The sequence below is a fragment of the Microvirga medicaginis genome (genome assembly GCF_052658925.1).
The window spans coordinates 225,728-270,328 of sequence record NZ_JBQWEL010000005.1; the positions used below are offsets into that span (position 1 = coordinate 225,728).

The 44,601-nt window shown below is 62.6% G+C and carries 39 protein-coding genes (1 of these 39 running past the window's edge); 13 read left to right on the top strand and 26 right to left on the bottom strand.

What is annotated here, in order from left to right:
- The 6 genes from ACUXUR_RS09620 to ACUXUR_RS09645 all read right to left on the bottom strand — a co-directional run.
- Positions 1-387 carry the start of an NAD(P)/FAD-dependent oxidoreductase gene (locus ACUXUR_RS09620; RefSeq protein ID WP_445502123.1) on the bottom strand. The gene continues 657 nt to the left of window position 1, outside the view, so only the first 387 of its 1,044 coding nucleotides appear in the window; it begins with the start codon at positions 385-387; the stop codon falls past the left edge of the window.
- Between the two features lie 73 nt (positions 388-460).
- Complete coding sequence (locus ACUXUR_RS09625) at positions 461-775, bottom strand: 2Fe-2S iron-sulfur cluster-binding protein (RefSeq protein WP_445502124.1); 315 nt, start codon at positions 773-775, stop codon at positions 461-463.
- A 133-nt stretch (positions 776-908) separates the two neighbouring features.
- Entirely contained in the window at positions 909-1,622 is a 714-nt protein-coding gene (locus ACUXUR_RS09630; RefSeq protein WP_445502125.1) for an ABC transporter ATP-binding protein, read from the bottom strand.
- The gene (locus ACUXUR_RS09635) at positions 1,619-2,395 is read right to left on the bottom strand and encodes an ABC transporter ATP-binding protein (RefSeq protein WP_445502126.1); all 777 of its coding nucleotides are present in this window, start codon (positions 2,393-2,395) and stop codon (positions 1,619-1,621) included. The genes ACUXUR_RS09630 and ACUXUR_RS09635 overlap by 4 nt, the downstream gene beginning before the upstream one ends.
- Complete coding sequence (locus tag ACUXUR_RS09640) at positions 2,392-4,239, bottom strand: ABC transporter permease (RefSeq protein ID WP_445502127.1); 1,848 nt, start codon at positions 4,237-4,239, stop codon at positions 2,392-2,394. Before ACUXUR_RS09640 ends, ACUXUR_RS09635 begins: the two co-directional genes overlap by 4 nt.
- Positions 4,240-4,288: 49 nt before the next feature.
- The gene (locus ACUXUR_RS09645; protein WP_445502128.1) at positions 4,289-5,494 is read right to left on the bottom strand and encodes an ABC transporter substrate-binding protein; all 1,206 of its coding nucleotides are present in this window, start codon (positions 5,492-5,494) and stop codon (positions 4,289-4,291) included.
- Between the two features lie 154 nt (positions 5,495-5,648).
- Here ACUXUR_RS09645 and ACUXUR_RS09650 point away from each other — a divergent pair, with 154 nt between their 5' ends.
- The 4 genes from ACUXUR_RS09650 to ACUXUR_RS09665 all read left to right on the top strand — a co-directional run bounded on the left by ACUXUR_RS09650 (position 5,649) and on the right by ACUXUR_RS09665 (position 9,097).
- Positions 5,649-6,842: an amidase gene (locus ACUXUR_RS09650; protein ID WP_445502129.1), complete on the top strand. Its 1,194-nt coding sequence runs from the start codon at positions 5,649-5,651 to the stop codon at positions 6,840-6,842.
- A gap of 77 nt (positions 6,843-6,919) precedes the next feature.
- Entirely contained in the window at positions 6,920-7,801 is an 882-nt protein-coding gene (locus tag ACUXUR_RS09655; RefSeq protein WP_445502130.1) for an SMP-30/gluconolactonase/LRE family protein, read from the top strand.
- Positions 7,802-7,805: 4 nt separating this feature from the next.
- Entirely contained in the window at positions 7,806-8,816 is a 1,011-nt protein-coding gene (locus ACUXUR_RS09660; RefSeq protein ID WP_445502131.1) for an aldose epimerase family protein, read from the top strand.
- Positions 8,817-8,899: 83 nt separating this feature from the next.
- Positions 8,900-9,097 (top strand): hypothetical protein, encoded by a 198-nt coding sequence (locus ACUXUR_RS09665; protein WP_445502132.1) that lies wholly within the window; start codon positions 8,900-8,902, stop codon positions 9,095-9,097.
- A gap of 18 nt (positions 9,098-9,115) precedes the next feature.
- On the opposite strand, the gene ACUXUR_RS09670 is transcribed toward ACUXUR_RS09665, so the two are convergent.
- Positions 9,116-11,185 (bottom strand): M3 family metallopeptidase, encoded by a 2,070-nt coding sequence (locus ACUXUR_RS09670; protein WP_445502133.1) that lies wholly within the window; start codon positions 11,183-11,185, stop codon positions 9,116-9,118.
- A 48-nt stretch (positions 11,186-11,233) separates the two neighbouring features.
- Positions 11,234-12,013 carry a dienelactone hydrolase family protein gene (locus ACUXUR_RS09675; protein ID WP_445502134.1) on the bottom strand — a complete coding sequence of 260 codons (780 nt, stop codon included), beginning with the start codon at positions 12,011-12,013 and terminating at the stop codon, positions 11,234-11,236.
- A gap of 182 nt (positions 12,014-12,195) precedes the next feature.
- Between ACUXUR_RS09675 and ACUXUR_RS09680 the strand changes: the two genes are divergently transcribed.
- Positions 12,196-14,220 carry an AI-2E family transporter gene (locus ACUXUR_RS09680; RefSeq protein WP_445502135.1) on the top strand — a complete coding sequence of 675 codons (2,025 nt, stop codon included), beginning with the start codon at positions 12,196-12,198 and terminating at the stop codon, positions 14,218-14,220.
- Positions 14,221-15,029: 809 nt separating this feature from the next.
- Here the strand turns inward: ACUXUR_RS09680 and ACUXUR_RS09685 are convergent.
- The 5 genes from ACUXUR_RS09685 to ACUXUR_RS09705 form a co-directional block, all read right to left on the bottom strand.
- On the bottom strand, positions 15,030-16,013 hold the full coding sequence (locus ACUXUR_RS09685) for a peptide ABC transporter ATP-binding protein (protein WP_445502136.1): 984 nt from the start codon (positions 16,011-16,013) through the stop codon (positions 15,030-15,032).
- Positions 16,010-17,026 carry an ABC transporter ATP-binding protein gene (locus tag ACUXUR_RS09690; RefSeq protein ID WP_445502137.1) on the bottom strand — a complete coding sequence of 339 codons (1,017 nt, stop codon included), beginning with the start codon at positions 17,024-17,026 and terminating at the stop codon, positions 16,010-16,012. The genes ACUXUR_RS09685 and ACUXUR_RS09690 overlap by 4 nt, the downstream gene beginning before the upstream one ends.
- Before the next feature lie 2 nt (positions 17,027-17,028).
- A complete protein-coding gene (locus tag ACUXUR_RS09695) occupies positions 17,029-17,940 on the bottom strand; it encodes an ABC transporter permease subunit (RefSeq protein ID WP_445502138.1) in 912 nt (303 codons plus the stop codon).
- A complete protein-coding gene (locus ACUXUR_RS09700) occupies positions 17,937-18,947 on the bottom strand; it encodes an ABC transporter permease subunit (RefSeq protein ID WP_445502139.1) in 1,011 nt (336 codons plus the stop codon). The genes ACUXUR_RS09695 and ACUXUR_RS09700 overlap by 4 nt, the downstream gene beginning before the upstream one ends.
- A gap of 64 nt (positions 18,948-19,011) precedes the next feature.
- On the bottom strand, positions 19,012-20,613 hold the full coding sequence (locus tag ACUXUR_RS09705; RefSeq protein ID WP_445502140.1) for an ABC transporter substrate-binding protein: 1,602 nt from the start codon (positions 20,611-20,613) through the stop codon (positions 19,012-19,014).
- Positions 20,614-21,552: 939 nt separating this feature from the next.
- Between ACUXUR_RS09705 and ACUXUR_RS09710 the strand changes: the two genes are divergently transcribed.
- Positions 21,553-22,740, top strand: a complete 1,188-nt coding sequence (locus tag ACUXUR_RS09710; RefSeq protein WP_445502141.1) for a multidrug effflux MFS transporter — start codon at positions 21,553-21,555, stop codon at positions 22,738-22,740.
- Here ACUXUR_RS09710 and ACUXUR_RS09715 read toward each other — a convergent pair.
- On the bottom strand, positions 22,731-23,630 hold the full coding sequence (locus ACUXUR_RS09715) for a LysR family transcriptional regulator (RefSeq protein ID WP_445502169.1): 900 nt from the start codon (positions 23,628-23,630) through the stop codon (positions 22,731-22,733). The genes ACUXUR_RS09710 and ACUXUR_RS09715 overlap by 10 nt on opposite strands.
- Positions 23,631-23,763: 133 nt before the next feature.
- Between ACUXUR_RS09715 and ACUXUR_RS09720 the strand changes: the two genes are divergently transcribed.
- The 3 genes from ACUXUR_RS09720 to ACUXUR_RS09730 are packed head-to-tail and all read left to right on the top strand — an operon-like array spanning position 23,764 to position 26,971.
- Positions 23,764-24,972, top strand: a complete 1,209-nt coding sequence (locus ACUXUR_RS09720; protein ID WP_445502142.1) for an acyl-CoA dehydrogenase — start codon at positions 23,764-23,766, stop codon at positions 24,970-24,972.
- Positions 24,973-24,986: 14 nt separating this feature from the next.
- Positions 24,987-25,793 (top strand): 4-hydroxy-tetrahydrodipicolinate reductase, encoded by an 807-nt coding sequence (gene dapB, locus ACUXUR_RS09725; protein ID WP_445502143.1) that lies wholly within the window; start codon positions 24,987-24,989, stop codon positions 25,791-25,793.
- A 5-nt stretch (positions 25,794-25,798) separates the two neighbouring features.
- Positions 25,799-26,971 carry a CaiB/BaiF CoA transferase family protein gene (locus tag ACUXUR_RS09730; protein ID WP_445502144.1) on the top strand — a complete coding sequence of 391 codons (1,173 nt, stop codon included), beginning with the start codon at positions 25,799-25,801 and terminating at the stop codon, positions 26,969-26,971.
- 83 nt (positions 26,972-27,054) lie between these two features.
- On the opposite strand, the gene ACUXUR_RS09735 is transcribed toward ACUXUR_RS09730, so the two are convergent.
- The 3 genes from ACUXUR_RS09735 to ACUXUR_RS09745 form a co-directional block, all read right to left on the bottom strand.
- Entirely contained in the window at positions 27,055-27,483 is a 429-nt protein-coding gene (locus ACUXUR_RS09735; RefSeq protein WP_445502145.1) for a DUF1801 domain-containing protein, read from the bottom strand.
- 79 nt (positions 27,484-27,562) lie between these two features.
- Entirely contained in the window at positions 27,563-28,033 is a 471-nt protein-coding gene (locus ACUXUR_RS09740) for a DUF1801 domain-containing protein (RefSeq protein WP_445502146.1), read from the bottom strand.
- Positions 28,034-28,108: 75 nt separating this feature from the next.
- The gene (locus ACUXUR_RS09745) at positions 28,109-28,678 is read right to left on the bottom strand and encodes a TetR/AcrR family transcriptional regulator (protein WP_445502147.1); all 570 of its coding nucleotides are present in this window, start codon (positions 28,676-28,678) and stop codon (positions 28,109-28,111) included.
- A gap of 144 nt (positions 28,679-28,822) precedes the next feature.
- Between ACUXUR_RS09745 and ACUXUR_RS09750 the strand changes: the two genes are divergently transcribed.
- Both ACUXUR_RS09750 and ACUXUR_RS09755 read left to right on the top strand, forming a co-directional pair.
- Positions 28,823-29,956 (top strand): efflux RND transporter periplasmic adaptor subunit, encoded by a 1,134-nt coding sequence (locus ACUXUR_RS09750; RefSeq protein WP_445502148.1) that lies wholly within the window; start codon positions 28,823-28,825, stop codon positions 29,954-29,956.
- Between the two features lie 11 nt (positions 29,957-29,967).
- Positions 29,968-33,051, top strand: coding sequence for an efflux RND transporter permease subunit (locus tag ACUXUR_RS09755; protein WP_445502149.1), 3,084 nt, complete (start codon positions 29,968-29,970; stop codon positions 33,049-33,051).
- Positions 33,052-33,153: 102 nt separating this feature from the next.
- Here the strand turns inward: ACUXUR_RS09755 and ACUXUR_RS09760 are convergent, their stop codons facing one another.
- From ACUXUR_RS09760 to ACUXUR_RS09790, 7 genes are all read right to left on the bottom strand, one after another.
- Complete coding sequence (locus ACUXUR_RS09760) at positions 33,154-33,606, bottom strand: Fur family transcriptional regulator (protein WP_445502150.1); 453 nt, start codon at positions 33,604-33,606, stop codon at positions 33,154-33,156.
- 201 nt (positions 33,607-33,807) lie between these two features.
- The gene (locus ACUXUR_RS09765) at positions 33,808-34,215 is read right to left on the bottom strand and encodes a Fur family transcriptional regulator (RefSeq protein WP_445502151.1); all 408 of its coding nucleotides are present in this window, start codon (positions 34,213-34,215) and stop codon (positions 33,808-33,810) included.
- 161 nt (positions 34,216-34,376) lie between these two features.
- Entirely contained in the window at positions 34,377-35,552 is a 1,176-nt protein-coding gene (locus ACUXUR_RS09770) for a Gfo/Idh/MocA family protein (protein ID WP_445502152.1), read from the bottom strand.
- A 13-nt stretch (positions 35,553-35,565) separates the two neighbouring features.
- On the bottom strand, positions 35,566-36,624 hold the full coding sequence (locus tag ACUXUR_RS09775; protein ID WP_445502153.1) for a sugar phosphate isomerase/epimerase family protein: 1,059 nt from the start codon (positions 36,622-36,624) through the stop codon (positions 35,566-35,568).
- Between the two features lie 127 nt (positions 36,625-36,751).
- On the bottom strand, positions 36,752-37,702 hold the full coding sequence (locus ACUXUR_RS09780) for a substrate-binding domain-containing protein (RefSeq protein ID WP_445502154.1): 951 nt from the start codon (positions 37,700-37,702) through the stop codon (positions 36,752-36,754).
- 66 nt (positions 37,703-37,768) lie between these two features.
- Positions 37,769-38,767 carry an ABC transporter permease gene (locus ACUXUR_RS09785; protein ID WP_445502155.1) on the bottom strand — a complete coding sequence of 333 codons (999 nt, stop codon included), beginning with the start codon at positions 38,765-38,767 and terminating at the stop codon, positions 37,769-37,771.
- Positions 38,764-40,284 (bottom strand): sugar ABC transporter ATP-binding protein, encoded by a 1,521-nt coding sequence (locus ACUXUR_RS09790; RefSeq protein ID WP_445502156.1) that lies wholly within the window; start codon positions 40,282-40,284, stop codon positions 38,764-38,766. Before ACUXUR_RS09790 ends, ACUXUR_RS09785 begins: the two co-directional genes overlap by 4 nt.
- A gap of 259 nt (positions 40,285-40,543) precedes the next feature.
- On the opposite strand from ACUXUR_RS09790, the gene ACUXUR_RS09795 reads away from it, so the two are divergent.
- Positions 40,544-41,662: a LacI family DNA-binding transcriptional regulator gene (locus ACUXUR_RS09795; RefSeq protein WP_445502157.1), complete on the top strand. Its 1,119-nt coding sequence runs from the start codon at positions 40,544-40,546 to the stop codon at positions 41,660-41,662.
- Here the strand turns inward: ACUXUR_RS09795 and ACUXUR_RS09800 are convergent.
- Positions 41,602-41,982, bottom strand: coding sequence for a hypothetical protein (locus tag ACUXUR_RS09800; RefSeq protein ID WP_445502158.1), 381 nt, complete (start codon positions 41,980-41,982; stop codon positions 41,602-41,604). The two genes, ACUXUR_RS09795 and ACUXUR_RS09800, sit on opposite strands and share 61 nt — an antisense overlap.
- A 359-nt stretch (positions 41,983-42,341) precedes the next feature.
- Between ACUXUR_RS09800 and ACUXUR_RS09805 the strand changes: the two genes are divergently transcribed.
- Positions 42,342-42,755 carry a VOC family protein gene (locus ACUXUR_RS09805; RefSeq protein ID WP_445502159.1) on the top strand — a complete coding sequence of 138 codons (414 nt, stop codon included), beginning with the start codon at positions 42,342-42,344 and terminating at the stop codon, positions 42,753-42,755.
- Between the two features lie 23 nt (positions 42,756-42,778).
- Here ACUXUR_RS09805 and ACUXUR_RS09810 read toward each other — a convergent pair whose 3' ends face one another.
- A complete protein-coding gene (locus tag ACUXUR_RS09810) occupies positions 42,779-44,410 on the bottom strand; it encodes an alpha-D-glucose phosphate-specific phosphoglucomutase (RefSeq protein ID WP_445502160.1) in 1,632 nt (543 codons plus the stop codon).
- Positions 44,411-44,601: the final 191 nt, after the last annotated feature.

Consider the following 44,601-nt stretch of genomic DNA (forward strand, 5'->3'; position numbering starts at 1 on the left):
CTGGAACGAACCGCCACCCGCCGCGATGATCACCGCCTTGCACTCGAAGGTCGTGTCGTTCTCGGAGGTCTTCACGCGGAACCGCGGAGCCTCAGGCGTGCCGATGGATTCCAGGCTCTCCACCATCTCGTTGAAGTGGAAGGTGGGGTGGAACGGCTCGATCTGAGCCATCAGATTGTCCACAAGCCCCTGGCCCGTGACCATCGGAAAGCCCGGAATGTCGTAGATCGGCTTTTCCGGATAAAGCTCGGCGCATTGGCCGCCCACCTTCGGCAGGATGTCGATCAGATGGCATTTGATGTCGAGGAGCCCCAGTTCGAACACGGCGAACAGGCCCACGGGCCCGGCACCGATGATGACGACGTCCGTTTCGATATGGTCGGTCATAAACAGGCTCCTTCGAGAGACCGTTTCGAAGAGCACGGTCTCATGGTCTTGGCAATGCGGCAGGGATGACGGTTTAGCCGCCCGTTGGGGCGAGGGTGACCTCCAGGCCGTCGAGTTCAGGGGTCCAAATGATCTGGCAGGACAGGCGGGAACTGGGCTTCGTCACCACCGTGTCGAGCTGGTCCTCTTCCTCCTCGGTCGGTGGATAGAGCTTGTCCAGCCATTTCTCGTCCACGAAGACATGGCAGGTCGCGCACTCACAGGCCCCGCCACACAGGCCTTCGATGGGCAGGCCCCAATCCCGGATGATTTCCATCACCCGCCAACCCTCGATGGCCTCGAGGGTATGGCGCTGGCCGGCCCGGTCGGTCACATGGATGACGCCCATTGAAGCGGGAATTCCTTAGCATAAAGTCAGGGGAATGGCGCGGGAGCCCGCGCCGTTTGGGCTGGATATCGACTTTTCGGCCCGTCGCGTCAATGGTTTAAGGGCTACGTTTGTTTCCGTAGCTGGGCCATTGCTAGATCCCGAGTGTCTCCGCCCTCAAGGTCTCATTGGTCATGAGCTCGTCGATGGAGCCCAGGAAACGCATTTCGCCGCGCTCGATCACGATGGTGCGGTCGCTGATGCCGGCCGCGAAGGCCCAGTTCTGCTCGGAAAGGAGCACGGCGACGCCCTCGGCCTTCATGGCCCGGATCGCCTCGGCCATCATCTGCACGATCACGGGGGCGATCCCCTCGGACGGCTCGTCGAGCAGGATGGCATCCGGGTTGCCCATGAGGGTGCGGGCGATGGTGAGCATCTGCTGCTCGCCGCCGGACATCTGGTTGCCGCGCCGCCCTCGCATCTCGGCCAGGTTGGGGAAGAGCCGGAACAGCCGCTCCGGTGTCCAGGGGGAGCGGCCCGGACCCGCCGCCTTGCGGCCGACCTCCAGATTTTCCTCCACCGTCAGGTCGGTGAAGATGCGCCGATCCTCCGGAACGTAGCCCAGCCCCAAGCGGGCGATCTTGTAGGTGGGAAGGCGTGCGAGGGAGTGGCCCTTGAAGGTGGCCTTCTGGGCCGTTGCAGGCACAAGACCCATGATGGCCTTCAGGGTGGTCGTCTTGCCCGCCCCGTTGCGGCCGACCAGCGCCATCACCTCACCCGGATTGAGCGCGAAGGTCAGGCCGAACAGCACCTGGGCGCGACCATAGGAAGCGGTGAGATTCCAGATTTCGAGAAGCGGCTCGCTCATGCCGGGCTCACCCCTTTCGGCCTTTCCAGTGCATGGTCGTCGCCCAGATAGGCACGCCGCACGTCCTCGATCTGGCGGATTTCTTCGGGAGAGCCGGTGGCGATGATCCGCCCTCGCACGAGGACGATCACTCGCTCCGCATGGCCGAACACCACATCCATGTCATGCTCGGTGAAGAGAACGCCGATCCCCTTCGCATCCGCGATCTCGGCGGTCAGATCCATCAGAGCGGCTCTTTCCCGGGCCGCCATGCCGGCGGTAGGCTCATCCATCAGCAGGAGCTTCGGTTGCCCCGCCAGTGCGATGGCGAGTTCCACGCGCTTCACATCGCCATAGGCCAGCGCCGAGCAGGGATGATCGGCGGATTCCGTCATGCCTACCTGCTCCAGCAGCGCAAGCGCCTCCTCACGATGGCGCATGCGTGCCGGAGCCCAGAGCGCGGTGCTTTCCCGGTTGTGGCTGACAAGGGCCATCTGCACGTTCTCGGCCACGCTCATCGAGAGAAAAGTCTGCGCCACCTGGAAGGTGCGCCCGACGCCGAGACGAAAACGCTTTTGCGGCGAGGCGGGCGTGATGTTCTTCTCATCGAGCAGTACCGCACCATGATCGGGACGCAGCTGTCCGCCGAGCATGTTGAAGACGGTGGATTTCCCGGCACCGTTTGGCCCGATGATGGCAAGCATCTCGCCCCGTTCAAGGGTGAAGCTCACATCCCGCGCCGCCGCCACGCCGCCGAAGGATTTGCTCAAGTCCTGTACGGAGAGAAGCGTCATGCCTGTTCCTCCCGCCATGCACGGACGGTGCCTACGAGCCCGCGCGGGAAGATGAGCACGATGACGATGATGCTCAGGCCAAGCACCAGACGCCACAGGGACGTGAGCGGCATGATCTGGTCGCGCAGCACATGCAGAACACCGGCACCCACGAGCGGGCCGGTGACGGTCTGGATGCCGCCGATGAGGAGCATCGTCAGGGCATCGACGGATGTCGGAATCCCGAGCAGGGTCGGATCCACAGAGCCGCGAGAGAAGGCGTAAATGCCGCCGGCGAGACCAGCGGCTGCACCTGAGATCGTGAAAGCCAGCCATCGATTCTGGCGAATCTTCAGGCCGATGGCTTCGGCCCGAGCTTCAGAATCTCTCGCAGCCCGTAGCGAATAGCCGAACGGCGCGTCGATGATGCGCATCAACAGCAGAACGGTCGCTGCAGTGATGACAAGCGTGAAGAGGTAATAGGGCACTTGGCCGCTGAGCCGCGCTGAAGGCCACACGCCGACGATGCCGTTATCGCCTCCGGTGATATCGACCCACTGGAAGGCGACGGCGAAGATGATCTGCGCAGCGGCAAGCGTCATCATGGCGAGATAGATGCCCGACAGTCGCACCACGAAAGCGCCGATGATCAGTGCTCCAACGGCCGCGAGGAGAAGCCCGGCAGGAAGTGCAGCCTCCATCGGTACTGCGAACCACTTCACGGCAAGCGCTGCACCATAAGCCCCTAATCCGAAGAAAGCGGCATGGCCGAAGCTTACGACACCGCTGATGCCGATGAGAAGCTGCAGACTGAAGGCGAAGAGCGCGAAGATCAGGATTTCGGTGGCAACCTTGAGCACATAGGCATCGCCGATGAGCGGGAGGCTCGCGAGGGTGCCGATGACGGCCACCAATCCGAGGGGAGCATAGAGCGAGCGCTTATGGCTTGAGATGCCCACCGCATGCGTGCCGCCGATCACTTCAGGACGTCCGAAGAAACCATAGGGCCGAACGGCAAGCACGACGGCCATGAGCAGGAAGACGACGACAAGCGTGCTCTTCGGAAAGATGAGGATGCCGAAGGCCTGCAGCTGCCCGATGATCAGCGCTGCCAGAAATGCACCAGGCACGCTGCCCATGCCGCCGACGACGGTGACGACAAAGGCTTCGGCAATGATCGAGAGATCCATGCCCGCATGGGCCGAGACGCGTGGAATCTGGAGTGCGCCGCCGAGACCTGCGAGAAAGGCGCCGAGGAACAGCGTCCCCGTGAAGAGCAGCGCCTGGTTCACGCCAAGCGCCGCGATCATCTCCCGATCCTGCGTGGCCGCGCGCACCAGAACGCCAAAGCGGGTCTTGCGCAGGAGCAGCCACACAAGCGCGAGCACGATGGGGCCGGCCGCGATGAGCACGAGTTCGTAAGACGGAAAACGCCGGCCGAGAATTTCGACCGGCGCGCGCAGGCCTGGAGCACGGGGGCCGAGAATGTCCTCGGGGCCGAAGATCAGGATCGTGAGGTCCTGCACCACCAGCACGACGCCGAAGGTGGCGAGCAGCTGAAAGAGTTCCGGCGCACCGTAGATGCGGCGCAGGAGCAGAACTTCGATCAGCACGCCGATCAGGCCGACGATGATGGCGGAGGCGAGAATGCCGGCCCAGAACGTCGTCGGACCGAAGGAGAGTTCAAGCAGCCGCGGCACGAGCGTCGCGGCCGTATAGGCGCCGATCATGTAGAGCGAGCCGTGCGCGAAGTTCACGATCCGCGTGACGCCGAAAACGAGCGTGAGGCCGCAGGCGGTGATGAAGAGCGACGAGGCGCTGGAGAGCCCATTGAGAGCCTGAATGGCGAGGAAGGAATAATCCATTGTCCTATCCTCTCAACGGGCGTCGATTGCGCGCTCTGCCGTCAACCCATCAATCCTTCCGAACCGCCTTCACCTCGGCTTCTGTCGGCATGAACGACGTGCCGTCCTTGTAGGTCCAATCCTTCATGCCGCCATTAGCGCCTTTCAGCACAAGCTTGCCGACCCAGGCGCCCATGGTGGATTGATTGTCCAGCCCACGCATGGTGACGGGGCCGATCACGGTGTCGAACTTCGCATCTTCCAGCGCCTTGATCAGCGCTTCGGTTTCGACGGAGCCCGCACGCTCGATGGTGTCGCGGATCATGTAGACGACCATGTAGCCGAGCAGGGAACCCAAGCGCGGCGTGTCGTTGAACTTCGCGCGGTAGGCATCGATGAAGGCCTTGTGCTTGGAATCGGTGATCTCGTCCCAGGGATAGCCCGTCACCGTCCAGCCTTCCGGCACCTCGTCCTTCAGCGGCAGAAGCCATTCGGGCTCGCCGGTCAGCAGCGAGAGAACCGTGGCGCCCTCGAAAAGGCCGCGCGTGTTGCCCTCGCGCACGAACTGCGTGAGGTCGGGTCCGAAGAGCACGTTGAAGATGCCGTCGGGCTTGGCCTGCTCCAGCGCGGAGACGGTGGCACCCGCCTCGATCTTGCCGAGCGCCGGATACTGCTCGGCGACGATCTCGGCTCCGGGCACGCGCTCCTTGATGAGGCGTTTGAACACTTCCGCAGCCGACTGGCCGTATTCGTAATTCGGCGCAACGATCGCCCAGCGCTTCGCGCCTGAGGCCTTCGCCTGATCCACCAGCATGCCGACCTGCATGAAATTGCTGGGACGGATGCGGAAGGTGTACCGATTGCCCTGCGCCATGGTGATGGCGTCGGTCAGGGGCTCTGCGGCGATGTAGAGGATCTTCTTCTGGTTGGCGTAATCCGCCATGGCGACGCCGACATTCGACTGGAACGAACCGAAGAGCAGGGACACGCCCTCGCGGTTCACCAGCTCGTCCGCCACGCGCGTCGCATCGCCCGTGGTCGCGCCGTCGTCGCGGGAGACGATCTCGATTTTGCGGCCGAGCACGCCACCTTTGGCGTTGATCTCCTCCAGCGCCATCTGCCAGCCGCTGCGGTAAGGCATCGTAAAAGCGGCCCAGCGGGCGTAGGAATTGAGCTCACCGAGCTTGATCGGGGCCTGCTGCGCCTGGGCCGCCGGGCTTGCGAACGCGAGCGCCAGTCCAAGAGCCAGCCAGCGGGTCATCGATGCCTTCGTCATGATGCGGTTCCTGTTCCAGGGGTCGGCGTGGATGTAGGGCCATTCCGGGTCTGAAGAAAGCCTAAACTGCCAAGGTTCACGGATTCATACCTTGCTTGTTCCAGGGGAGGAATGACACATTCGCTGCCCTCGTTCCCTCAAGCCCTGTGATCCCATGCTTCTCGATACCGATCCCGCCCGCGCCTTCATGCCCTATCCCGCTGCCGCTGTGCCTCATGCCGCCAGCGGACCTCTCTCCGGGCTGACCTTCGCCGCCAAGGACCTGTTCGATGTCGCGGGCTATCCGACGAGCTGCGGATCGCCCCACATGCTGGCGATGTCCGGGATCAAGACCCGCACGGCACCGATCGTGCAAAGGCTTCTCGATGCCGGGGCGCGGCTCGTCGGCAAGACGATCACGGACGAGCTTGCCTTCTCCATGAGCGGCAAGAACGCCCATTTCGGCACCCCTGTGAACGGTGGCGCGCCGGATCGCATTCCCGGCGGCTCGTCCTCGGGCTCGGCGGCCGCCGTCTCCAACGGCCTCTGCGATTTCGCCCTCGGGACCGATACGGGCGGTTCCGTGCGTGCGCCGGCCAGCCATTGCGGCCTCTTCGGCATTCGCCCCACCCATGGCCGCGTAAGCCTGGAACTCTGCCACGATCTCGCACCCTCCTTCGACACCTGTGGGTATTTCACCCGCGACGGTGCGACTTTCGTGCGGGTGGGCGAGGTTATGCTCGGAACCGACAGCAATCCCCTGTCAGCCAGCCCAAGGATTCTCCTCGCCAGGGATGCCTTCGGCCTTTTGGGGCCAGAGGTGAAGGCGGCGCTCGAACCCGCCGTCCGCCGGGTCGAGGCGGTGCTTGGCACATCCGAGGATGTGACCGTCGCCACCGAAGGCTTCACCGCTCTCTATTGGGCCATGCGCTACATCCAGAGCCGGGAGGCCTGGGGCGTCGACGGGCCGATGATCGAGCGTTACCATCCGCCTCTGGGACCAGGCGTGGCGGACCGCTTCGAATTCTCCCGCGGCGTCACCGATGCCCAAGTGACCGAGGCACAGGTGATTCGCAGCGCCTTCCGGGCACGCTTCAGCGCTCTCCTGGCTCAGGACACGGTGCTGATTCTGCCGACCATGCCGGATGTGGCGCCGCTTCTCTCCGAAAGCGACGATGCGCTCAACGACTACCGCAACAACGCCCTGAACCTGCTCTGCCTGTCGGTGCTCTCCGGCCTGCCGCAGGTCTCGATCCCACTCGCTTCGCGCCTTGGCGCACCGTTCGGGCTGTCGATCATGGGGCCGGCGGGCTCGGATCTGAGCCTCGTGACCTTGGCCAAGCGAATTGCGGATGCTGGCCTAGCCTGATTGAACCGCGTCCGCCCCGTGCTCGTTACCGGCAGGTGCGGATGACGGCGGGCTGCCCGATTTGAATAGGGGACATCATGACCAATCCCATCGTTCACCCTCAGATGCCCCATGTAGTGGTGGCAAGCGCCTGCATGCTCGGCGAAGGGCCTGTGTGGGACGAGCGCTCCGACACCCTGTTATGGGTCGACATCAAGAACCCGGCCGTGTGGCGCTACCATCCGGAGACGAATGAGCATTCGCGCATCGCGGCGCCGGAGCGCATCGGCTTCATCGCGCTCACTCCCGATCCGGATATCGTGGTGGCCGGCTTCAAGTCAGGCCTTTCCCGTTTCAACCTGAAGACGGGCGAGGCCGAGCCCATCATTGCGCCCGAAGAAGATCTCCCCGGCAACCGCATCAACGACGGCCATGTGGGGCCGGACGGCGCGATCTATTTCGGCACCATGCATGATGAGGAGACGGATGAGAGCGGTTCCTTCTGGCGTTGGGATGGAAAGGAACTGAACCGGTTCCATTCCGGCTTCATCGTCACCAACGGCCCGGCCTTCAGTCATGACGGGCAGATTCTCTATGCCACCGATACGGTGAACGGCGTGATCTATGCCTTCGACGTGAGCGGAGGCCAGGTGGGCGAGCGGCGGCGCTTCGTGCGTTTCGAGGAAGGTTGGGGTCATCCCGACGGCATGGCCGTCGATGCGGAAGGCTATGTCTGGGCCTGCCACTGGGGTGGCTCGCGCATCACGCGCTTTGCCCCTGACGGATCGGTGGAGCGGACTGTGCCGGTGCCGACGGCGCAGGTCACGAAATGCGCCTTCGGCGGGCCGGATCTGACCACGCTCTACATCACCACCGCCGCCATCGGCCACGATCCCCATGTGGATCCTATGGCAGGCCATCTCTTCAAGGTCGAGACCGGCGGCATCCGAGGCTTGAAGACCAACATCTTCGAAGGGTGAGATCATGGCGATCGAACGGTTCGGCTCCGTCGATGGAGAGGATGTCCTGCAGATCACGTTGACCGGTCCCGACGGGATCGAGATGCGCGTGCTGACCTGGGGGGCCGTGATCCGCGACCTCGTCGTGCCGACGGGAAACGGACCGCAGAATGTGCTGCTGGGGCTGAACTCCATCGAGGATTACATCGCCTACTCACCCTATTTCGGAGCCATTGTGGGGCGCTATGCCAACCGCATCGGCGGGGCCCGGTTCACGCTGAACGATGAAACCTACAAGCTCGACGCGAATGAGGGAGCCAATCAGCTTCATGGCGGCTCCAGGGGCTTCGGCACGCGGCTCTGGAGCCTCGTCGGGCACGGTGAGTCCAGCGTCACCTTAAGCCTTGTCTCCCAAGACGGAGACATGGGGTATCCGGGGCGCCTGATCGCCACCTGCACCTACACCCTGCTGCCTTCTGCAACGGTCCGGATCGAATTGACGGCCATCACCGACCGTCCGACGCCGGTCAACCTCACCACGCATGGCTATTTCAATCTGGATGGCAGCGCTGACATTCTCTCCCATCACCTGATGCTCGCGGCCGATTACATCACGCCGACTCATCCCGATCTCATCCCCACAGGCGAAATCAGGCCCGTAGCGGACACGGCCTACGATTTCACCAGTCCAAGGCCCATCGGCGCCAAGTTGATCGATGACGACACCCTCTACGATACGAATTACGTGCTGCGCGGCCCTTATGGGTTACTCCGTCAGGCGGCAATCGTCAGATCTCCGAGGAATGGGCTGAGCATGGAGCTCTGGACGACCGAGCCAGGCGTCCAGTTCTATGCGGGGCATCTCATCAACATGCCCGTTTCAGGCCTTAACGGCGCGCAATATGGCCGTCATGCCGGCCTTTGCCTGGAGCCTCAGCGGTTTCCGGATAGCCCCAATAAAGCCCATTTTCCGTCGTCAATTCTCGATCCGGGGCAGGTTTCAGAGCAGGTCAGCGAGTTCAGGTTCTCGATCTAGTCGGGAACTTTGCCACAAGTTGGCCGTTTTTCCTGCAGCGTTGCGTTCCGTAAAAAACACCAACCAAGAAGGGAATGCTCCCTATGCCTGTGCTCGATGCGAAAGCCCTGGAGACCGATCCCAAGGGAATGGCTTTCCTCCTGAGCGTCCTGCGTCCAAGCCCTTCCGCTTCCACTCCTCAGCCCAAGGAAGTAACTCTGCCGAAAAGCCTGCCGCAAAATGTGCGGATGCATTTCCGCTTCACCCGCCGCATGAAACAGTTCCTTCCTACTTTGGTCTAGCAGGCGCTTTCGCGCCCGCTATTCGCACAAAGCCGCCAATCCGCGCTTGGCCAGAAGCGCGTCCGCCGTGGGCAGACGGCCCCGGAAGGCCGTATAGGCCTCCGCCGGGTCGCGCAGATTGCCGGCGGAATAGATGAAGCGCTTCAGCTTCTCCGCCATGTCCTTGTCGAAGGCGTCGCCCGTTTCTTCGAAAGCCATGAAGGCATCGGCATCCAGCACCTCCGACCAGAGATAGCTGTAATAGCCCGAGGAATAGCCGTCGCCCGCGAAGACATGGGTAAAATGCGGCGTGCGATGACGCATGATGATCTCGCGCGGCATGCCAATCTTCTCCAGAATCTCCTTCTCGAAGGCCGAGACATCGAGGCCCGTCACGTCCCTGCGGCGGTGAAGCTCGAGATCGACGAAGGCCGAGGCCAAGTATTCCACCGTGGCAAAGCCCTGATTGAAGTTCCGTGCAGCCATCAGGCGTTCGAGCAAATCCTCCGGAATCGGCTCGCCTGTCCGGTAATGGGTGGCATAGCGACGGAGGATATCTGCTTGCGACAGCCAGTGCTCGTAAAGCTGTGAGGGCAGCTCCACGAAATCGGTCGAAACGGCCGTGCCCGCGAGCAGCGGGTAGGTGACGTTGGAGAGAAGGCCATGCAGGCCATGGCCGAATTCGTGGAAGAGCGTGCGCGCATCGTCGAAGCTCAGGAGCGAGGGCTCGCCCGCGCCGCCTTTCGCGAAATTCATGACGTTCACGATGACGGGCCGCACGTCGCCCGTGAGCTTTTCCTGAGAACGGAAGGCGCTCATCCATGCGCCGCTGCGCTTGGATGAGCGGGCGAAATAATCGCCGATGAAGGTGCCGACGTGATTGCCGTTCGCATCCAGCACCTGCCAGGCGCGAATGTCCGGATGATACTTCGGAAAATCCTTCAGCTCCTGGAAGCTTAGACCGAAGAGCCGGTGCGCGGTCTCGAAGGAAGCCTCGATGATCCGGTCGAGCTGGAAGTAGGGCTTGATCGTTGCCTCATCGAGATTGTGGCGTGCCATCCGCACCTGATCCGCATAGAAGCGCCAGTCCCACGGCTCGATGGCGATGTTGTCGCCTTGAGATTGCGCCAGTGCCTGCAGGTCGTCGCGCTCCTCTTGCGCGCGGGCGCGAGCGGGCGCCCATACGTCGCTCAAGAGCTTCTGCACGGCATCCGGTGTCTTCGCCATGGTGTCGGAGAGCTTGAAATCGGCGAAAGTCTCATAGCCCAGGAGCTTCGCGCGCTCAACGCGCAAAGCCGCCATCTCGGCGATGATGGCCTTGTTGTCGGTGGCGTTGCCATTGTCGCCACGCGAGGCCCAGGCCTTGAAAGCCTGCTCGCGAAGGTCGCGGCGCTTGGAGAATTGCAGGAAGGGCTCGATGCTGGAGCGCGACAGGGTGATGACGTATTTGCCCCTCAACCCGCGCTCTTCTGCGGCTTGCGCTGCTGCTTCGCGCAGGAACGAGGGAAGACCTGCGAGATCCTCTTCGGTCCCGAGCACGAGCTGATAGGATTTCTCGTCCGCCAGGACATTCTGCGAGAACTGCGTGCCAAGGCTTGCCAGGCGCTCGGTGATGGCGGCCAGACGCTTCTTCTCCTCCGCTCCGAGCTTTGCGCCCGCGCGCACGAAAATGGTGTTGTAGCGGTCGAGGACGCGAGCCTGCTCCGCATCGAGACCAAGGCTCTCGCGCTTGTCGTAGAGAGCGGCGACGCGCTTGTAGAGCGCCTCGTTCATGAAAATGCTGTTGCGGTGCTTGGCGAGGAGCGGCGCCATCTCGCGCTCGATGGCCTGGATCGCCTCGTTGGTGTGCGAGCCTGCGAGATTGAAGAACACGCCGCCCACGCGCTTGAGGGTGGCACCGCTGCGTTCCAGAGCCTCGATGGTGTTGGCGAAGGTGGGTTCCTCCGTGCTCTCGGCAATCGTTGCGATTTCGGATTGCTGTTCCGCCAATGCTTGATCGAAGGCAGGCTTGTAATGCTCAGGAAGAATGCTCTCGAAGGGCGGAAGAGTGAAGGGTGTGTTCCAAGTGGAAAGAAGAGGATTGCTTGAGAGATTCGCGCTGGATGCCATTGCCGACATGCTCCGCTGAGAGTTCGTATTGATCGAGTTGTAGCGATCTTAACCGTCCATCGGAAGAGGCGCGGTGTCTGTCCCGGTCAGATGGCGGCGCAGGAAAGCGAGCGCCCGCTGCATGGCGTCCTTTTCCGCTGCTCCCCGGAAGCCGTGGCCCTGGCCCGGATAGACTTTCACCTCATGCGGCACGTTCTGCTGGCGGAGCAGCGCCTCAACCGCATAGGCGTTCGCCACCGGCACGATGGGATCGGCCGAGCCGTGCAGAACCAGGGTCGGCGGCAGGCGTGAGGTGGTAGCAATCGCTCCTTCAGGCAGCGGACCGAAATAGTTCACGAGCGTCTTCACGCGCGGGTCTATGGAAGAGACGGCGAGGCCGAGCGCCGCACCCAGCGAGATGCCGATGATGCCGATGCGGCCTGCATCCGCTCCAGGGTGGTTGGACGCAAAGGTCAGCGCATCCTGCACCGTGCTCATCCAGGGCATGAAGTTCTGGAACAGGGTGGCGAAGGAAGCCCGCCTTTCGCCCGTGCGATCCAGGTAATGGACAAGGTGAACCTGAAAGCCAGCTGCGGCCACGCCCCGAGCACCCTGGCGATACCCTGTGTTGTAGCTCAACCCATCTGCACCGTGCAGCATGAGCACGGCAGGGCGGGCTGCGTCGCCTGCAGCCTGAAAGGTTTCGACGGCAATGGTCTTGCCGCTGCTCGTGAAGGTGTTGCGTTTTTCCGTCACCGGCATCTTTGGGACTTGATCCTGTTGGGCATGGAGAGAGGAAGAGGCGGCAAGAGCCGCACCGACCAGAAGACTGCCTCTCGTGAGCGACATGGGCTGAAGTTCACAGGAATAAACGTGGGATAGGATTGAAATGGGGACGGGTAGCCTCGGTCCCAGATGGCAAAAGGTCTCAAGTTTGCCTCAGGCGGAACGGCCAAGGATCGTTTTGCGGGGTCCATACGTTGGTTGCTGACCGGCGAGATGTCCTCGCTGCCAGCAGAGACCGAACAACGATGCCTCCTGCCCGCTTGCCCGTTCCGCCGCCCTCAGAGACGGAGATTCAGCCTCCCCGCGTTCCGGGCCTGTCCGGATTGCTGACCCTGGCCGTGGGCGTGGTCGTGCTGGCAGCGCTCTATGTGGGGCAGGATGTCTTCCTGCCCGTGGTGCTCGCGATCCTGCTCGCCTTCGTGCTCGCCCCCTTCGTCGACCTGATGCGCAGATGGCATCTGGGCCGCGTCACGTCGGTCATCATCGCGGTGCTCGTGACTTTGGGGATCATCGTTTCTCTCGGCGGCCTCATCGGGTTCCAACTGGCAGGCCTTGCCTCGGACATTCCGCGCTATCAGACCACGATCGAGAGAAAGATCGGCTCCCTGCGGGAGGGAACGTTGGGCAAGATGCCGGCCATGCTCCGGGATTTCGGCCGTCGGTTCGACAAGGCCGTGGGAGAGCAGCCTGCGGAAGCACAGTCTCCTGCCTCGCCCAGCGCAGGAGCACCTGCGCCGGAAGAGCCGAAGCCGATGCCTGTGGAGGTGCATGAGCCGGAGCCGACGCCGGCGCAGGTCGCGCGCAATTTCCTGCTGCCCCTGCTCGAGCCTCTGGCGACCATGGGCATCGTGTTCGTGGTGCTGGTCTTCATTCTCATGCAGCGCGAGGATCTGCGTGACCGCATGATCCGCCTGTTCGGCTCAAGCGACCTGCATCGCACCACGGCGGCCATGGACGATGCCGCGCGACGCTTGAGCCGCTACTTCCTCACTCAGCTTGCGCTGAACGCGGCCTTCGGCCTGGTGGCGGGTATCGGCCTCTGGCTGATCGGCGTGCCGAGCCCGGCCCTGTGGGGCGTCTTCGCGGCGCTCATGCGCTTCGTGCCCTATATCGGCTCGTTCGTGGCCGCCGCCCCTCCGATCCTTCTCGCCGCCGCGGTCGATCCCGGCTGGTCCATGGCGATTTTGGCTGCGGCTTTGTTCGTGATCGGCGAGCCTGTCATGGGGCAGGTCGTGGAGCCCATTGTCTATGGGCAGAGCACCGGCCTGTCGCCTTTCGCCGTCGTTATCTCGGCGATCTTCTGGACGTGGCTCTGGGGTCCGGTGGGCCTCCTCATCGCGACGCCTCTCACCCTCTGCCTCGTGGTGCTCGGACGCCATGTGGAGCGGCTCGAATTTCTCGATGTGCTGCTTGGCGACAGGCCTGCTCTGACGCCGGCGGAAAATCTCTATCAGCGCATGCTCGCCGGCGACCCCGATGAGGCGCTGGACTCGGCGGAAGTCCTGCTGAAAGAGCGTTCACTCACTTCCTATTACGACGAGGTTGCACTCAAGGGGCTTCAACTTGCCGCCAATGACGCGACACGTGGCGTGCTCACCCATCGCCAGCTCGATCAGGTGCGCGATGTGATCAGGGCGCTCGTGCAGGATCTTGGCTCTCACGAGGATATCGAACCGCCGCCGCATGAGACCGAGGATGAACCGGTGGCGTCCCCGCCAAGCGAGAAGCCTGCGATCAAGGAGCCGGCCGTCGTCAGCGAGATGCCTCACCAGGATAGGATCTCCGAGGCGTGGAAAGCGGAGGGCGCCATCATGTGCATCGCAGGTCGCGGTCCTCTCGACGAAGCGGCTTCCGAGATGCTGGCGCAGCTCTTGAATAAGCATGGGCTTGGAAGCCGTCTCGTCCCTCACGACGCGGTGTCACGCTCGGCGATCCACATTCTCGATATGACCGGCGTGCAGATGGTGTGCATCAGCTATCTGGAGATCAGCGGCACGCCCGCGCATCTGCGCTATCTGCTGCGGCGTTTGAGGAAGAACGCACCCAAGGCACCCATTCTCGTGGGCCTATGGCCTGCGGAAGATGCGGTTTTGAAAAGTGAGGCGATGCGCGCGACATTGGGAGCGGACTACTACGTCTCGTCCATGCGCGATGCAGTGGTGCAATGTCTGAAGGCTGCCACCGGGGAGGAAGAACTGCCTGAAGCCGTCACGACAGGTCAGGCAGCCAGCGAGGCAGCGGCAGTAAAGCGTCTGCCGCTGCCTGCATAACCACACGAAGCCATCTCCGATCTCTGCTTCGCTTCGTCCCGAATAACACGGGAGAGAGATGGCGATGACACGGGCGCTGTCGGTGGGGAATGTCAAAGAGCCAAGCGGCAGCAGCCTCGGGGCCGGTGGCGTTCCGAGGGTGAGCGGTCGAGGGGCGCGCGAGGAGCGGTCCGGCTCGATCTGGGAGGTGAAGCGTGGAACCGAACGGCTCCTCGCGCACGGTTCTTTTAGGCGGACAGGCGGCACCGGCTCCGTCAACCGCCGCAAGCGGACACCGCAGCGGTCGCGTCTCGACCTGCGGGCGGCTTGTGACCGATCCGAGCCCGACTTGCACAGCCTGGGCCTCCCGTCACAGTCGCCTGCGTGTAGCGTCTGCACGGGACCGCTCCCGACCCCGCAGCTTACGACGCCTCGCGAGCGCGCCCCCGGCAGGTCAGGATGCAGCAGATGTAACTCAGTTTAGGCATATTGTCAAGAACAGAGCGAGAACATGTTCCGGCTGCGTCCTCCCGCCTGCCGCAGCCTCTCGCGTCATCCCCGGCCGCGGGCCGGGGATCCACGTCTTCATGGCTCAGCGGGTCCAAGACGGGGAGGGCCGCATCAGGTGCGGCCATGCCGAGGTGCGGTGATCATGGCTCAAGCGTCGGAATGATTCCTCTCGTCATCACCGTCTTCAAAGCGCAGTGGTTCCCAAGACGGGAGCGCCGGGACTGATCCCCGGATTTGATCCGGGGACAGCCATGATACGAGAGGCAGTCACCCCACCCGGATCGGCTCACGCCGTCCGGGATGACGCCTCGTGGCTTATGTTAAGCCGCCTGTTCCTTCAGGAAGTTCTCGGCGTAGTGGCAGGCAACCTGCCGGCCATCGAGCTCGCGAAGCTGTGGGCGCTCCACCTTGCATCGATCCGTCACATAGGGGCAGCGTGTCGAGAACACGCAGCCCTTCGGCGGGTTGAGCGGCGAGGGGAGCTCACCTTTCAGCACGATGCGCTTGCGTTTCACGCCGGTGATGCCGGGCGTGGAGGAGAGAAGCGCCTGCGTATAGGGATGCAGCGGACGGGCGTAGATCTTCTCCTTCGGACCATGCTCGACCGCGTGGCCGAGATACATGACGAGCACGTCATGGGCGATGTGCCGGACGACGCCGAGATCGTGCGAGATGAAGAGATAGGCGAGACCCATCTCCTGCTGCAGATCGGCGAGAAGGTTCAGCACCTGCGCCTGGATCGACACGTCGAGCGCCGAGACCGGCTCGTCCGCCACCACGAGCTTCGGCGAGAGCATCAGCGCGCGCGCAATCGCGATACGCTGGCGCTGGCCGCCGGAGAACATGTGCGGGTAGCGGTTGTAGTGCTCGGGACGTAGGCCCACCTTCGCCATCATCGTGCGCACCCGCTCCTTGCGTTCGGCAGAGGAGAGGTTGGTGTTGATGACGAGCGGCTCCTCCAGGATCGTGCCCACTTTCTTGCGCGGGTTCAGCGAGCCGTAAGGATTCTGGAACACCAGCTGCACCATGCGGCGCAGCTCCTTTGCATAGTTCGACGGCGGGTTCACCGCATCGATGCCGTCGAGGGAGAGCTGTCCCTCCGTCGGCTTTTCGATGAGCGTCACCATGCGGGCAAGCGTGGACTTGCCGCAACCCGACTCGCCCACCACCGCGAGCGTCTTGCCGGGCTCGATGGCAAACGAGATGCCGCCGACCGCCTGCAGGGCCGCCGGTTCTTTGAACAGCCCGCGCTTGACCTTGTAGATCTGCTTCAGGCCCTTGGCTTCAACAACGGGAGCGCTCACGACGCGGCCTCCGTCTTCAGGGGATGATCGTGCTGGATATTGGCGTTTCGGCTCGGATCGCCGAGCGGGTAATGGCAGCGGATATGGCCGCCGGCCCAGGGACGCAGCTCGGGCCGCACATTGCGCGAATGCTCGGTGGCATAGGCGCAGCGCGGGCTGAACAGGCAGCCCTTCGGACGGTCGTAGAGGCCGGGCACCACGCCGGGGATCGTCGCGAGACGTCCGCCTTCGCTGCGCTCGGGGAGCGCTGCGAGAAGTGCTGCGGTGTAGGGATGCTGCGGCGAGGCGAAGAGGTCGGTCGCGGAGCGCTCCTCCATGATCTGGCCCGCATACATCACCATCACGCGCTGGGCGGTGTCGGCGACGACGCCCATGTTGTGCGTGATCATGACGAGACCCATGTTGCGTTCCTTCTGGAGCGTCATGAGCAGGTCCAGGATCTGCGCCTGGATCGTCACGTCGAGAGCGGTGGTGGGCTCGTCCGCGATCAGGAGCTTCGGATTGCAGGCAATCGCCATCGCGATCATGACGCGCTGGTTCATGCCGCCCGAGAGCTGGTGCGGGAAGGCGGAGAGGCGGCTCTCGGCTGAGGGAATGCCCACCTGCTCGAGCAGTTCGATGGCCCGGCGGCGCGCACCCTTGCGGTCCATGCCCTCATGCAGGCGCAGCGTCTCCGTGAGCTGGAACCCGACGGTGAAGGACGGATTCAGGCTCGTCATGGGCTCCTGGAAGATCATGGCGACGTCCTTGCCCGTGAGCTTGCGCCGCTCGCGCTCGGAGATCGTCAGGAGATCGCGGCCGTTGAAGGTGAGTTTGTCCGCCTTCACGCGGCCGGGGAAGGGGATGAGGCCCATGAGGGCCAGCATCGTCACGCTTTTGCCGGAACCGGATTCGCCCACGACGCCGAGAACCTCGCCCTCTTCGAGCTTGAGGCTGACGCCGTCCACGGCACGCATGATGCCGCCTTGGGTCGGAAATTCGACCGACAGATTTTCAATTTCGACAAGAGCCATGATCAGCGCTTCAGTTTGGGATCCAGGGCGTCGCGAAGACCGTCGCCCAGAAGATTGAAGGCAAGCACCGTGACGAGGATCGCAAGACCGGGGAAGGTCACGACCCACCAGGCACGGAGCACGAACTCGCGGGCATCGGCCAGCATGGTGCCCCATTCCGGCGACGGCGGCTGCGCGCCGAGGCCGAGGAAGCCCAGAGCCGCAGCGTCGAGGATCGCGGTGGAGATGCCGAGCGAAGCCTGCACGATCAGGGGGGCCGTGCAGTTCGGAAGCACTTCCTTGAACATCAGACGGGTCGTTCCGGCACCGCTCACGCGGGCCGCCATCACGTAGTCCTTGGAGGTTTCCGTGATCACCGCTGCGCGTGCAAGGCGCACGTAATGCGGCAAAATCACGAGGGCGACGGCGAGCATCGCGTTCATGAGGCCAGGGCCCAACACCGCCACGATCACGATGGCGAGCAGGAGGCTCGGCAGCGTGAGGACGATGTCCATCAGGCGCATGATGAAAATCTCGGTCAGGCCCCGGAAGAAACCGGCGACGAGGCCGAGCACGGTGCCGAGCGCGATGGAAATTGCCACGACGACGATGCCGATGAGAAGCGACAGGCGCGCGCCGTAGATCAGACGTGAGAGGATGTCGCGACCGATGGGATCCGTGCCGAGCGGGTAGGCGATCGAGCCGCCGTGCTGCCAGAACGGGGGCTTCAGGGCGAGGGCGGTGTTGGTGATGTTCGGATCGTGCGGAGCGATCACATCCGCCAGGAGCGCGATGAGCACCACGGCCACGATGATCACGAGACCGGCGACGGCGCCATGATTGGCGCTGAAATAGCCCCAGAATTCGCGCAGCGGGTGGGGAGGGGTGGCCGTCGGAACTACGACGGCCGGAGCTTCCATGGTTTCAGTGGTCATCGCGTATGCCTGATGCGAGGATTGATGAGGCCGTAGGCAAGGTCGACGAGAAGGTTCACGCTCATCACCACGACGCCGAGCAGCAGAGCGCCGCCCTGCAGAACGGGATAATCGCGGCGGAAGATGGCGTCGATGAGCCATTTGCCCACACCCGGCCAGGAGAAGATGGTCTCGGTGAGGATCGCGCCGGTAAACAGCACGCCGATCTGCAGGCCGATCACGGTGACGACCGGGATGAGGGCGTTGCGCAGTGCGTGCAGGGCGACGATGCGGAAGCGTGAAAGACCTTTGGCCTTGGCGGTGCGGATGTAATCCTCACCGAGGACTTCCAGCATCGCGGAGCGGGTCATGCGCGCGATCACGGCGAGCGGCACCGTGCCGAGCACGATGGTCGGCAGGATCAGATGCTGGACAGCCGACCAGAATGCGCCTTCCTCGTCGGATAGGAGCGTATCGATCAGCAGAAAGCCGGTGATCGGCTCGATATAATACAGGACATCGATGCGGCCGGAGACCGGGGTGAGGTCGAACTGCACCGAGAAGATCAGGATGAGAATGAGGCCCCACCAGAAGATCGGCATGGAATAGCCGGTGAGCGATATGCCCATCACACCATGATCGAAGATCGAATTTCGTCGGAGCGCCGCGATGATTCCCGCGGGCAGGCCGAGGATCAGCGCGAAGAGAATGGCGCAGAGCGCCAGCTCGATGGTCGCCGGAAACAGGGCCTTGAACTCGCTCAGGACCGGCTCCTGCGTGATCATCGACTTGCCGAGATCGCCTTGCAGGACACGGGAAAGATAGATCCCGTATTGAACGAAGACGGGCTTATCGAGGCCGTATTCCTTGAGCAGTTGCTCGTGGCGTGCGGGGTCGATGCCGCGCTCGCCCGCGAGGGTTTCGATCGGGTCGCCCGGCACGAGGCGGATCAGGAAGAAGGCAAGCAGCGTGATTCCGATGAAGGTCGGAATGATCAGGCTGACGCGGGTTAAAATGAATCTGAGCATCGTCTGAACGTAAAAAGGCGGAGCGGCTGAACGAGCCGCTCCGCCATGGGTTGAGTGGGAAGGCTTACTTGCCCTTGAGGTCCACGCCGTAGAAGGTGTGACGGCCGAACGGCGAGAGCTTGAAGTCAACCACTTCCTTGCGGACCGGCTTCAGCTGCACGGCATGAGCAATGGTGAACCAGGGAGCCTGCTCCTTGAAGATCACCTGAGCCTGCTCGTAGAGCTTCGTGCGTTCGGCCTGATCGGTCGTGACCTTTGCCTTCGTGACGAGATCGTCGAACGGCTTGTAGCACCACTTGGCGATGTTCGAGCCCGAAGCGCTCTGCGCCGAGGCGCAGCCGAGCAGCGTGTGCAGGAAGTTGTCCGGATCGCCGTTGTCGCCCGTCCAGCCGAGCTGAGCCATCTGGTGCTCGCCGGCCTGGGCGCGCTTGCGGTACTCGCCCCACTCGAAGCTCTTGATCTCGGCCTTCACGCCGATCTTGGCGAGGTCGGCCTGCATGAGCTCCGCGATGCGGCGAGCATTCGGGTTGTAGGGACGCTGAACCGGCATGGCCCACAGATCGGTCTCGAAGCCGTTCGGGTAGCCGGCTTCGGCCAGCAGCTTCTTGGCGGCGTCCGGGTTGTACTCGTCTTCCTTCACGGAGTCGTTGTACCCCCACATGGACGGCGGGATCGGGTTCTTGGCCGGAACGCCGGAGCCGAGGAACACCGCGTCAACGATGGCCTTCTTGTTCATGGCCATGTTCACCGCCTTGCGGACGCGAACGTCGTCGAAAGGCTTCTTGGTGGTCTGATAGGCGAGGTAGCCGATGTTCAGGCCGGGCTGTTCCAGGATCTGGACGTTCGGGTCCTTCTTCATGGCCTCGAGGTCAGCCGGGTTCGGATACGGCATGACGTGGCACTCGCCCTTCTGGAGCTTCGCCCAGCGCACCGAAGCGTCCGGGGTGATCGAGAAGACGAGGTCGTCGAGAGGAGCCTTGCCACGGAAGTACTCGGGGAAGGCCTTGTAGCGAATGATGGCGTCCTTCTGGTACTGCACCAGATAGAACGGGCCCGTGCCGATCGGCTCTTGGTCGATCTTTTCGGGAGTGCCCGCCTTCAGCATGGCATCCGCATATTCCTTCGACTGGACGCTCGCCCACATCATGGCGAGGTCGGCCAGGAACGGAGCCTCAGGCTGGTTCAGGGTCACCTTAACGGTGTAGTCGTCGACCTTCTCGACCGACTTCAGCAGCTTGGGCATGCCCATGTCGCCGAAGTAGGAGTGGTTCGGGCTGGTGACCTTGAAATACGGATTCTCTTCCTTCCACTGACGCTCGAACATGAACACGATGTCGTCGGCGTTCATGTCGCGGGTCGGCTTGAAGTTCTTGTTGGAGTGCCACTTCACGCCCTTGCGGAGGTGGAAGGTGTAGACGGTGCCGTCAGCGGACACATCCCACTTCTCGGCGAGGCTCGGCTGAACCTTCGTGCCGCCGCGCTCGAACTCGACGATGCGGCTGTAGATCTGCTCGCTGGCGTCGAAAGACGTGCCGGTGGTGTTCACGCCGGGATAGAAGTTCTCCGGGCTGCCCTCGGAGCAGTACACGAGGGTTTTGGCAGCCAGGGGGGCCGCCGCCAGGAAAGCCGGAACGCAGATGGCTGCGAAAAGGGCTGATTTCTTCATTATCTTGGTCCTCTGAGACGGCACTACATGTGGCCGTTCTGTGACGAAGTTAAGGTGCGAAGCTCCAATAATGTCAATCTGTCCCGGCAACCTTGGCTAATTTTTAGAATAAATTTACCATTTTGTGCCGGTTTCGTGCAGTTTTTTTCAAAAACCGGCCGGTTTTTATTTTCCGCGATTCTGCACGCCTTCGAGGCGGTTGGGAGCCCTTTCATCCACAGCCTTAGCGCATCGTGCGGACCCGAAGGGCCGCGTCAGCGAAAAGTGGACCCGGTTTTCCGCTCAAACGATGCACTCATCAAAGAAGAAAGCATCGGATCGAATCCCAAAAGTAGATTCCACTTTTTTCGTCCGAGGCTCTAGCGCGCTGTGCTCCTTCCGAAAGGTGAGGCGGTGTTCATGGGCCCAGTTTCTGTCGGAGCAGTCGGCAGCGGCCCTGATTCTCATGGGGCTCCTCCTCTCGGCAACCAGAGAGGAAACGCGAGAGCTGTCGCCCGGATGACCCTGCCTGGTCATTTCCCCGGATTCCGGTCTTCCTCAAGCATATGGCGTCCAGGCCCGTTCGGCGATGGAGGGGAACACATCATGTGTGGCGCGGCCTCTGGCGGCCGGGCGGCCCCCTGGGGTTGGTTCCCCCATGAGATGAGCCCTCAAAAGGCCTGCGCATTCGGTAAATCTTCAGCGTCACCTGGCCAAGCATCGCTAACGAAGGTAAGTAACCGTCCCATGGGTGGGTTATCGTCCCGGGAAACTTGGGTGGGTCCGCTTGACGGGTGACGCCTGGGCCATAAAAGCAGAAACGTGTCCTTCGCCGCGTGGCCTCTGACCATCGACCCGGGCACGCCCTCCAGACGTTGTTTGCCCGAGTTGATGCCCTTTCCGCCGGGCCGTTTTCTCAATCCAGCTTCCCGTAAGCTTTAGGCCACGAAAGCCTTTGCCATGCGATCCGCCTTTCTGCGCAATGCCCTCGTCCTCGGAATGCTGTCCGCGATCGGACCCTTCGCCATCGACATGTATCTGCCTGCCTTCCCGGCCATCGCCCGCGAGCTCCAGGTCGATGTCAGCGCCGTGCAGATGAGCCTGATGAGCTTCTTCCTCGCGGTCGCCGTCTGCCAGCTGGCCTATGGGCCTCTCTCCGACCGGTTCGGCCGCAAGCCGCCCCTCTATGCGGGCTTGGGACTTTTCATCCTCGGCAGCATCGGCTGCAGCTTCGCGCCGAATGTCGAGATGCTCATCGCCTTTCGCTTCCTGCAGGGCGTCGGCTCCTGCGCCGCCATGGTGATTCCCCGCGCGATCATTCGCGATTTGCATACCGGTCACGAAGCCGCTCGCCTGATGGCGACCACGATGCTGGTTTTCAGCGTGTCGCCGATCCTCGCTCCGCTCGCTGGCAGCACACTGACTGCGTTCTACAGCTGGCGCTTCATCTTCTGGGCCATCGCGGCAATCGGCTTGGCTGGCATGGCCGTGCTCTTCTTCCTGCTGCCGGAGACGCGGCCCGAGAGTGCAGGTCAGCGAGGCATCGCCCAAGCGTTCTCCACTTACAAGGCCCTTCTGAAAGACCGCCGTTTCCTAGGGATCGCTTTCACGGGCGGCTTCAGTCAGGCGAGCTTCTTTGCGTATCTTGCCGGCTCGTCCGTGATTTTCATCGAGCATTACGGTCTTTCGCCCTCGCACTACAGCATGATCTTTGCCTCGAACGCGATCGCCTTCATCGGCAGTGCGCAGTTCAACAGCATTCTCATGCGCCGCTTCGGTGCCGAGCGTTTGGTGCGCACGGCCATTTCCGGCTTCGTTGCTCTGGTAAGCCTGCTGTTCATTCTGACCTTGGCCGGCATCGACAATGCCTATGTCCTCTGGGGCCTTCTGTTCCTCTCCTTCGGCTGCCTTGGCTACGTCATTCCCTCGACAGCGGTTCTGGCCTTGGAAGAGCATGGACCGATCGCCGGGACTGCATCGGCGCTCATGGGCACGCTGCAGCTCAGCACGGGTGCGGTGATGATCGCGCTCACGAGCGCGCTCTACAACGGAACCTCGCTGTCCATGACGGGAGCCATCGTGTTCTGTGGCTGGGCTGCCTTTATCTTAAGCATGCGCACCCTGAAGCCGAAGCGCGTCTACCCCTGACGGCTTTCTACGAGAATCCAATCGCGGAAGGAACGCACCAGAGGCGCCTCGGCCTTGTGCTCGGGATAGACGAGATAATAGGCGCCGACGCTCAGGATGCTCTGGGGGAAGAGAATCTCGAGGCGCCCTGAGGCAAGCTCGTCTGCAATCAGGAAGTTTGGAATGAGCCCGACGCCGAGTCCGGCGGCCGCGGCTTGCGCCACCATGGCGAATTGCTCGAACCGCGGACCACGGATCGCATTGCCGGCTTCCACATTCACGCTCGCAAACCACTCGGCCCAAGCAGTCGGCCGGGTGCTCTGCTGCAGCAGCGTCGCGCGGGCGAGATCCTCAGGAGAATGAATCTTCTCGCACTCCCGGTAGGCGGGGCTGCATACGGGCACCGCCTCCTCCCGTCGAAGCAGCTCGCAGATCGCGCCGGGCCAATGCGGTTCACCGAAGTGGATGGCGGCGTCGAAGGGCTCGGCGGCGAAATCGAAGGGCACGAGGCGTACGCCGAAATTCACCGTCGCGTCCGGGTGAAGGCTGAGAAAATGCGGGATGCGCGGTATGAGCCAGCGGGTGCCGAAGGTCGGAAGCGTCGCGAGATTCAGAACGCCCTTCGTGCCTGAGAGAGCGATAGCCTGATGGGTGGCGTCCGAGAGTTCAGACAGCGTGGTGCGCACCTGCGAGGCGTAAAGACGTCCCACATCGGTCAGCACCACCCGCTGGCGGGAGCGGCTGAAGAGGGAAACGCCGAGCGAATCCTCGAGCTGCTGGATCTGCCGGGAGACGGCGCTTTGGGTCAGGTTCAGCTCTTCGGCGGCGCGCGAGACGCTGCCATGCCGGGCCGTGGCCTCGAAGGCGAGAAGATTGCCGATATTGGGCAGAAAGCCGCGACGGAGCACCAGTTCATTCCATTTGCGAATAACCTGCTGCGAAGATGTCGCTTTACATCGGCCCTGTCCAGCGCGATTTTCCGGCACAATTCAAGAGGTTTACCCGGCGCTCCGGAACAGCCTTCCGCGTCGGCTCACAAGAGGAATGCTCATCATGGCAGGTGCACACAAGGAAGTCGCAAAGCTCAAGTGGGAAGATCCGCTCCTCCTCGACGATCTTCTCACCGATGACGAACGCATGATCCGTGACACGGCCCGCGCCTATGCCCAGGACAAGCTCCTGCCGCGCGTGATCGAGGCCTATCGCGAAGAGCGTACGGATCGCGAGATCTTCAACGAGATGGGCGAGCTTGGCCTTCTCGGCGTGACCCTGCCGGAGGAGTACGGCTGTGCGGGCGCTTCCTACGTCGCCTACGGCCTCGTGGCCCGCGAGGTGGAGCGCGTCGATTCCGGCTACCGCTCCATGATGAGCGTGCAGTCCTCCCTCGTGATGTATCCGATCTATGCCTATGGTTCCGAGGATCAGCGCCGGAAGTACCTGCCCAAGCTCGCCTCGGGTGAGTTCGTGGGCTGCTTCGGCCTGACCGAGCCGGATGCGGGTTCCGACCCTGCCGGCATGAAGACCCGCGCCGAGAAGATCGACGGCGGCTATCGCCTGAAGGGTTCGAAGATGTGGATCTCGAACTCTCCCATCGCAGACGTGTTCGTGGTGTGGGCAAAGTCGGAAGCCCACGACAACGAGATCCGCGGCTTCGTGCTGGAGAAGGGCATGAAGGGTCTCTCCGCGCCGAAGATCGGCGGCAAGCTCTCCCTTCGCGCCTCCATCACGGGTGAGATCGTCATGGACGGCGTCGAGGTGGGCGAGGATGCGCTGCTGCCGAACGTGTCGGGCCTGAAGGGGCCGTTCGGCTGCCTCAACCGCGCACGCTACGGCATCTCCTGGGGCGCGATGGGCGCGGCGGAAGATTGCTGGCACCGCGCGCGCCAGTACACGCTCGACCGCAAGCAGTTCAACAAGCCGCTCGCGGGGACCCAGCTCGTGCAGAAGAAGCTCGCCGATATGATGACCGAGATCACCCTCGGCCTTCATGCCAGCTTACGCGTCGGCCGTCTGTTCGACGAGGGCCGCATGGCGCCTGAGATGATCTCGCTCGTGAAGCGCAACAATTGCGGCAAGGCGCTCGATATCGCTCGGCAAGCCCGCGACATGCATGGCGGCAACGGCATCCAGGAGGAATACCACGTGATGCGCCACGCGCAGAACCTGGAGACGGTGAACACCTATGAGGGCACGCACGACGTGCACGCTCTCATCCTGGGCCGCGCGCAGACGGGCCTGCAGGCGTTCTTCTAAGAAGGGAAAGAGCAATGCCTCTTCGGATCACTCTGGCGGGATCGACCGGCTGGGTCGGCAAGGCGCTCGTTGCGGCCATTGCCGCCTCCGACGACCTCGTCCTGACAGGAGCGGTCAGCCGCAGCGCGGCAGGCCAGGATGCGGGCGAGGCCGCCGGTCTTCTCCCCCTCGGCGTTGCGATCAGCGCAACGCTCGAAGAGGCCCTGAAAGCCCCGTCCGACGTGGTGATCGACTACACCAAGCCCGGCGCGGTCAAGGCGCATGCTCTGACGGCACTGGCGCAGGGCCGTCATGTGGTCATCGGCACGTCGGGCCTCTCCGCCGAGGATTATGCGGAGATCGATGGGCATGCGCTCAAGGCCGGGCGCGGTGTTCTTGCCGCGGGCAACTTCTCCATCACCGCGACGCTGCTGCGCCGCTTTGCTCTCGAAGCTGCGCGCTATGTGCCCGATGTGGAGGTGATCGATTACGCTTCGGCGAAGAAGCCCGACACGCCATCAGGAACGGCGCGCGAGTTGGCAGAGCTTTTGAGCGAAGTGCGCCAGCCTGCGACCTCGAAGCCGGTGAACGAACTCACCGGCGTGCGCGAAACGCGCGGCGGCGCTCTCGGCGCGAGGGAGCCGGTGCAGGTTCATTCGCTGCGCATGCCGTCCTTCGTGTTGTCGTGCGAGGCCGTGTTCGGCGCCGACAATGAGCGGCTCGTGATCCGTCATGATGCGGGTTCATCGGCTGCGCCCTACGTTGCCGGTACGCTTCTGGCGGCCCGCCGTGTCTCGTCTTTCATCGGATTGAAGCGCGGCCTCGATGCCGTGATGGATTGATTGTCATGAAGCCGCTTGCAGGTCTCAAGGTCCTCGAACTCGCCCGCATTCTCGCCGGTCCCTGGGTGGGACAGCTCCTCGCCGATCTCGGCGCGGATGTGGTGAAGGTGGAGCGGCCGGGCGCGGGTGACGACACGCGCGGCTGGGGACCTCCCTTCGTCGAGGCGGCCGATGGCGGCGATCTGTCGGCGGCGTATTTTCATTCCTGCAATCGCGGCAAGCGTTCCATCGCCGTTGATTTCGAAAGTGCTGAGGGTCAGGCGCTTGTGCGCAAGCTCGCGGCTCACGCGGATGTCGTGATCGAGAACTTCAAGGTTGGCGGGCTGAAGAAGTACGGTCTCGATTACGAGAGTCTGAAAGCCGTCAATCCACGCCTCGTCTATTGCTCCATCACGGGCTTCGGGCAGAACGGGCCCTATGCGTCGCGTGCGGGCTACGATTTCATGATCCAGGGCTTAGGCGGCATCATGGATCTCACCGGCGATCCTGAAGGCGAGCCGCAGAAGATCGGCGTCGCTTACGTCGACATCTTCACCGGCGTCTATTCGGTGGTCGGCATTCTCGCGGCGCTCCGCCGTCGTGATCAGGTAGGGGAGGGCGCGCATCTCGACATGGCGTTGCTCGACGTGCAGACGAGCGTGCTCGCCAATCAGGCGATGAACTATCTCGCCTCCGGCAAGTCACCCCGGCGCATGGGTAATGCGCATCCCAACATCGTGCCCTATCAGGTGTTTCCCGTTGACGATGGTCACGTCATCGTGGCCGTGGGCAACGACGGTCAGTTTTCCCGCTTCGTGGCCGTTCTCGGGAACCCTGATCTCGCGCAGGACGAGCGCTTCGCCACCAATGCGGGCCGCGTGCGGCATCGCGCCGAACTCGTGCCGATCCTCACCGAGCTGACGCTTCGAACAACGCGCGAGGCTCTGCTGTCTGCTCTCGAAAAGCAGGGCGTGCCGGCGGGTCCGATCAACACGGTTGCGGATGTGTTCGCTGATCCCCAGGTGGTTGCGCGCGGCATGAAGATCGATCTGCCTTCACCCGTTGCGAAAGGCGGCGCGATCCCGTCCGTGCGTTCGCCCATCGTCATGAATGGCGCGCCGATGGCGGCCGCGCGTCCCTCGCCGCGTCTCGGCGAGCACACGGATGAAGTGCTGAACGATCCGTCCTGGATGGCTTAGGACTTAAGAGGATCTCACAAAACCCTCATCCTTCGAGACGCAGACTTTGTCTGCTCCTCAGGATGAGGCTCAGGGCAGTTTTGTTAGACGCTCATTCTCGACGCGCTTCCCGGCCTCTTTGCGGCTGAGGACGTGTTCAGGGCCACGGCGGCGCGAATGAGCGCCGTTAACGCCTCTTCATCAATCCTGTCGCCCTCGTGGAAATCGATGGCGCGCCTGGTGTTGCCTTCGAGGCTGGCGTTGAAGAGGTGTGATGGATCCTCCAGCGAGGCGCCCTTTGCGAAGGTCAGCTTCACGACGTTCTTGTATGTCTCACCGGTGCAGATGATTCCGGCGTGCGACCACACCGGAACTCCTCTCCACTTCCACTCCTCGACTATCTCGGGATCGGCTTGCTGGATCAAGGCGCGGAGACGGGAGAGCATCTCGCCCCGCCAATCACCCAGTTCCGTGATCCTCTCGTCGATCAGCTGAGATGGAGACCTTGCTTCCTGAGACCCGCTCTTCCCCATGATGTTTTCTCTTTCCGTTGCTCTTGTTTCTTGGATTGAACCGAATGCGGGAGACTAATCGTGAAGATCCTTACCCGCACTACGAGACCCAGCCGGGCAGCTCAGAGGCCTGCCTGATCCAACCCGCCACGAGTTCCTCATTAAGCTGATCGTCCTCGTGGATGTGGAAATAGCGCGTGTCCTTGTCCTTGGATTCGACCGGGGGGACAGGACGCAGTGCCGCGCCGCGGAAGAAAGCCACCTTGACGTACTTCGTGAAGCAATGGATGCCGAGGAACCAGCCTCGGCCCTCGACGCCGTACAGAGGCGAGTTCCATTTGATCGCCTTGCGCACGCCGGGGACGGTGCGCACGATCAGCGCGTCGAGGCGGCGTCCGACGTCGTGTTTCCAGCCCGGCATGGCCGCGATGTAGGCTTGTACGGGGGCATCGCCGTTGGCTTTCGCGATCTGCGGATTGCCGCCTGCGCGGAGAGTCGGCTTCGCATCGACCTGCTTGGCGGCGACCTTCTTCGCGACCTGAGCCGATTTCTTGGACGTCGTTTGGGCCATCACGTTCACCCAGATGCTACTGCTCTGCAACTTTGTAAACGGGCCCTCGACGCTCAGTCTAGTGAGAGCTTAAGTCTACTTGGCGATGCCCTTCGTGAGCAGGCGATTGATCGCCTGCACGATCCGCTCGCGGTCCTGATCCGAGAAGGGGCTGAGATTGTGCATCTCGAGATTGCTTAAGCCTTCGACAGCAAGCCAGCCTAGAAGCGCGGCGTCGAGATCATCGGAACTCGCCTTGACCTGTTCCAGCGTCGCGGAAATAACGCCACGGACAGGATCAAGCAGGCGCGGGTTTTCCGCCGAGGCGACCATGAGCCCGGTGGCGACCTCCTGCATCTTGCCGCCGCAGCACATATTGAGAAGAGTTGTCGCGACAAGTCGCGCTTCCAGGTTGGGGCCGGGCTCCATCTGAGTGCGCAGGCTCTCCTTGGCGTCCGACACTTGGTCGATCATGCGCTGGATCATGGCCTGAAGCAGCGCATCCTTGGAGGGAAAGTTATAAAGTAGCCCACCCTTGCTGAGCCCGGCTCGCTCGGCCACGGCATCGAGAGTCAGGCGACCGGCGCCGATCTCGGCAACAAGCTCCGCGGCCGCGTCGAGAATCTTCTCGCGGGAACTCTTGCGGCCTCGGATATTTTCCAACATTGGGAACTCTTGCAACTAAACCGTCCAGTCGGTATATAAATGATGCCACGGCCTTGGCGTCAATAGTAAGTTGCGCTAATGCCGCACCCTCATTTTACAAGTCTGCAGCCCGCCCGGCGGGCCTTTAACTCTCGGAAGAAGCCCATGAAACGGCGCATCGTAGTCAGTCTCGTCTTTCTTTTCGCGATCTTGCTCTGTGCCGGGCTGATTGGGTTCAACATCTTCCGGGACAAGATGATCACTCAGTTCTTCGCCAACATGCAGCCGCCGGCGCAGACGGTATCGGCTGCCAAGGTGGAGGCTAAGACCTGGACGCCGAGCATTGCCGCCATCGGCACCGCCAAGGCTGCGAATGGCGTGGAGCTTGCCTTCGAGACGGCGGGCATCGTCAAGGAAATCAAATTCAAGGCCAACCAGAACATTCGCGAGGGCGATGTTCTCGTCCAGCTCGACGATACTGTCGAGCGCGCGGACCTTCAGGACGTTCAGGCTGCGGTAAAGACGGCCGAGAGTGCCTTCGAACGTGCCAAGACGCTGTCGTCGCGCGGCTTCGGCACCGAGGCAAATCTCGATCAGGCGAGCGCCGTGCTTGCCGCAGCGCGCTCCCGTCTTGCACGCCTGCAGGCCACTATCGAGCAGAAGGCTTTGAAGGCGCCCTTCTCAGGCGTGATCGGGATTCCGCGGATCGACGTTGGACAATATCTCCAACCCGGATCGGTGATTGCGAGCTTCCAGGATCTCGATTCGATGAAGGTCGACTTCACGGTTCCCGAGCAGCGGGCAGACGACGTCAAGCTCAATCAGGAAGTGCGCGTGGGCGTGAGCGAAGCCGATCTTCCTTATAAGGGCCGTGTAACGGGTAAGGATCCGCGCGTCGATCCGAAGACGCGACTCGTCTCCGTGCAGGCTCTCATCGAGGACAACAAGGACCGGGCCATCCTGCCGGGGCAGTTCCTGCACGTCGAAGTGATCCTGCCGGAGCAGCCCAACGTCATTACCGTGCCACAGACGGCCGTTATCACCAGCCTCTACGGCGACTATGTCTACACGATCGAGCAGGAAGAAAGGGCAGGCAACCAGGTTCAGGTGGTCAAACAGGTTTTCGTGAAAACCGGCCGCCGCCGCGGGGGCACCCTCGAGATCCTCTCCGGCATCACGCCCGGTCAGCAGATCGTGGCTTCGGGGCAGAACAAGCTGCAGGCCGGCTCGACGGTGAAGATCGACAACACCATTGATGTGACGAAGCTCGACGCGACCAGGCTCGCAAACGGGCAATAGGCAAGAACGTCATGAGTTTCACAGAGCTTTTCATACGCCGCCCCGTTCTGTCGATGGTGGTGAGCCTCCTGATCCTGTTGCTCGGTGCGCAGGGTCTGATGAGCCTTCAGGTGCGTCAGTATCCCGAGGTCGAGGAAACCACGATCACGATCACCACGACCTATACGGGTGCGAGCGCCGACCTGATTCAGGGCTTCATCAGCACGCCCATCGCCAAGTCGGTATCAAGTGCCGAAGGTGTCGATTACGTCACCACGCAGAGCCGTCTCGGCGTGAGCACGGTTTCCGTGCGCATGCGCCTGAACACGGATCCGAACGCGGCGCTCACCGAAGTCACCGCCAAGGTGCAGCAGGTGCGCGCGCAGCTTCCTTCCGAGGCTGAAGATCCGGTGATCGTGAAGGGCACGGGCCAGACCTTCGCCCTCATGTACATCACCTTCGCCTCGACGGAGATGAATCCCGAGCAGGTGTCGGAATTTCTCACCCGCGTGGTGCAGCCGCGCTTTGCCACGCTCGAAGGCGTCGGCAATGCCGAAATCCTCGGCGGGCGCGACTTCGCCATGCGCGTCTGGATCGATCCCGTTCGCCTCGCTGCTCGTGGCGTGACGGCTGGCGACGTGGTGCAGGCCATCGGCGCCAACAACTTCCTCGCGGCCCCCGGCAAGACCCAGAACGAATACGTGGCCTATTCGCTGCAGATGCAGACGACATTGCAGACGCCTGAGACTTTCGGCGCGCTGCCGATCCGCTCGAATGGCGATCAGGTCGTGCGCCTGCGCGACGTGGCCGATGTGGAGCTCGGTCCGGAAAGCACCGATGTGAAGGTGAGCTTCAATGGCAAGGAAGGCACCTTCATCGGCGTCACGCCGACACCGTCTGCCAACCCGCTGACGGTTGCCGATCAAGTGACCAAGGAGATCGAAAACATCCGTCCGACCCTGCCCAAGGGCATGACGGTGCAGATCGTCTACGATGCGTCCGACTTCATCTCGGCCTCCATCGAAGAGGTGTTCAAGACCATCGGCGAGGCTGCGCTCATCGTCGTGATCGTGATTCTGCTGTTCCTGGGCTCCTTCCGCTCGGTGCTGATCCCGATCGTCACGATCCCGCTCTCGCTCGTCGGCGTGTGCTTCTTCCTCTATGCGCTGGGCTACTCGATCAACCTCCTGACCCTGCTGGCGATGGTGCTCGCCATCGGTCTCGTGGTCGACGATGCCATCGTGGTGCTGGAGAATATCCACCGTCACATCGAGGAAGGACTGAAGCCGGTCGACGCAGCCATCGTGGGCATGAAGGAAATCTTCCTTCCCATCATCTCGATGACCATCACGCTGGCGGCGGTGTATGCGCCCATCGGCTTCACGCAAGGCCTGACGGGTTCGCTCTTCCGCGAATTCGCCTTCACGCTCGCCGGGTCGGTGATTATTTCCGGCATCATCGCGGTGACGCTCTCGCCCATGATGTCCTCGAAGCTCCTGAAGCCTCACGCGGCACAGAGCCGGTTCGCGAGCTTCGTGGACCGCACCTTCACGCGGCTCGAGAACTGGTATGGGCGTCGACTGACGGGCTCACTGGATTATCGCTGGGTCACGCTCATCATCGTGGTGGTGCTCCTCGGGACGACGGGCTTCCTGTTCTCGAAGACCTCCGCGGAGCTCGCGCCGGAAGAGGATCAGGGTGCCTATCTCGGCCTCGTCAACGCGCCGAAATATGCAACCGCGGATTATACGCAGACCTTCGCGCAGCAGTTCACCGGCGCTGCCGAAAAGATCCCCGAGATCGATGCCAGCTTCTTGATCGTCGGTATCGACGGCGGCGGCGGCGGCTTCGTGGGCTTCAAGCTGAAGCCTTGGGACGAGCGCGCGAAGAAGGGGGTGCAAACCAAGCAGGAGATCCAGAATCTTCTGGATCAGAACGGCGGCGTCCAGGCCTTCGTCTTCGCACCTCCGTCTCTCCCGGGCGCGGGCGGCGGTCTGCCGATCCAGTACGTGCTGCGTACCATCGGCGACCCTGCTCAGGCTTATGAGGTTGCGGAACAGGTGCGCCAGCGCGCGCAGAAGTCGGGCAAGTTCATCGTCGTACAGAACTCGATTTCCTACGAGACGCCTCGTGCGCGCATCACCGTGGACCGTGACCGCGCGGCGGCTCTCGGTGTGCCGGTGAGCGAGATCGGCAACACGCTCGGTGCGCTCGTCGGTGGCGCCCCGATCTCCAAGTTCGATCGGGATAACCGCAGCTATGACGTGGTGAGCCAGGTCCGGCAGGCCGACCGCCTGAACCCTGAGCTTCTGGGCCAGTATTATGTGCGGGCCTCCGACGGCTCCATGGTGCCGCTCTCGGCTCTGGTGAACATCACGACGGATGCCGCGCCGGCTTCTATCGAGCAGTTCAATCAGCTGAACGCGGCCACGATCTCGGCGCTGCCCCTGCCCGGCGTGACCACGTCGGAAGGCTTGGCCACCCTGCGCTCCATCGCGCGGGAGGTCATGCCCCAGGGCTTCTATGAGGATTATGCCGGTCAGTCGCGCCTCGAGGTGCAGGAAGGCAGTTCGATCCTGCTCGCCTTCGGGCTTGCCGTCATCGTGATCTATCTGGTGCTGGCGGCGCAGTTCGAGAGCTTCCGTGATCCATTCATCATCATGATGTCGGTTCCGCTCTCCGTGTTCGGCGCCATGATCTTCCTGAATCTCGGTCTGGCGACGCTCAACATCTACACGCAGGTGGGCTTGATCACCCTGGTGGGCCTGATCACCAAGCACGGCATCCTGATGGTGGAATTCGCCAACGATCTGAAGGCGAAGCATGGCGTCAGCAAGCGCGAGGCGATTCAGGAAGCTGCCCGCGTCCGTCTGCGTCCGATTCTCATGACCACGGCCGCCATGGTGCTTGGCGTCGCTCCGCTGCTTTATGCCAGCGGCGCAGGTGCGGCGGCTCGCTTCTCCATGGGGCTCGTGATCGCAGCCGGCATGTCCATCGGCACGATCTTCACGCTTTTCGTGGTGCCGATGTTCTACACCTACATTTCCAAGGAAACCGTGCGGAGCGCGAAGGCGAGCGAGACGCGCGCCCACCGTCAGGCTCTGGCCGCGGAGTAAAAAGAAAAGGCCGGGCAAATGCCCGGCCTTTTTCATGATGCCCTCAAAGAGAAAGGCGGAGGCGACCAGCGCTCCGCCTTTTTCGTATTCAGGTTAGAAACCTTAGCGGGTCAGCTCGCCTTCAACTTCCATGAAGGGCGAGACCGACTTGAAGCCGGCCTGCTCGGCTGCCTTGCGGACGGCTTCGGCCACTTCCGTGGAGTGGACCTCGATGGTCTCGCCTGTCTTGGAATCTACGAACATGATCTTCATGGCGTTCACTTCAGGCTGGCCATGGGAGACCACGTAGGAGTTCTGCGTGGCGAGGCGGTGAACGAGGCCTGCATCGCGCAGGAAGTCGAGAGCGCGGTAGATCGTGACCGGGGCCAAGCGCTTCTTGTCGCTGCTGAGACGGTCAACGAGATCGTAAGCTCCCACGGGGCCGCCGCTCTGAACCAGCTCGCGGTAAACGCGCTCACGGATCGGAGTCAGACGAAGGTTGTTCTGACGGCACAGATCGTCTGCACGGCGGAGGAGGTTTTCTTCTTCTTCTTTCCTGAGGGCACGGGTGCTCATGGGCGACGCTCCTGTTATTTCAAAACCTACACATTCATATAGGGGAAGAGTCGGCCAAACAATGTGCTATCGTTGCAATAAAGCCTTGCAATTCTGCATATTCCTTAGCGGAAGTTGGCGATTTGGCAGATAAGTTCCCTAGGATCGAGCAATGTGATCCATAATAACAATTTCAGGAAATGAAAGTTTCATAATATAACATCACCTGGAACAGGCTTCACAGAGGCCGCGGATTTCCACGGTAACCTTCTTGGAGCAGAAGGAATGATCCTCACTCCATTGTGAGAGCCGCTCGTTGATGTTCGGATCGCTGAATTCCGTGACAAGGCCGCAATTCTCGCAGATCGCGAAGGCCGCCATTTCATGATGATGGGGGTGTTTGCAGGCCACATAGGCGTTGAGGCTCTCGAGCCGGTGGGCCAGGCCCTTCTCGATGAGCTTATCGAGGGAGCGATAGACCGTCGGCGGCGTGACCGCGCCCTTGGCGCGCATCTTGTCCAGCACCTCATAGGCCGAAAGCGGATTCTGAGCAGCGGTCAGGATCCGGTGAACGCGCTTTTGCGTGTCGTTCAGCTCCTCGAGGGCATGGTGATGATGGTTCGCGGCCATGACAGGATCGATTTTCCAAAGAAGGCTTGGTCAATCCTATACGTCATGATTACGGGACTGATTTCAAGGCAGGAGACAACAACCCGCACTTGATAGGCCATCTCCATGCTAGGCACCCGCTGTCCCATCGGCTGCGGCGGGACAGCGGGCCTGAGGAAGGATCAGACATCCACCCAGGCAGCCTTGGCCTGCGACGATCGGACCGCCGCCTCGATGAAGCGCACGCCGCGCACGCCGTGCTCGACGGTCGGGACCTGCAGCGAGAAGGGATTGGGCTCACGCCCCTCGATCCGCGCAGCAATCTGCTCCGCCACGTCCGTGTAGAGCTGTGCGAAGCCCTCCAGATATCCTTCAGGATGTCCGCCCGGGATGCGCGAGGCCGCCTGCGAGACTTCGTTCGCGCCATAGCCGTTGCGGCGAATGATGCGGGGTGGCTCACCGAGAGGCGAGAAGAGCAGCACGTTCGGATTTTCCTGGTGCCATTCGAGACCCGCCTTCTCGCCATAGACGCGAATGCGAAGGCCGTTCTCCAGGCCCGCCGCCACCTGACTGCACCAGAGCATGCCTTTCGCACCTGATGCAAAACGCAGCATCATATGGGCGTTGTCATCGAGCCTGCGGCCTTCCACGAAAGTGTGCAGCTCCGCGGAAAGCGATGCGACCTCGTCGCTGGTGATGAACTCGGCGAGATTGAACGCATGGGTGCCGATATCGCCCACCGCTCCCGCAGGGCCTGAGCGGGAGGGATCGGTGCGCCACTCGGCCTGCTTGCTGCCGGTCTCTTCAAGCCGCGTGGCAAGCCAGTCCTGCGCGTATTCCACCTGCACGACACGGATGGCGCCGAGCTCTCCTTCCGCCACCATGGCACGGGCCTGCCGCACCAGCGGGTAGCCCGTGTAATTGTGGGTGACGGCAAAGATCAGGCCCGATTCTCTTGCGAGTTCCGCAAGGCGTTCAGCCTCCTCGCGCGTCGTGGTGAGAGGCTTGTCGCAGATCACATGAATGCCGGCTTTCAGAAAGGCTTCGGCGGCAGCAGCATGCGCATGGTTCGGCGTGACGATGGCGACCGCATCGATGGCGTCCTCCCGCGCCGCCTCGCGCTGCGCCATGTCCTCGAAACTGCCATAGATGCGATCGGATGGCAGAAGCAGATCCTCGCCGGACAACCGCGCCCGCTCCGGATCCGAGGAAAGCGCACCCGCCACCAGCTCCCAACGGTCGTCGAGACGGGCGGCGATGCGGTGCACGGCGCCGATGAAGGCGCCACGTCCGCCGCCGACCATGCCGAGGCGAAGGCGGCGGTTGAGCTTTTGATCACGCGATCCTGCAATGGTCATGGCGTCACCTCTTTCAAGCGCTGATTCCGAGCAGACGGCGATTGGCCGCCTCGTCCGTTCCGCCGGCGGCGAAATCGTCGAAGGCTTTCTCCGTCACGCGGATGATGTGGGCCTTGATGAATTCCGCGCCTTCCCGCGCTCCGTCCGCCGGATGCTTCAAGGCGCATTCCCATTCCAGCACGGCCCAGGAATCGTAGTCGTACTGCGCGAGCTTGGAGAAGATGGCGTTGAAATCCACCTGCCCGTCGCCCAGTGAACGGAAGCGGCCCGCGCGGTTGATCCAGCTCTCATAGCCGCCATAGACGCCGATGCGGCCGGAAGGATTGAACTCGGCGTCTTTCGCGTGAAATGCCTTGATGCGCTCGTGATAGAGATCGATGAACGCGACATAATCGAGCTGCTGCAGCAGGAAGTGGCTCGGGTCGTAATTGATGCAGGCGCGCCTGTGCCCGCCCACGGCATCGACGAAGCGTTCGAAGGTCGCGCCGTCGTGGATGTCCTCGCCGGGATGAATCTCGTAGGCCACATCGCAATCCGCATCCTCATAGGCATCGAGGATGGGCCGCCAGCGCCGCCCAAGCTCTTCGAATGCCGTCTCGATGAGACCGGCCGGGCGCTGCGGCCAGGGATACATGAAGGGCCAGGCGAGCGCGCCGGGGAAGGTGACGCTGGCTTTCAGCCCTAAGCGCTTCGAAGCTTTCGCGGCCATGAGCATCTGCTCCACCGCCCAGGCCTGGCGCGCCTTCGGATTGCCGCGGACCTCCGGTGCCGCGAAGCCGTCGAAGGCTTCGTCATAGGCCGGGTGCACGGCGACGAGCTGGCCCTGCAGATGCGTGGAGAGCTCCGTGATCTCCAGGCCGTGAGAGCGGACGACGCCTTGAATCTCGTCGCAATAGGCTTCCGAATCGGCAGCCTTCTTCAGGTCGAAAAGGCGCGCGTCCCAGGTCGGAATCTGGACGCCCCTGTAGCCGAGGGAGGCGGCCCAGCGGCAGATGGAATCGAGCGAGTTGAACGGCGCTTCGTCGCCTGCGAACTGGGCGAGGAAGAGACCGGGGCCTTTCATGGTCTTCATGGGTGAACTCCCAAAGATGCGGCTGCGAAAGAAGGCGAAACAGGCAAGGGAAAGCCGCTCGCGCAATGCGCACGCGGCTTGCCGTTGCCTCGCCCCTCGGTGAGGAGGGGCGAGAGCGTTGAGCCGCTTAGAACGGCGAGTCGGGGAAGTAGTGCTCCTTGGCGTTGTCCTTCGTGATCAGCTGGGCATTGAGCACGTAGGTGCCGCGCATGGGCGCGTTGGTGTAGAAATGCGCAGCCGTGACACCCATGGCGGTGGAGATCATCGACGGCGGATAGGACACGTCGGCCGGGATCATCTTGTCGCCGTCCATCACCTTCTTCACCATGTCCTTCATGCCGGCGCCGCCGAGAACGAACTTGATGTCCTCGCGCTTGGCCTGACGGATCGCCTCCATGACGCCGAGCGCCATGTCGTCATCGGAAGCCCACACGGCATCGATCTTCGGATGCTTGGAGAGGAAGTCCTGCATCACCTTGAAGGCGTCGTCACGGTTCCAGTTGGCATATTGCTTGTCGATCACCTTCACGCCCGAGCCTTCGAGCGCCTTCTCGAAGTTGGTGACGCGCTCCTCGTCGATCACGGTCGGAATGCCGCGGAAGACGACGACATTGCCCTGCTTCAGGTTCTCGACGAAATACTTGCCCGCCACGCGGCCGAATTCAGGGTTGTTGCCGGCGACATAGATGTCCTGGATCGACGCATCCTTCAGGCCGCGGTCGACGACCGTCACGAAGGTGCCGCGCTTCTTCACCTCACGGACCGGGTTCGTCAGTTCGTCCGAGTTGAAGGGCAGGACGACGAGAGCATCGACTTTCTGAGCCATCAGATCGTCGAGAGCGTTCGCCTGGGATGCGCCATCGGGCGACGTCTTCACGATCACTTTGAGGCCCGGATAGCCCTTCTCGAGCTGCTTGGCGGTTTCCTGCGCATGGTAGACCACGCCGCCGGTCCAGCCGTGGGTGGCTGCCGGAATCGAGACGGCGATCGTCACGTTCTTCTGCTGTGCCATCGCTCCCGTCGCAACACCGGCCATGAGCCCGGCTGCGACCGCGATTTTCAGAAGCGTTGTTTTCATCTGTTCCTCCCTGGAGGTTTTGGTTTCAATCCCTTCGTCCTTTTGTCCGGTGGACTTCGCCCCGGTTCATCGCCCGCGGTGGACTGACCGCTGCACGAGCATGGCGATAATGATGATGGCACCTTGAACCGCGCCGACGAGGAACTCGGAGACGAAGTTCGACAGCACCATGATGTTGGCGACGAGTTCGAGAATCACCGCACCGACGACGGTGCCCCAGACGCGGCCGACGCCGCCTTTGAGGGCCGTGCCGCCGATGACGACGGCGGTGATCGCCTGCAATTCCCACAAAAGGCCGGTCGTCGGCGTGGCGGAGCCGAGGCGCGGCACATAGACCAGCACGGCGATGCCGACGCAGATGCCCTGAATGATGTAGGTCAGCGTGCGCACGCGCCAGATCGGCACGCCGGAATAGCGCGCCACATCCTCGTTCGAGCCCAGCGCCACCACATGGCGTCCAAAAGAGGTGCGGTAGAGGATCAACGCGCCGATGGCGGCAACCACGAGAAAGGCGATGATCGGCACGGGGATGCCGAAGAGGCTGCCGAAATAGACCGGGCGATAGAGTTCGCGCAGCTCGAAATTGCGCATCGTGATGGTGCCGCCCGCAGCGAGCCACACTACGAGCGAGCGGAAGATGCCCATGGTGCCGAGCGTGACGATGAAGGGCTCGATGCGCCCGAACGTGACGATGAGCCCATTGGCGAGACCGCACGCGGCGCTCAAGGCGATGGCGGCCAGCATGCCGAGCGCCAGCGTGCCCATGTCGGCGCCGCCGAGCGAGTTCAGGGTCAGGATCATGACGCCTGCCGTGAGCGCCGCCATGGAGCCGACCGAGAGGTCGAGGCCGCCAGCGGCGATCACGAAGGTGGCGCCGACCGCGATGATGGCGATGAAGGCCGAGCGCGTGACGACGTTGAGAATGTTCGACACCGACAGGAAGTCGGGATTGATGAGCGCCCCCGCGATCGCCAGCACGATAAGGGCGATGAAGGGCGAAAGCGCCCGCATGTCGATCTTGAGCTTGCGCTTCTCGGCGCCGGTGCGAAGCACGGTTTCGGTCATGCGTGGCCTGCGGCGATTTCCGCCGCCCTTTCTTCGTGAACGCCAGTGGCGAGATAAACGATGGAATCCTCAGACAGATCGGCCTGGGCGACCTCGCCCGCGACGCGCCCGTTGCGCATCACGATCACACGGTGGCAGAGGCCGATGAGTTCCTGCATCTCGGAGGAAATGACGATCACCGAGAGGCCATTCTCGGCAAGCCCCGCGATGAAACGGTAGATCTGTTCCTTGGTGCCGATATCGACGCCGCGGGTCGGCTCGTCGATGATGATGATGCGCGGCTGAAGCAGCATCATCTTGGCGAGCAGGAGCTTCTGCTGGTTGCCGCCGGAGAGCTGGCCCGCGAGCAGATCGCGGCTTCGGGTGCGGATGTCGAAATCCCTGATTGCTCCATCGAGCGCTTTTTCCTCCGCCCCCACGTCGATGAACGAGCCGCGGCTGAACCTGTCGAGGGCGGCAAGCGACAGGTTGACCCTTAAGCTCTGCTGCAGCAGCAGGCCTTTGCCTTTGCGATCCTCGGAGAGATAGACGATCCCCGCTGCCATGGCCTCGCGCGCATCGCGGAAATGCACATTCTTTCCATCGAGCGTGATCGTGCCCTGGCTCGGGCGAAGACCCACGAGGCCCTCGAAGAGTTCCGTGCGTCCGGCGCCGATCAGTCCCCCGAAACCCAAGATCTCACCGCGCTTCAGCGTGAAGGAGGCGTTCTCCACGTAGCCGGGCACGGCCATGTCCCGGACCGACAGAACGATCTGGTCGGAGGCGGTGTCCGGCTTTTCGGGATAGAGCTTGGACATGTCGCGCCCGACCATCAGACGAGCCATTTCGAGGGGCTCGAGACCTTCGATGTCGCGCGTTGCGATATGGCGCCCGTCGCGCAGGACCGTCACCCGGTCGGCGATCGCTTTGACCTCGTTGAGGCGATGGGAAATGTAGAGCACCGCCACGCCGTGCTCGCGCAGCCTGCGGATGATGGTGAAGAGGCTCTCGGCTTCGATCGGCGTGAGAACGGCGGTCGGCTCGTCGAAGGCCACGACCTTGTGCGGCACCAGAAGAGCACGCGCGATCTGCACCAGCTGACGGTCGGCGATGGAGAGGCGGCGCACCTCGTGATCCGGGTCGATCCTCGTGCCGAGTTCCGCCAGGATTCCACGCGTCCGCTCGCGCATCGTCCTGTCGTCCACGAAGCCGAAGCGCTTGATCTCACGGCCGAGAAAAAGGTTCTGCGCCACCGTCAGATCCTCGGCGAGCAGAATCTCCTGGTGCACCAGAACGATGCCATGGCTTTCCGCATCCGTCGGACCGGCGAAGGTGATCGGCCGTTCGTTGAGATAGAGATTGCCCTTCGTGGGGGCGAGATGCCCGGAGAGAATGCGCATGAGGGTCGACTTGCCCGCGCCGTTCTCGCCGATGACCGCATGAATCTCACCAGGCCGGAGATCGAGCGAAATGCCGCTCAGGACTTCGATCGGTCCGAAGGATTTCGAGATGTTCTCTGCGCGAAGAACGGAATCCATGCGCGGCTCCGGGTAAACGACACCGTTCGCTGACGCGGGCGCGACAGCGGTGGTTCAGGCAGTTCTTGAGTGGCGATCAGCTGGACGAGGCGCGTGCTGGCATTCGTTTCCTCCGATTTCCCATGTCGTCCTCTGGCGGGACTTGTCTTATCGAACTAGGAGCATGCCATTCTTTGGCAATGCCGCTATGTAAACGATTACATCAGAACTTTACCGAAACGGCAGGTTCTGTCAAACAGAACCAAGGTAGGGGAGTTTCATGGACGAGAGCGGGGCATCAGACAGGCAGGAAGAGGACGGCGCGGCAAGCCACCGCGCGGTGCGCATCCAGGATGTGGCCAGGCTCGCCGATGTCTCCACGGCCACGGTGAGCCGGGCCCTGGCCACGCCGGAGCGGGTGTCGCCGGAGGCGCGCGCCCGCGTGCTGGAGGCCATCGCCAAGACCGGCTACGTGCCCAATCCCGCCGCGCGATCGCTCCGCTCTCAAAAGACCTACATGGTGCTCGTCGTCCTGCCGGACCTGTCGAACACGTTCTTTTCCAAGATCCTGCGCGGCATCGAGGAGAGGCTGTTCGAGGCAGGTTACGGCATGATCATCAGCGATCTCGACGGCTCGCCCGAAAAGGAAGCGCATTTTGCAGCCTTCACTGCGGCGGGGCGCGTCGATGGCGCCATTCTCCTCAACGGTCATCTGTTCGGGCAGACCCGGGAGGGAGAGGGAATGCCCGCCAAGACCGGCATTCCGCTCGTGGCGCTCTGCGAGGCCATCCCCTCAGCCGAGATTCCGCAGATCGAGATCGACAATCGCGCCGCTGCAAGCCGCATGACGCAGCATCTCGCATCACTCGGCCACCGGAGCATCGCTTATCTCAGCGGCCCGTCCAGCAACATCCTCGAGAAAGAGCGCTTCCTGGGATACAAGGACGGCTTGAAGGCAGCGGGCCTGCCCTTCGATCCCGCGCTCGTTCTTCCGGGCGACTACACGATCGAATCCGGTGTGAAGGCTGGTCGGGCTCTGGTGGCGCGTTCGACGCGCCCGACAGCCGTGTTCTGCACCAGCGACGAGATGGCGATTGGTTTGATGCGCATGCTGCTGTCCGCAGGGCTGAAGGTTCCGGAAGATGTCTCCGTGGCCGGTTTCGACGACATCGAATTCGCGGCCGTGACTGAGCCTGCATTGACCACGATTCGTCAGCCGCGGCGGGAATTGGGACAGGCGGCAGCCTCCGTCCTCATCGATCTCCTGCAAGGGCGCCCGTCGCCCAAGAGCATTCGCCTGGAAACCGAACTGATCATCCGCGACAGCGTCGCGCCGCCTCAAAACATCGAGAAGGCGCCGGCAAAGAGCACGAGAACGAGGGCAATGAAGCCGACATAGGCATAAAGCGCCATGTGCGAGTGCTGATGGGCATAGCTGTCCTTGCCCGCGCCATTCTTCCAGCGCTCGGTTCCTTCCTGGTGCCGCGCGAGATCGACCTGATCCGGGCTCGGTGAAACGCCGCCGGCTTCGTCGTCCGTGCCGAGGGGGGATAGTCCAGGATCGAACACCTCGTTCTTGTCGCCCGTGCGCCCGCTGTTGATATCGCCCTTGAGCTGCGCCGAAGTCGAGCCCGCATTCATGGGCGGCGCATCCATCGGCTTGATGGTGTGCGTGCGCGGAATGTCTCTGTGATTGGGGTTCTCTGAACGGGTGGACATCGAAACTCTCCCGGGATCCGTTGGTGGGGAAACCATCAGGAGAGTGCGAGGTTCCTGGAAGGTGGCCGCGGCCTAAGCCCTCGTAAATCCAGGAAAGTCGCAAGCTCAAGAAAAAAGGCCGCTGTTGCCAGCGGCCCGAAGTTTAGGGAGGAAACGCCCAAGAAGGGCAGCGGCACTGCGACGCCAATCGCCGTGCTGCATTGCAATAACTAAGAGCTGCTCATTAAGTTCGCAAGATTAAAAGGTCAGCAAAGCTGCCCAATTTTTCGTCTATGAAAAAGGCAGGCTTTGTCAGGGGAAGCGGTCACGCCTAAAGATAGGCCGATCAAAATTGATGCAACATTGCTTCGCGAGCTGCCATGCCCCAGCTGAATTCCATCCTCGAAACCGCCCTCTACGTGGACGACTTGACGCGGGCGCGGGCTTTCTATGAGGGAGATCTCGGATTGCCGCTCCTGTTCGAGAACCAGCGCATGTGCGCCTTCGATGTGGGCGGGAAAAGCGTGCTGCTGCTTTTCCTGCGTGGCGCGTCGGCCCAGGACATGGCGACACCCGGCGGGACCATTCCGGGCCATGACGGGCAGGGGCCGCTCCATCTCGGCTTCGCCATCTCGGCCGAGGAGCTCGTTGCGTGGGAGGAGAAGCTGCGCGCCCGCGACATTCCGATCACCAGCAGGGTCACCTGGCCCCGAGGCGGCACGAGCGTCTATTTCCACGATCCGGATGGACATGTGCTGGAACTGGCAACGCCGGGGCTCTGGGCGACCTATTGATCGCCCGAAGCTTCTCGATAACATCAGGTGATGACGCTCGGCTCGCTGCGGCCGGTGCGCGACGCGATCTCCGCAATCGCGTTGGCGGCTTCGATTACGGGGGCGAGCACCTCGGCTGTCGGCAGATTATGGCGGCTGGTGTCCGGCTCGAAGCGTTCGAGATAGACGCGCAATGTCGCGCCTGACGTGCCGGTGCCCGACAGGCGGAAGACGGCGCGCGCATCTTCCTTGAACAGAATGCGAATGCCCTGCTTCGGCGTCACGGAGTTGTCGACCGGATCCGTGTAGGAGAAGTCGTCGCATTCCTGCACCGTCAGCGCGCCGAAACGCTGACCGGGAAGGGTCGCGAGCCTGGCGCGCAGATTGTCCATCAGCTCGTTCGCCGGTGCGGTCTCGAGCTCCTCGTAATCGTGGCGGGTGTAGTAGTCGCGCCCGTACATCGCCCAATGCTCGCGCACGATCTGGTCCGCCGGCTTCTTCGTCACGGCCAGAATGTTGAGCCACAGCAGCACGGCCCAGAGCCCGTCCTTCTCGCGGATGTGGTTGGATCCCGTGCCTGCGCTCTCCTCGCCGCAGAGCGTGATCAGCCCAGCATCGAGGAGATTGGCGAAGAACTTCCAGCCGGTGGGTGTCTCGAAGAAGTTGATGCCGAGCTTGTTCGCCACGCGATCGACGGCGCGGCTCGTCGGCATGGAACGCGCGACACCTGACAGGCCTTTCGCATAGCCCGGCGCGAGATCGGCGTGGCTCGTGAGGACCGCAAGGCTGTCGCTCGGCGTCACGAAAAGCCCGCGCGCCACGATCATGTTGCGGTCGCCGTCACCATCGGAGGCGGCGCCGAAATCGGGTGCGTCCGCGCCCATCATCAGCTCCATCAGGTCATGGGCATGGACGGGATTCGGATCGGGATGATGGCCGCCGAAATCGGGCTTCGGCTCGCCATTCACCACCGTGTCCATTGGCGCGCCGAGGCGGCCCTCCAGAATGGTCTTGGCATAGGGACCGGTGATGGCGTTCAACGCATCGAAGCGCATGCGGAAGCCGGAGCGGAAGAGCTCAGAGACGGCATCGAAATCGATGAGCTTCTCCATCAGATCCACGTAATCCGCCACCGGATCGATCACCTCGACGATGGTCTCGCCAACCTTCGTTTCACCGATGCGCGTGAGATCGACGTCAGTACCCTCGACGCTCCTGTACTCGGTGATCGCGCTTGCACGCTTGAACACGGCCTCGGTGAAGGATTCCGGTGCCGGTCCGCCATGGGACATGTTGAACTTGATGCCGAAATCGCCGTCTGGCCCGCCGGGATTGTGGCTGGCCGAGAGCACGAGGCCGCCGACGGCCTTGTGCTTGCGGATCACGCAGGAGGCGGCAGGCGTGGACAGCAAGCCTTTCTGCCCGACGAGGATGCGCCCGAAGCCGTTGGCCGCCGCCATCTTGAGCGCGATCTGCACCACCGCCTCGTTGAAGAAGCGTCCGTCGCCGCCGATCACCAGGGTCGAGCCCTTCGCGCCTTCCACGTTGTCGAAGATCGCCTGGATGAAATTCTCCACATAGCGCGGCTGCTGAAAGACCTTCACCTTCTTGCGCAGGCCCGACGTGCCTGGGCGCTGATCGGAAAACGGGGTGGTCGGAACGCGGGTGATCGCCATCGGTGCTTGCCACTTCCTTGTATCGGCTCTGCGCGGCCTGTTCTTGAAGTTTCGGTGCGACCCTGAAATCGGATCAGACATCCAATTTAGGGCCGCGGCCTTCAGATGCCACTGCCGAGATGAAGGTAAGATGAAGATCCTATGGCGAATGGTGGACAGGGCATTTCTTCACGCATGACCAACAAAAGCAA

Bases quoted from the DNA above. Each gene is read 5' to 3' on its own strand.
- ACUXUR_RS09625 (WP_445502124.1), bottom strand. From the start codon at position 775: ATGGGCGTCATCCATGTGACCGACCGGGCCGGCCAGCGCCATACCCTC.
- ACUXUR_RS09630 (WP_445502125.1), bottom strand. From the start codon at position 1,622: ATGAGCGAGCCGCTTCTCGAAATCTGGAATCTCACCGCTTCCTATGGT.
- ACUXUR_RS09635 (WP_445502126.1), bottom strand. From the start codon at position 2,395: ATGACGCTTCTCTCCGTACAGGACTTGAGCAAATCCTTCGGCGGCGTG.
- ACUXUR_RS09640 (WP_445502127.1), bottom strand. From the start codon at position 4,239: ATGGATTATTCCTTCCTCGCCATTCAGGCTCTCAATGGGCTCTCCAGC.
- ACUXUR_RS09645 (WP_445502128.1), bottom strand. From the start codon at position 5,494: ATGACGAAGGCATCGATGACCCGCTGGCTGGCTCTTGGACTGGCGCTC.
- ACUXUR_RS09650 (WP_445502129.1), top strand. From the start codon at position 5,649: ATGCTTCTCGATACCGATCCCGCCCGCGCCTTCATGCCCTATCCCGCT.
- ACUXUR_RS09655 (WP_445502130.1), top strand. From the start codon at position 6,920: ATGACCAATCCCATCGTTCACCCTCAGATGCCCCATGTAGTGGTGGCA.
- ACUXUR_RS09660 (WP_445502131.1), top strand. From the start codon at position 7,806: ATGGCGATCGAACGGTTCGGCTCCGTCGATGGAGAGGATGTCCTGCAG.
- ACUXUR_RS09665 (WP_445502132.1), top strand. From the start codon at position 8,900: ATGCCTGTGCTCGATGCGAAAGCCCTGGAGACCGATCCCAAGGGAATG.
- ACUXUR_RS09670 (WP_445502133.1), bottom strand. From the start codon at position 11,185: ATGGCATCCAGCGCGAATCTCTCAAGCAATCCTCTTCTTTCCACTTGG.
- ACUXUR_RS09675 (WP_445502134.1), bottom strand. From the start codon at position 12,013: ATGTCGCTCACGAGAGGCAGTCTTCTGGTCGGTGCGGCTCTTGCCGCC.
- ACUXUR_RS09680 (WP_445502135.1), top strand. From the start codon at position 12,196: ATGCCTCCTGCCCGCTTGCCCGTTCCGCCGCCCTCAGAGACGGAGATT.
- ACUXUR_RS09690 (WP_445502137.1), bottom strand. From the start codon at position 17,026: ATGGCTCTTGTCGAAATTGAAAATCTGTCGGTCGAATTTCCGACCCAA.
- ACUXUR_RS09695 (WP_445502138.1), bottom strand. From the start codon at position 17,940: ATGACCACTGAAACCATGGAAGCTCCGGCCGTCGTAGTTCCGACGGCC.
- ACUXUR_RS09700 (WP_445502139.1), bottom strand. From the start codon at position 18,947: ATGCTCAGATTCATTTTAACCCGCGTCAGCCTGATCATTCCGACCTTC.
- ACUXUR_RS09705 (WP_445502140.1), bottom strand. From the start codon at position 20,613: ATGAAGAAATCAGCCCTTTTCGCAGCCATCTGCGTTCCGGCTTTCCTG.
- ACUXUR_RS09710 (WP_445502141.1), top strand. From the start codon at position 21,553: ATGCGATCCGCCTTTCTGCGCAATGCCCTCGTCCTCGGAATGCTGTCC.
- ACUXUR_RS09720 (WP_445502142.1), top strand. From the start codon at position 23,764: ATGCTCATCATGGCAGGTGCACACAAGGAAGTCGCAAAGCTCAAGTGG.
- dapB (WP_445502143.1), top strand. From the start codon at position 24,987: ATGCCTCTTCGGATCACTCTGGCGGGATCGACCGGCTGGGTCGGCAAG.
- ACUXUR_RS09730 (WP_445502144.1), top strand. From the start codon at position 25,799: ATGAAGCCGCTTGCAGGTCTCAAGGTCCTCGAACTCGCCCGCATTCTC.
- ACUXUR_RS09735 (WP_445502145.1), bottom strand. From the start codon at position 27,483: ATGGGGAAGAGCGGGTCTCAGGAAGCAAGGTCTCCATCTCAGCTGATC.
- ACUXUR_RS09740 (WP_445502146.1), bottom strand. From the start codon at position 28,033: ATGGCCCAAACGACGTCCAAGAAATCGGCTCAGGTCGCGAAGAAGGTC.
- ACUXUR_RS09745 (WP_445502147.1), bottom strand. From the start codon at position 28,678: ATGTTGGAAAATATCCGAGGCCGCAAGAGTTCCCGCGAGAAGATTCTC.
- ACUXUR_RS09750 (WP_445502148.1), top strand. From the start codon at position 28,823: ATGAAACGGCGCATCGTAGTCAGTCTCGTCTTTCTTTTCGCGATCTTG.
- ACUXUR_RS09755 (WP_445502149.1), top strand. From the start codon at position 29,968: ATGAGTTTCACAGAGCTTTTCATACGCCGCCCCGTTCTGTCGATGGTG.
- ACUXUR_RS09760 (WP_445502150.1), bottom strand. From the start codon at position 33,606: ATGAGCACCCGTGCCCTCAGGAAAGAAGAAGAAGAAAACCTCCTCCGC.
- ACUXUR_RS09765 (WP_445502151.1), bottom strand. From the start codon at position 34,215: ATGGCCGCGAACCATCATCACCATGCCCTCGAGGAGCTGAACGACACG.
- ACUXUR_RS09770 (WP_445502152.1), bottom strand. From the start codon at position 35,552: ATGACCATTGCAGGATCGCGTGATCAAAAGCTCAACCGCCGCCTTCGC.
- ACUXUR_RS09775 (WP_445502153.1), bottom strand. From the start codon at position 36,624: ATGAAGACCATGAAAGGCCCCGGTCTCTTCCTCGCCCAGTTCGCAGGC.
- ACUXUR_RS09780 (WP_445502154.1), bottom strand. From the start codon at position 37,702: ATGAAAACAACGCTTCTGAAAATCGCGGTCGCAGCCGGGCTCATGGCC.
- ACUXUR_RS09785 (WP_445502155.1), bottom strand. From the start codon at position 38,767: ATGACCGAAACCGTGCTTCGCACCGGCGCCGAGAAGCGCAAGCTCAAG.
- ACUXUR_RS09790 (WP_445502156.1), bottom strand. From the start codon at position 40,284: ATGGATTCCGTTCTTCGCGCAGAGAACATCTCGAAATCCTTCGGACCG.
- ACUXUR_RS09795 (WP_445502157.1), top strand. From the start codon at position 40,544: ATGGACGAGAGCGGGGCATCAGACAGGCAGGAAGAGGACGGCGCGGCA.
- ACUXUR_RS09800 (WP_445502158.1), bottom strand. From the start codon at position 41,982: ATGTCCACCCGTTCAGAGAACCCCAATCACAGAGACATTCCGCGCACG.
- ACUXUR_RS09805 (WP_445502159.1), top strand. From the start codon at position 42,342: ATGCCCCAGCTGAATTCCATCCTCGAAACCGCCCTCTACGTGGACGAC.
- ACUXUR_RS09810 (WP_445502160.1), bottom strand. From the start codon at position 44,410: ATGGCGATCACCCGCGTTCCGACCACCCCGTTTTCCGATCAGCGCCCA.